The organism is Arenimonas sp., from assembly GCF_036275555.1.
Lineage (GTDB): Bacteria > Pseudomonadota > Gammaproteobacteria > Xanthomonadales > Xanthomonadaceae > Arenimonas.
In genome coordinates, this window is sequence record NZ_DASUDO010000028.1 from 55801 (window position 1) to 110915 (window position 55115).

Here is a 55115-nt window from a genome sequence, read left to right on the forward strand (position 1 = left end):
GGCATGCGGATAGCGCTTGAGCTCGCAGCGCGACAGGCGCGCGCCGTCGATCAGGCAGGCGTGGTTGAGCTTGTCCTGCACGCACAGGTCGCCTTCGCCCAGCAGCGACTGCAGCACCGCCAGGTTGGCCAGGTAGCCGCTGCCGAAGAACAGGCCGCGCTCGTAGCCCAGCCACTGCGCCATCTCGCGCTCGAACGCGGCGTGCTCGGCGTGGTGGCCGCTGACGCCGGCCGAGCCGGTGCTGCCGACGCCGTGCCAGGCGGCGGCTTCCTGCAGCGCGGCCACGACGTCGAGGTGCTGGCTCAGGCCAAGGTAGTCGTTGCCGCAGAAGCTGGTGAGCTGGCGGCCATCCACCAGCACCTGCATGCCTTCGCGCGCCTCGACCACGCGCCGGGTGCGCACGGCCTGCGCGGCCTCGCGGGCGGCGCGGGCGGCGGCAAGGCGTTCGGCGAGGCGCTGGCGGGGCATGTCAGGCGGCGCAGGTCGCGGCGGCCGACGCGACGATGTCGGCGTGCACGGTGTTCGATTCCTGCACGACCTCCATCGGGCGAAGGCCCAGGCGGTCGAACAGGGCGCGGTCGGCGTCGACGTCCGGGTTGCCGGTGGTCAGCAGCTTCTCGCCGTAGAAGATCGAGTTGGCGCCGGCCAGGAAGCACAGCGCCTGCAGCTCGTCGTTCATCTCGGCGCGGCCGGCCGACAGCCGCACCATCGACGCCGGCATCACGATCCGGGCAACGGCGATCGTGCGCACGAACTCGAACGGATCGAGCAGCGCGGTGCCCTTGAGCGGCGTGCCTTCCACCTGCACCAGCCGGTTGATCGGCACCGAATCCGGGTGCGCCGGCAGGTTGGCCAGCGCCTGCAGCAGGCCGGCGCGCTGCGCGCGCGACTCGCCCATGCCGACGATGCCGCCGCAGCAGGTCTTCATGCCGACGTCGCGGACGTGGCCCAGCGTGTCCAGGCGGTCCTGGTATTCGCGGGTCTTGATCACGTCGCCGTAGAACTCGGGCGCGGTATCGAGGTTGTGGTTGTAGTAGTCGAGGCCGGCGGCCCGCAGGGCCACGGCCTGGTCGGCCTTGAGCATGCCGAGCGTGGCGCAGGTCTCCAGGCCCAGGGCCTTCACCTCGCGGATCATCTCGGCCACCTTCGGGATGTCGCGGTCCTTCGGGCTGCGCCAGGCGGCGCCCATGCAGAAGCGCGAAGCGCCGGCGGCCTTGGCGGCGCGGGCCTTCTCCAGCACCTCTTCGGTGCTCATCAGCTTGGTGGCGTCCACGCCGGTGTTATAGCGCGCGGCCTGCGGGCAGTAGGCGCAGTCCTCGGGGCAGCCGCCGGTCTTGACCGACAGCAGGGTCGAGACCTGGACTTCGCTCGGGTCGAAGCGCTCGCGGTGCACGGCGCCGGCGCGCTGCATCAGCACGGGGAAGGGGAGATCGAACAGCGCGAGGACTTCTTCGCGCGTCCAGTCGTGGCGGATGACGGCAGACATGGCAAACCCCTGACGGCGCTGCATTAATGGAGTGCGGCAGTCTGGTGAGCATGCCCACCCCTGTCAACCAAACCGCCCCGCCCCAGGTTGACGGCCGCCCCCCGACGGACCGCCAACCCGAAGCCGGAGGCTATCCCCGTCCGCGGCCGCGAATCCGTGAAGTGCAGCACATCGCGGCATGAGCTGGCCTGTCCTTTTTTCCCGGTGGATCGGCGAGGCGCTGCTGCCGCCCCGCTGCCTGGTCTGCGAAGCCCCGGGCGCGGGCGGCCGCGACCTCTGCGCCGCGTGCCGGGACGCCCTGCCCTGGAACCACCCCGCCTGCCCGCGCTGCGCCCTGCCGGTGCCGGGCGGCGACTACTGCGGTCGCTGCCTGCGCCGGCCGCCGCCGCTGGACGCCACGGTCGCGGCCCTCGCCTACCGATTCCCGCTCGACCGGCTGCTGCCTCGCTTCAAGTTCCACGGCGACCTGGCGGCCGGCCGCCTGCTGGGGCAACTGCTGGCCGAGGCCTTGGCCGCGGCATCGGCCGCCGGCGGGCCGGGGAATTCACTCCGGGCGGGCGGCCCGCAGGCCCTGGTGCCGGTGCCCTTGCACCCGCGTCGCCTGCGCGAGCGGGGCTACGACCAGGCCCTGGAGCTGGCCCGCCCGCTGGGCCGGGCGCTGAACCTCCCGCTGCGGGCCGACGGGCTGCGACGGGTCCGCGCCACGGCGGCCCAGTCCACGCTGGGCGCCCCGGCCAGGCACGGGAACGTGCGGGGCGCCTTCGTGGCGGCGCCCGGCCCTTGGCCAGAGCGGGTTGCCTTGCTCGACGACGTGATGACCACCGGCGCGACGCTGGGCGAGTGCGCCCGGGCGCTCCGGCGGGCGGGCGTCCTCCGGGTCGAGGCCTGGGTCGTCGCGCGGGCGCCGCAGCCCGGGTCCGAGGGCTAGTCGTTCGCCTGCGCCTGGGCCGGCGGCGCACGGCGCGGGGCCGGCGGGGGGATCGCCGCGCGCGGCGACTTGCCCGACCCGATCACCGCCATCGCGCGAAGCTCCACCGGTGCCCCGGGCTGCAGCAGGGCGGTCGTGCCCACCGCGGTCCAGGCCGGGTAGTGGTCGGGGAAGAATTCCTCGTGGATCGGCGCGAAGCGCGCGAACTCGGCATTGAACGCCTCGGCATCGGTGGCGCCCACGTGGAAGCTGGTCAGCTCGACCACGTCCCCGAGGGTGGCGCCCGAGGTGGCGAGGTGCCGCTCGAGCGCGCGGAACATGTTGCGCACCTTGTCCTCGTAGGTGTCGCCGTGCCCGGCCGGGATCCCCGACACGATCACCAGGTCGCCCGCCTTCACGACCGGCGTGTAGTGCATCACGTGGTAGGACGCCTCCATGCCCGGCGGTGCGAAGTGCTCGCGGCTGGGCGCGGCGGATGCCGTTTCGTTGGCGGCGGCCGGCAGCGCCGCCAGCAGCAGCGCGGAGAGCAGGATCGGTCGGTTCATGGGATGGGTTCTCGGCGGGGCGTGCAGTCTCCGGCGCGCGCCACGCCCGGACATGTGCCCGATGTCACGACCGGCGTCGTGGACGCCGGACGTCCGCGGATCAGCCCAGCGCGTAGTGCGCGGCGATGCCCACGAACACCACCAGGCCGACCCACTGGTTGGCGAGGAAGGCGCGGAAGCAGCCCGCCCGGTCGCGCCCGCGCGCCATCCAGAACTGCACCGCCACCAGCACCAGCGCGACACCCAGCGCGGCCTGGTAGTGAAGGCCCAGTCCGGCGCGCGCGCCCACCAGCCACATCGCCCAGAAGAAGCCGGCGTAGATCACGCCCTGGGCGATCAGGTCGGCGTCGCCGAACAGGATCGCGGTCGACTTCGAACCCACCCGCAGGTCGTCCTCGCGATCCACCATCGCGTACCAGGTGTCATAGCCGGTGGTCCACAGCAGGTTGCCCAGGAACAGCAGCCAGGCGATCGGCGGCACGCTGCCCTGCACCGCCGCGAACGCCATCGGGATACCCCAGCCGAAGGCGATGCCCAGGTAGACCTGCGGCAGGTAGGTGTAGCGCTTGAGCAGCGGATAGGTCGCGGCCAGCAGCGCCGCGGCGACGCTCAGCGCCACCGTCAGCCGGTTCGTCAGCAGCACCAGCCCGAACGCCACCAGCATCATCACCGCGAACAGCACCAGCGCCTCGCGCGGCGACACCGCGCCGGTGGCCAGCGGCCGCGCCTTCGTGCGCTCGACGTGCGGGTCGAGCCAGCGGTCGTTGTAGTCGTTGATGACGCAGCCGGCCGAGCGCGTCAGCCACACGCCGGCGGTGAAGATCAGCAGGGTGCCCAGCGGCGGCACGCCGTCCGCGGCCAGCCACAGCGCCCACCAGGTCGGCCACAGCAGCAGCAGGATGCCGACCGGGCGATCGCCGCGCACGAGCTGCCAGTACAGCGGCCAGCGCTCGCGCCAGGTCTTGGGCGCACGGTCGGGAAGGGGCGGTGCATGGCGTTCGTAGGACATCCGCAAAGCCTAGCAGAGCGCCAGGCCGCGCCCATGACCGACGACACTCCCGCGGCCGCAGGCCTTGACCCGGTGCCGGCGCGTCCCCAACTTACGGATTGCCATCCACCACCAAGGGAACCACGACCATGAGTGCAGGCCAGGGCTCCACCGGCAACGTCATCGCCGCCATCTGCAGCTTCTTCGTGCCCGGGCTGGGCCAGCTGGTCCAGGGACGCTTCGTTTCGGCCGTGCTCTGGTTCCTGTTCGCCTGTGCGGCGTTCGCCATTACCTGGCTTATCACGCTGAGCCTGCTGCCCTTCGGCTGGTTCGTGGTCAGCATCCTGTCCTGCATCAACGCGGCGATGTATTCGCCGCCCGCGCGCTGAGATCCGTCAGCCGGCCTGGGCACGCAGCCACGTGCCCAGCGCCGCCGGCTCCAGCGGCCGCGTGAACAGATAACCCTGGGCCTGGTCGCAGCCCTGCGCGCGCAGCATCGCCAGGATCGCCTCGGTCTCCACGCCCTCCGCCACCACCTCCATGCCCAGCGCATGCCCCAGGCTCACCACGGCCTGGGTCAGGCCGCGCAGGCGTTCGCCCTCGGCCATCTGCTGCACGAAGCTGCGGTCGATCTTCAGGTGGCGCACCGGGAAGCGGTGCAGGTAGGCCAGGTTCGAGAAGCCCGTGCCGAAGTCGTCCACGGCCAGGCAGATGCCATTGGCCGAGAACAGGTCGAAGGCGCGCCGCAGCACCTCGGTGTCGCGCATCAGGGCCGATTCGGTCAGCTCCAGCTCCAGCCGGTCGGTGGGCCAGCGGTTGCGGGCGCAGATCTCGAGCACGTCGGTGGCGAACTGCGGGTCGCGCAGCTGCACCGCCGATACGTTCACCGCGATGCGGTCGAACACCAGGCCCTGCTCGTGCCACTCGCGCGCCTGCCGGCAGGCTTCGCCCAGCACCCAGCGGCCGATGGCCAGGATCTCGCCGCACTCCTCGGCGATGGGTATGAACTCCGCCGGTGAGCGGGCGTCGCCGGCGGTGGTGCGCCAGCGCAGCAGCGCCTCGATGCCCGCCACCCGGCCGTCGCGCAGCGACAGCGTGGGCTGGTAGACCAGCGACAGTTCGTGCCGCGCCAGCGCCTGGCGCAGCTCCTGCTCCAGCGTCACGCGGCGCTGCACCTTCTCGTAGAAGCTGTCGTTGTAGAACTGGAAGGTGTTGCGGCCGGCGTCCTTGGCCGCGTACATCGCGGTGTCGGCCGAACGCAGCAGCGCCTCGAGGTCCGGGCTGCCCTCGTTGAGCAGGGCGATGCCGATGCTGCAGCCCACGTGCGCCTCGTGCTCGCCCAGCGACACCGGCTGGCTGAGCGCCGCGATGATCTTGCGCGCCACGTAGGCGGCGTCCTCGGGTCGCCCGACCTCGCGCAACAGCACCAGGAATTCGTCGCCCCCTAACCGCCCGACCAGGTCGCTGCCGCGCACGCACTGGCGCAGGCGCCCGGCCACTTCCTGCAGCAGGCGGTCGCCGGCCTCGTGGCCCAGGGTGTCGTTGACGTTCTTGAAGCGGTCGAGGTCCAGGAACAGCAAGGCCAGCGGCGGCTCGCCGTTGCGCACCGAGGCGATCGCATCGAGCGCGCGGCGGCGGAACAGGAAACGGTTCGGCAGGCCGGTCAGCGTGTCGTAGTGCGCCAGCTGCTCGATCTGCTCGTTGGCCTCGTGCTCCTCGGTGATGTCCTGGGTGAGGCCGGTGATATGGTGCGGCTGGCCGTCCACCCGCTCCAGGCGGCCGGTGATGCGCAGCCAGATGCGGCGGTCATCCGGCGTGTAGTAGGTGACCTCCAGCGACTCCTCGATCGACTCGCCCGCGAACATGCGCGCCATCGCCTCGCGCATGCGCTGCTGCGACAGCTCGTCGTAGCTCGGCAGCGTCGTCTCCACGCTCACCGGCGTGCCCGGCTCGATGCCGTGGATGCGGTAGTTCTCGTCGGTCCACTGCAGCTGGCCGTCGGCCATGATCTCGAAGCCGCCGATGCGGCCCATCGCCGCGATGCGGTTGAGCAGATCGCTGCGCCAGCGCGAATTGCGCTCGGCCAGCACCTGGTCGGTGATGTCGTGGATCACGCCGACCAGGCGCTGCACCCGGCCGTCGGGCGCGCGCATACCTTCGCCGCGGGCCTTGGTGAAGCGGCGCTCGCCGTCGGGGCGCACCATCACCAGCTCCATTTCGTAGGGCTCGCCGGTGGCCAGGGTGCGGCGCGAGGCTTCCTTCAGGCGCTCGTAGGATTCGGGCTCGTACAGGTGGCGCTGGCCGCGGAACGGCGGCGGCGCCTGGTCGGCCGGCAGGCCGGCGATCACGAAGAGTTCGTCCGACCACCAGATTTCGTCGGTCTGCGGATCCCAGCTCCAGCTGCCCAGGCGCGCCACGTGCTGGGCCTGGTTCATCAGCAGCTCGCGCTCGCGCAGCTGCTGCTCGATCAGCTTGTACTCGGTGATGTCGGTGTGGGTGCCGATGACGCGCCGCGGCTTGCGGTCCAGGGTCCACTCGATCACGCGGCCGCGGTCGAGGATCCAGCGCCAGCCGCCGCTGGCATCGCGGGCGCGGTAGACCGACTGGTAGCCCTCGCGCTGGCCGTCGAGGTGCAGGCTGAGGGCGTTGGCCACCCGCGGCTGGTCGTCGGGGTGCACCAGGTCGCGCCAGCTGTCGAGGTTGTCGGCCAGGTAGTCGGGCGGGTAACCGAGCATGCCCAGGCACCGCGCGGACCGGTAGACGCGGCCGGTGTCGGCGCTCCAGTCCCAGAGCCCGTCCTGCGCGTTCTCCAGCGCGAAGCGCCAGCGCGCGCGGCTCGGTGATTCGGCCAGCTCGGGCTCTTCGCCCGGATTGAACAGGCTGGCGGTGTAGCCCAGGATCCGGCCGTCCTCGTCCAGGGCCGCCTGCAGCACGCAGTCCAGCACCCGGTCGCCGTCGCGGTGCGAGTGGTGCACCTGGCGGCCCGGGTGGCGCGCGATCTGGGCGATCGCGTCGGCCAGCACCGGCCGCAGCGCCTCCTCCAGCGCCGGCGTCAGCAGGTCGCGGGCCCGGTCGTTGCCGGTGACGAACCTGCCCGCCGCATCCAGCACCAGCAGGGCGCGACGCGACGGGTGCAGCAGCAGGCTGTTGAGGAAAGCTGAATCCACGCGTGGCGGGCCCGTGTCACGGATGACCCCGACACTACCGCCCCTTCGGCGATGAAGGAACCCGGCGAGCCGCAGGCCGTGAACCGCGCCACACTCGCCCCGGGCGCCCCTTAGACCGGCGCCGCCATCGGTGCCATAATCCGCGGCCAAAGCGCCCGTAGCTCAGCTGGATAGAGTATTGCCCTCCGAAGGCAAGGGTCACAGGTTCGAATCCTGTCGGGCGCGCCATCCCTTTACCCCTCCCCGCCGCGGTGTCCAGCCGGCCCGGGACCCCGCCCAATGCTTGCCGAAGCCCCGCGCCCGGCGCCACGGGTTGGCACTTCTTCACGGTCTTTTTCGTTCTTTGGATCAGCGCTCCCCGCGAAGGGGCGGCGCTTTGCCCCGAACTTCCAAAGGACTCCCCATGAAGCACCGCCTCCTGATCCTCGCCGCCTCCTGCCTGCTCAGCACCTCCGCCCTCGCCGCCAACGGCGACTGGAGCGGCTGGTACGTCGGCATCCACGCCGGCCACGCCAGCGGCGACGCCGATGCCCGCGCCTCGCTCGGCGGCCAGTGGTCGATCGAGTCGCAGGGCCTGCGTGACGACGTCACCAACGGCTGGTCCTCGAGCTTCGACCCGAGCGACAGCACCTATGGCCTGCAGTTCGGCGTTCTGCACCAGTTCGCCAATGGCTTCGTGCTGGGCGCCGAGCTCGACCACAGCCAGATGCACTTCGAGGAAAGCCGGTCCACCGGCCCGCAGCCCACGGCCACCTTCCCGAGCCTGACGTACGACTTCGGCAACACCATCGACGTCGATTCGAAGATGTCGCTGCGCGCCCGCTTCGGCTACGCCAGCGGCCAGCACCTGTTCTACCTGACCGGCGGCGTGGCGCGCGTGGACGCCGACGCGTCGGCCTCGGTCGCGAGCAACGGCAATTACCTCAAGCGCGGCGTCGCCAGCGAGACGCTGGACGCCACCGAGATCGGCGCCGGCTACGAGTACGACTTCGGCAACCAGTGGTCGCTGCGCGCCGAGTACATCCGCACCGACGCCGATGACTTCAGCTACGACACCGCCTACCTGGCGGGCAGCAGCTTCGTGACCCCGGCCTACACCGAGACCTTCCGCCAGTCGCTGGAGTTCGACAGCTTCCGCATCGGCCTGAGCTACCGCTTCTGAGCCATCGCCAGGAACGCCGCCGCGGTTCGCCGCGGCGGCGTCATTCCGGGGCCGGGGCTTCCACCGCGTAGCCCTTTGCGGCCAGCGCCCTGAGGTAGCCGCGCTCGCCCACCACCCGCGCCATCGGCAGCACCGCGACGCTCTCGGCGTGCGTGGCCAGCGCCTTTTCCGCCGCGGCCAGCCAGGCCGCCTCGACGCGCGCGGGCAGGTCACTGAAACCCCGGCTTCTCGCCAGCCCGGTGCCCAGCAGGGCGTCGGTACAGGCCTTCGCGTTGTCGGCGTAGGGCAGGGCCTCGAGCGTGGCCAGGTCGCCGATGGCCCAGGCGTTGGCGCGCAGGGCCAGCGTGTCGAGGTCGTTCTCGACCTGGTCCAGCGTGGTGCGGAAACAGGCGAGGTCGTCGATCCCGCTCTGGCGGAACTCCTTCACCGCGGCCCTGGCGTCTTCGATCACCAGCGACACCGCGGGCTGCTCCACCGGCACGTCGGCGCGCTTGGCGGCGCGGCGCACGGCGCGGCCGACCACGTCGCGCCATGACAGCCCGGCGCGGTCGAAGGCCTTGTCGCGCAATTCCATCGCGGCCAGGAACGGGCGGCGCTTCTCGACGCCGCGGTCGCGGCCCAGGTACATCGCCTTGAGCCGTTGCCAGCGCGCGTAGTCAGCGGCGGGCAGCACGTCCTCGAGCAATTCGCCTTCGGGGTTGTTGCGCGCCTTCATCAGCGAGGGCACCAGGAACAGCCCGCCGAGCCCGGCACCCTCGGCCGTCATGGTCACCCTGGGCGGCATCAGCAGCACGCCGGCGGCGGCGATGCGCCGCTCCACCTCCAGCGAGTTCCATTCCATGCGATTGGGCAGCGGCGACAGCGTGCCCAACACCCACAGCACGCGGCCGTCGCGCGACACCTTCCACATCCCGGGGCCAGGCTGCACGCCGCTGACGACGATGGTGTCGAGGATGCGTGCGCCGGGAGGAAGGTCGTCCGCTTCGTTCTCGACAACGGGCTCGGGCTGCGCAGCGCGATCGACGCCCGATCCGGCCGCCGCGTCATCGGACGCCGATCCGCTGTCCGCGATCGGCGGGGGCGCGGCAAACGCGGGCAAGGAGAATGCGAGTATCAGCGGGAGCAGCCAACGGTGCGTCATGCGGTGACCTTCGCGTTCATGCCGGGGGAAGCGCGAGTCTAGTCGCGCCTGCGGCCGGTGCATCGGCCGGAAGGCCGGGCGCAGCGTCGGCGTTCAGTCGCCGGACACGTCGCCGTCGACGTAGAGCCAGCGTCCGTCCTCGCGCACGAAGCGGCTGGTTTCGTGCAGGCGCGCGGCGCGGCCGCCGCCCTGCCGGCAGCGCGCGACGAATTCCACCGTGGCGCGGTCGCCGTCGGCGGCGTGTCGCTTCACGTCCAGGCCCAGCCAGCGCAGCGGCGGATCCGCCGCGAGGTCGAGGGAAGCCGGCCGCGTGCTGGCGTGCCAGGTGGCCTGCAGGTAGGTGGCGTCGCCGCGCGCGTAGGCGCTGTAGCGCGAGCGCATCAGTGCCTCGGCATCCGGTGCCGCGGCGCCGGCGTGCAGCGGGCCGCAGCAGCGCGCGTAGTCGCCGCGCCCGCAGGGACAGGCGTCCGCCACGGCGCGCCCTCAGCCCTTGCGCGCGTCGACGATCAGGCGCGCGACGTGGGCGTCGCCCTTCTCGAGCAATTCGACCGGCGTGTACTGGAAGCCGGTGAGCACCATCGCTTCGCCGACGCACCACTCGCGCTGCTCCTTGGTGAGCGTCGCGGCGCCCGCGGCCACGGCGCCCAGCAGTTCGGGCGTGGGCACGGTGTCCTGCGGCTCGGGCGCGCGCCGGGTGGACGCTGCCGGGGCGCCGGTACTGGCCTTGTCGGCCTCGGCGCGCAGCCACGCCACGCGCGCCAGCGCCACCGCCAGCCGATCGCCGCCGCCGTCCTTGAGCTTGGGCACCGCCTTGGCGACCGCGCCGAGCAGCGCTTCGTGCTCCATGGCCAGGGCCTGCTGGGCCTGGTGGCGGCTCTCGAGCTGCGCCTGGAGTTCGGCCAGCCTGGCTTCGAGCTGCAGGATCTCGGTGGCCGGGTCGACCAGGGTCTTGGCCTCGAGCAGGCGCATGACCTTCTCGCCCATGCGCGTGTAGATGGCCGGCTCGCTGAACTTCAGGTCGCGGGCCGCGGTCTGCCAGGCCAGCGCGACCTGGCTGACGGTCTGGGTCTTGCCGGGGGTCGCGGGCGGACCCGCTTCGCTGGCGGCCACCGCCAGCGCGGCGGTGGCGTTGGCGCTGGACTGCGCCTGGATCGCGAGGTCGAGGCGCTCGCAAAGCTCCGACTTCTGGAAATCGCGCGCCTGCTTGCGCAACTCGATGCGGCAGTCGATCAGCAGGGAGCGAAGGTCCTTCATGCCGGCATTCTATGCCCGCCCGGCGCCCGTGCGGCTACTGGGCCAGCAGGAAGTTGAGCAGGTTGTTCTGGAAGTACGGATTCACCGACAGCTGGTCGTGGCGCTCGCACAGGAAGAAGCTCTGGGCCAGCGGGAAGAACCGGCCGGGCTGGCCCGGCAGGTCGGCCAGGCCGCGGCCCAGCTGCGATTCGCGGGTCACCAGGCCGTCGCCGGGGTGCAGCATCAGGCGCTCGTAGTCGACGCCGGGCGCGCGCGCCTTCACCTCTTCCGGCCGGACGACGAGGCGCTCCCCGGTGGCGTCGCGGTCGAGCACCGCGTAGGTCGGGGTGAGGCTGCAGTCGCCGCCGAACACCGCCACCTCGACGCCGTTGGCGCGCACGGGCGCGCTCAGCGCCAGCTGGAAACGCTTGGCCCGCGCCAGGTGGTGCACGAAGAAGCCCTGCAGCTCGGCCATCTCCAGCGCGCCGGTGTGCGGGTCCGGGGCGGCGGCCATCACCCGCGCCTCCACTTCCGGCGAGAACACCGACCAGCGCCGCACGCGCCAGGCGTCCGGGTCGTAGATGTCGAAGTCGATCGGATGGCCCTCGGGCGACAGCACCACCCGGGACTCGGGATGCGGCAGCGCCTCGAACGGGGTCGCGAAGGTGACCAGCACCTCCACCGGCACCACCCGGAACGCCACCTTGAAGCCCTGCTGCAAGCGCTCGAGGCTGGAAACCGCGCCCAGCGACGGCGTGCCCAGCATCACCACGCGGCGCACGCGGTGCGCGCCTTCGTCCCAGGGCGTGAACACCTCCTGGTCGAGCACGTCGGTGGGGCCGTAGCGCAGATAGTAGTTGGCGATCAGGCCGCCGTTGCTGTGGGCCAGGATGTCCACCGGCATGTCCGGATCGCCGTAGTCGAGGCGGATCTGCTCGATCAGCGCGTGCAGCTGGCGCACGGCCTCGAGGTTTTCCTTGCGCCAGTCGTACAGCAGCACGTAATAGCGGCGCCGGTCGTTGGACGGCACCGGCTCGCCCGGCTCGCCGCGCTTGAAGCGGCCCACGGTCTCGAGCGCGTCGATCAGCGCGCCGTAGTAATCGGTGCGCGCCACGCCGTAGAACAGGTCGCCGGGCATCAGGCCGCCGCCCTCCCGTTCCGCCTGCTTCATTCGCGCCAGCTCGCGGTACTCGCTGAAGGCCAGCGTGCCGATCGAACCTGGCCAGAACTCCTTGCCGGTGCCGCGCTCGACCAGGGTCGAGCCCATCAGGCCGTGGATCAGGATCACCGGCGGCTGGGCCGCGTGGTGCACCTGGGTTTCATACAGCCGGGCCAGGTCGGGCCGCTCGGGGTCGCTGGCGCAGGCGGCCAGCAGCAGGACCAACAGCAGCGCGGGCCAGCGGGAAAGGCGGTGGATCATGCCGGAAACCTCCGCGACCGCCGCGGCCCGGCGTGGCCGCGGCGGGGGTGTATGTCGGTCGGGGCGCTAGGCGGCCACCGCCCCGGCGCCGAGGCGCGGATAGTCGGTGTAGCCGGCGGCGCCGGGGGTGTAGAGCGTGCTGGCATCAAGGTCGGCGATCGGCGCACCCGTACGCAAGCGTTCGGGCAGGTCGGGGTTCGCGATGAAAGGACGGCCGAAGGAGACCAGGTCGGCCACGCCGCTGGCGAGGTCGTTTTCCGCGCGTTCACCATCGTAGCCACCATTGGTGATCAGGGTGCCGGGGAAACGGCGGCGCACTTCGGCCAGCAGCTCGCCGGTGACGCTGCCGCCGGCCAGGTGCAGGTAGGTGATGTCGCGCGCGGCCAGCGCGTCCACCAGCGCGAGGAACTGCTCGCGCTCGCCCTCGAAGTTCACCTCGAGGTCGTTGAACGGGTTGAAGGGCGACAGGCGCACGCCCACCCGCGCCTTGCCGATCGCGGCGACGGTAGCGTCCACCACTTCGATGACGAAGCGGTTGCGGTTCTCGGCGCTGCCGCCGTAGGCGTCCGTGCGCTGGTTGCTGCGCGGGTTCAGGAACTGGCCGAGCAGGTAGCCGTTGGCCGCGTGCAGCTCGACGCCGTCGACGCCATGGTCGACCGCCAGGCGCGCCGCCTGCACGTAGGCGCTGCGCAGCCGCGCGAGATCGTCCGCGGTGGCGGCGCGCGGGGTGGCGTTGGGCTGCATGCCGGCGGTGTCGGTCCAGGTCTCGCCGGCCGCGGGGATGGCCGAGGGCGCGACCAGGGTCTCGCCGGCCGGCAGGTTGGCGGTGGCGCCGACGCGGCCGCTGTGCATGACCTGGAGGAACAGGCGGCTGCCGCTGGCGTGCAGGGCCTTGGCAATGGCGCCCCAGCCCTGGGCCTGCGCTTCGTTGAAGATGCCCGGGATGCGCGCGTAGCCGAGGCCGTCCGGCGCGGGCGAGGCGCCTTCCGAAATCACCAGGCCGGCGCCCGCGCGCTGGCCGTAGTACTCGGCCATCAGGGCGTTGGGCAGGTTGCCTTCGGCGCGCGAACGGGTCATGGGCGCCATCACGACGCGGTTCTTCAGCTTCAGGCCATTGCGTTCATACGGGGTATCGAGCAGTCGGGTCATGGTGGGATCTCCTGGGAGGTGGCCTAACGATGGGACCCACGCCCCGCAGAACAAAGGCCTGCTATTGATACCTATCGTTATCCATTTCAGGACGATGCCATGACGCTCCGCCGACAGCGCCCGCGGTCCAATGCCGCCATGCTCCGGCTCCTTGCCCTGCTCTGCGCCCTGATGATGCCGATCGGTGCGCAGGCCAAGCCGTTCGAGAACTCGCGCTTCGAGGTGCTCGACGGCGTGCGCGTGCATGTCCGCCACTGGCCGGCCGCGGGCGCCGCCGGCGGCTGCCCCGTGCTGCTGGTGCATGGCCTGGGGGGCTCCACCTTTTCCTTCCGCCAGCTGGCGCCGGCGCTGGCCGCGGCTGGCCATCCGGTCTGGGCGATCGACCTGCCCGCCTACGGCTACAGCGCCCGCCAGCCGTTCCCGGGCACCGCCGGCGGCGCGCTCGGGCCGTGGCTGGCGGCACGCCAGCCGGGCAGCGGCTGGTGCCTGGTCGGGCATTCGATGGGCACCCGCGTGGTGGGCGAGCTGGTGCGCCGCGGCGAGGTGCCGGTGGAGCGCGCGGTCTACGTCGCCGGTAATCCGATCCTGAGCGAGCGCGAGCTCACCAACCGCGAGCGCTACCGCTCGCCGCGCATCCGCCGCTGGCTGGCGAACCTCGCCGAGTCGCGCTACCTCGACGAGGACCGCTTCGGCCGCCTGCTGGCCAAGGCCTACGGCCGCGATCCCACCGACGAGGAAGTGGCGGGCTACCTCACGCCGCTCAAGACGCCCGGCACCGCGCTGGCGATCATGACCGGCTACTCGGCCGAGTTCCCGGTGAATCCGCGCGGTGCCGAGCTCGACCGCGTGCCGACCCTGATCCTCTGGGGCGAGAAGGATGCCTGGGTGAAGCCCGAGGTCGCCGACCGCCTGCAGGCGGCCCTGCCCTCGGCGCGCCGCGTCACCATCGCCGGCGCCGGGCACAGCCCGATGGAAACCCACCCGGAGCAGACCCGCGCGGCCGTGCTGGCGCTGTTCCGCGACGCGCCGGCGGTGGCGTCCGCGCGCTGAGCGCCCGCGCCAGGCGGAACGTCCGGGCCCGCGGGTCGCGGCCCGTTAAGGTGGGGCCACCCCTGCTGCGCTAACCTCGCCGCTGTTCCTCACGCGGAGACCGCCGATGACCCTGCTGCGCACGCTGCTGTTCGCCGCCACCGCCGGCCTGGCCCTGTCCGCCTGCGCCACGCCACCCGGGTCCGGCAACCCGCCCGCCGAAACCGCCGCCACCCCGCCGCCCGCCGATGCCGAGGAAATGACCATGACCTGCGATGCCGAGAAAGGCCAATGGGCGGTGGGCAAGCTCGCCGACGAAGCGCTGGTGGCGAAGGTAAAGGCCGACACCGGCTCCGACCGCTACCGCGTGATCCCGCCCGGCACCGCGGTGACGATGGACTATCGCGAGGATCGGGTGAACATCGAGACCGACGCCGACAACCGCGTCGTCGCGGTGCGCTGCGGCTAGTCGCGCCGCGTCGCCGCCGGCCGCGCCGCGGTCTGGCGGCCGCAGCCCAGCAGGCGCGAGCCCTGCAGCCACTGCTTGTCCGGGTAGTAGGCGAACAGCAGCTGGCCCTGCTTGAGCGTGTCGATCACCTCGCGCGCCACCTGCGGACGCACCGCCGGGCAGCCGAAGCTGCGGCCCAGCCGGCCCTGATTCAGCGCCTGCAGGGGATCCACGTAGGGCGCGCCGTGCATCACGATCAGGCGATCGCGGGCGGCGTCGTTCACGCCCGGCTCCAGGCCATCCATGCGCAGTGAGTAGCCGTTGCCGCCGTGGTAGGTCTCGGCGGTGCGGAACAGGCCGAGGCTCGACTGGTGGCTGCCTTCGTCATTCGAGAACGCCTGCGCGAGGTTGTCGCCGCTGCCGCGCCCGTGCGCCACGTGCTCGGCGAACAGCAGCCTGCGCCGGCCAAGGTCGAACACCCACAGCCGCGGCTCGGTGGACGGCAGCGAGTAATCGATCACCGCCAGCTTCTCGGCGTCCGGCGCCATCGCGCCGGCGCGCGCGCACTCGCTGGCTTCCAGCGCCAGCGAGAGCACCTTCGGGTCCAGGCCCGGGGCCTGCCCGGCGAGCTGCGACGCCAGGCCGTCGGCGGCCTGGAGGGGCAGCGCGGCCAGGGCCAGCAGCGGGGGCAGGAGGCGTTTCACCGCGGCAGCTTAGTCGTCCACCGCCGACGGCGCCTGAATGGCATCCGGTGTGGCGCCTTGTGCATCGAGAACCGTGACCGGCGTCGCGCGCAGCGGCTGGTCGGTCAGCACCACGGTCGCCCCCGGCGCCAGCGCCTCGTCCACCAGCGCCGCGAAGGCCGGCGCCACCACCACCGCACGCGCCAGGGCCGCGGGATCGTCCACCGGGTCGCCCAGCACCTGCACCCAGCGGCGGCGCGGACCGGCGGCGTCGCGGCCAGGCACGTCGCCCTCGAGCAGTTGGAAGGCACGGGTGCCGTCGGGCAAGGGTTCGCCGGCACCCAGCGGCGCGCGGCCGATCTCGATGCCTTCGCGCAGCACGACCAGCCTGCGATCGGCGCGACTCACCAGCACGCTGAGCGCGCCGGGCGGCGCACGCTCCGGGGCCCACTCGTAGCCGTCCCAGGCCGGGGTCGGCATCCGGCTCCGGGCGATGGGCGTCGCCAGCACGACAGGCGCCGGCGCCGGCGGCGCGGCCGGCGCGCGCGCGAACACGCCCGGTTCGGCCAGCAGCGGCGCCTGCCCGGGCTGGTCCGAAATGACCACCGTGATGCCGTGCGCGGTGACGCCGTAGAGCAGCTCCGAGAACGCGTATGGCAGGCGCACGCAGCCGTGCGAGGCGGGGTAGCCGGGCACGCGGCCGGCATGCAGGGCGATGCCGTCCCAGGTCAGCCGCTGCATGAACGGCATCGGCGCGTCGTCGTAGAGGTTCGAGTAATGCTCGCGCTTCTTCTGCAGGACGGTGAACACGCCGGTCGGCGTTTCGAAGCCCGGCTTGCCGGTGCTGACGGTGGCGACGCCGATGCGCACGCCGTTGCGGTACACGTAGGCGCGCTGCTCGGGCAGGCTCACCAGCACCAGCACCGGGCCGCGCGGCGAGAGTTCCGGCAACCAGAGGTATTCGCCCGGCAGCAGCTGCAGGGGCGCGGTGCCGGGCAGCGGCACCGGGTCGGCGGGCTGCGCGGCCGTGGGGCCCGCGCAGGCGAGCGCGAGCACGGCGGCCAGCCACGGGCTCGCGCGGCGGCGGCTCAATGCGCGAACAACACCGGCAGGCCGGACTGCGCCAGCACCGCACGGGTGGCGCCGCCCAGCACCTGCTCGCGCCAGCGCGAGTGGCCGTAGCCGCCCATCACGATCAGTTCCGCGTGCTGCGCGGTGGCGTAGTCCACGATCACCGCGCCGGTGCTGCGGCCCTCGCGCGACTGCGTGACCACCTGCACCTGCGCGCCGTGGCGCGCGAGGTGGGCGGCGATGTCGGCGCCGGGCGCATCGCCGTAGGCCGATTCGCCGACGTCGGGATCGACCACCAGCACGTCCACCCGCGCATCGCGCGGCAGCAGCGGCAGCGCGTCGTGGATCGCGCGCGCCGCCTCGCGCCGCGGCTGCCAGGCCAGCACCACGCGGCGCGGCGGCACCATCAGCCGCGCGCCCTCCGGCATCACCAGCACCGGCCGGCCGCTGTCGAGCAGCAGGGCGCTGAAGGCGATCGGGAAGCGCGAGGCGTCGCCGCGGCCCAGGATCGCCAGGTCGGCGTGGCGGGCATGCAGCGCGGCGGTTTCCTCGGGCCACTGCAGCAGCGACTCGACCACGCGCAGCTCGGCGTCGACGCCGGCGCGCAGCAGCCGCTGGCGCGCCGCTTCGCCTGCGGCCGTGGCGCTGGCGCGCAGGGCGTCGAAGTCGGCCTGGTTGAGGGTCAGCACCGCCATGCCCCATTCCGAGGCCACCGGCATCGGGAAGGCGATGGCCGCCAGCACGGCGACGCGCGCGCCATGGGCCTGGGCGAGCGCGGCCGCGGCATCGAGCGCGGCGGCATCGGCATCGGCGTACTGCAGCGGTACCAGCAGGTCCTTGGGCATGGCGGGTCTCCACGGGGAGGTTCGGCCTCGGGGGCCGTGGTTCCAGCCTACGCCCTGGCGCGGCGCGGGCGTTGACGCCGGTCAAGCGCGGTCGTCAGTCACTCGAACGAGTACTGGCCGGCGACCGGCACGTAGACCTCGCCCTGGTACTGCTGGCTGTCGATGATGTGGGTGGCGCCGGCGTGGCGGTTCACGTTGCCCAGGCGCTGGCCGGCCGGCGCCAGGTAGGCCCAGTAGCGACCGTCGGCATCGGGCGTCGGCGGGTCGGGCTCGGCCATGAACTGCGGGCCCGGGCGCTGGCCATTGCGGCGGTGGTGTTCATCCGCCGCGGCCGCGCGGGCGTCGAGGTCGACCGTGTAGTCGATCACCACGGTGCGGCCCACCAGGTCCTCGTTGCCGCGACGCACGGCCACCACTTCGCCCACCAGGGTCACGCGCCGCAGGCGGGGGCCGTCGCCGCGGGGCTCATGGACGATGCGTGCGACTTCGCGCAGCTGCAGGTGTTCGCTGGCGACGCGGGTGTAGTGGTCGGGGTTGATGGCCGCCGGCGACGGCGCCGCGGCCAGCACCAAGGCAAACGCGAGCACGATTCGCAGCATGTGGCCTCCGACGGGACGTCCCGGCGGGATCATAGCGCCGGGCGGGTGCATGGAACCGGGACCCGGGGGCGGCGGATTGCTCCGGTCTTCATGGGCCTGGGGATAGCGTCCCCGCATGGCCGCCCCACTGACTGCTTCGCTCCGCCTGCCGATCCGTCGCTGGATCCAGCGCGCCTTTCCGCCGACGCCGGGCGGCATCGACTACGACCAGCCGCGCGGCGACCCGGGCCTGTTCCCGCCCGACGGCGTCACCTGGCGCGTGCACGCGGACTTCCCGGGCATGCTCAGCGGCGGGCTGTGCGCGCTGATGCTGCAGACCCTGCACCCGGCGGCGCTGGCCGGGGTCTGGGATCATTCCAACTTCCGCACCGACCTGGTGGGCCGGCTGCGCCGAACCACCGACTTCGTGGCCGGCACCACCTACGCCCCGCGCGCGGAGGCCGAGCGCCTGGTGGCACGCGTGCGCCGCATCCACGCCCGGGTGCGGGGCACCACCGAGGACGGCAGGCCGTATTCGGCCGACGACCCGGCGCTGCTGACCTGGGTACACGTGACCGAGGCGTTCGGATTCCTGCGGGGCTACCGCCGCTTCGCCGGCCCGCTGTCGCCGGCGGACGGCGATCGCTACTACGACGAGTCGCGCCGGGTCGCGGAGGCGCTGGGCGCGCGCGACGTGCCGCGCAGCGAGGCCGAGGTCGAGGACTACTTCCGCCACGTGCAGCCGCAGCTGGCCTGCACGGCGCGATCGCGCACCGTGCTGTCGGTGCTCGAAGCGATGGCGCTGCCGGTGCCGCTGCCCGGCCTGTCGCGCGACCTGTTCCTGGGCGCCGGCGCGGCGCTGCTTCCGGGCTGGGCGGAACAGCGGCTCGGGCGCACGCCGCGCCAGGCCCTGCACGCCAGCGTGGCGGCCGCCGGGCTGGCCGCCGTGGCGCCGCTGTTCCGCGCCGCGCTCGATGACGGCCCGGCGCCGCGGGCGCGCCGGCGGGTGGCGCCGGGCTAGGCCTTCAGCCGCACGTGGATGGCCTTGCTGCCGCCGGCCGTGTCGCGCTCCTTGACCTCGAACAGCACCGGGTCGGCCTTCAGCAGGTCGCTGAGTTTCTTGTGCCCGTAGAGCCGCGGGTCGAAGTCGGGGCGGATCTTGCTCAGGTAGCTGCCAACCGCGCCCAGGTGGGCCCATCCCTCGTCGTCGGTTGCCTCCTCGATGGCCTGCACCAGCAGGGCGCGCGGCAGCGCCGGGGCGGCCGGTTTCTCGGGCTTGGGGGGTGCGGGCGTCTTCTGCGTGGCGGTCTTCGAGGTTTTCTTCGCCGCCGGTTTCGCCGGCGCGGCGGGGAGCATGGGCAGCGGCACGGGCTCGGGTTCGCGACGCAGCACTTCGGCGTAGATGAACTTGTCGCAGGCCTGCACGAAGGCATCGGGCGTCTTGCGCTCGCCGAAGCCGTAGACCTTGTGGCCCTCCTCGCGCAGGCGCTGGGCCAGGCGGGTGAAGTCGCTGTCGCTCGAGACCAGGCAGAAACCGTCGAAACGGCGCGTGTACATCAGGTCCATCGCATCGATGATCAGCGAGGAATCGGTGGCGTTCTTGCCGCTGGTGTAGGCGAACTGCTGCACCGGCTGGATCGAGTGCTTGAGCAGCGCGCGCTTCCACTGCGTCTGCTGCGGCGAGGTGAAGTCGCCGTAGATGCGCTTGACGCTGGCGACGCCGTACTTCGCCACCTCGGCCAGCAGGCCCTCGATGATCGCGGGCTGGGCGTTGTCGGCGTCGATCAGGACCGCCAGCAGGCGCTGGTCCTCGTCGGGCTCGGGCTTGCTGCCGTTGCGCTGCTTCATGGCGTGCTCCGCGGGGCCTGCGGCCATCCTACGAGCCGCCCCGCCGCGCCGCCACATGCGCGCCGGCGGCGGGAAACGCTAGGCTTGGGCCCCATCGCCTGGAGCCCGCCATGCCCGCCGACCGCTTCCGCCTTTACGACGCCGCCGCCCTCGAGCCGGTGATCGACGCCATGGCCCGCCAGGCCGCGCTGCTGCTCGACGCCACGCCCACCGTGCTGCTGGGCATGCTCCGCCGCGGCGCGCCGCTGGCCGACCGCATCCACGCGCGCCTGAAGGTGCACGCGCCCTGGGCCACCGTCGACCGGCTGGACCTGAAGGTGAAGCGCTACGCCGACAACCTGGAGCTGCTGCATCCCGAAACCGCACTGGAGGCGCCGGCCAACGTGGACCTGCTCAACCGACGGGTGATCGTGGTGGACGACGTGCTGTACCAGGGCTACTCCCTGATGCGCGTGTTCGAGTGGCTGGCGACGCAGAAGCCGGCGCAGGTGCACGCCGCGGTGCTGGTGGACCGGCAGCGCCACCGCATGCCGATCCGCGCCGACATCACCGGGCTGACGCTCAAGATCGCGCCCGAGGACGTGATCGAGTGCAACGTGCCGCCGTACGAGGCGGAGTTCGCCGTCGACCTCTGGCGCCCCGCGGCGTCCCCGAAATGAATGTGGGAGGGACTTCAGTCCCGATGCTTTTCGGCGAAAGGCATCGGGACTGAAGTCCCTCCCACGAGGGGAGGGCTCCAGGCGGCTTTTACTGCTTGACCAGCAGCTGGTCGGCGACCACGTTCTTGACGCCCTTGGTGCCGGCGGCCAGCTTGATGGCCATCTCGCGGGCCGACGCCGATTCGGCCGTGCCGGTCAGGGTGACCACGTTGGCCTTGGTGTCGACGTTGATCTGCGTGCCCTTCACCGCGGCGTCGGCCAGCAGCTGCGCCTTCACCTTGCTGGTGATCCAGGCGTCGTCGGCGCCGTCGCCGGCTTCATCCATGGCCTCGCGCACTTCGCCCGAGGCGGTGGCGGTGTTGGCATCCTGCCGCAGCTCGGTGCCCTCGCCGGCGACGACCAGCTGGTTGTCCACCAGGATCACGCCCTCGGCTTCACCGGCGATCTTGCCGGCAGCCAGCTTGGATTCGAGGCTGTCGGCGCCACCGGTCAGCTTGACGGTGCCGCGCACGGTATCGACGTTGATGTCGAAGCCCTTGGTGCGCTCGTCGGCCAGCAGGCGGGTCTTCACCGACGCGGTGATGGTGGCGTCGTCGATGGTCTGGCCGACGCTGCGCTCGGGCGCGGCCTCGGTGGACTGCGCGTTGACGGCGGAGACGCCCAGGGCGAGCGCGATGGTGGTGGCGAGCAGGGAAGTCTTGAGAACGTTCATGGGGTTGGCTCCTGTTTGAACGAATCGCTGCGGGGGCAGCGTGCGGCCGTGGGGCCTCGTCGCGGGCTTGGGGGAAACGGCACGTCCCGGACGTGGGGCGAGGTTCGCCCTCGTTTTCCCAACCGCGGATGAAGCGCTTGTTTGGAAAGCGTTAGCGCCGCCACCCGACCACGCCCGGAACCCGCGCCAACAAAGCCTCTCCGCGTTCCTGAACAAACCAAAAAAAGGGGTCAGAGTAATTATTTGCTTCAAGCAAATAATTACTCTGACCCCTTTTTTTGGTGGGGCTAGGCGGCGTCGAAGCGGATGGCGTGGCGCTGGCCGTGCACCAGCGGTTCGAGCTGGTAGCGGCCTTTCTCGGCCAGCACGCGATCGAAGATCGCCGGCAGCGGCTGCAGGGGCGGCAGCGCGCGTGCGTAGGGCGAGAACTCGATGTCGAGGTTCAACGACACCACCTGGCCGCCGCCGTCTCGCGGCGTGACCTCGAGGTCGAGCGCGAGGCGGCGCACGGTGTCCAGCCGCACCGCCTCGCGCACCGCCGCCTGGCAGATGCGGTAGGCCGCCGTGCGGGCGTCGTCGTCGAGCTGGTCCACCGCGCCGGTGAAGCGCGGCTCGAACACGATGTTGCCGTCCTCGAGCATCTCGCGCAGCGGGCCGTTGTCGATCGCATGGCGCAGGCCGTGGCTGTCGAGCATCGGCGGCCGCAGCTGGCGCAGCGCGCGCCGCAGGCTGTCCTGGATCTCGCGCACCTGTTCGCGCAGCGACTCCAGGAAGCGCGTGCCCTGCTCGTCGCGCACGTCGCGGAAAGCCAGGCTGATGCGCGTGCCCAACGCGTGGATGGCGTGGCCGAGTTCGTAGTCGAGTTCGCTGGCGAGTTCACGCTGTCCCTGCTCCTCGATGCGGACCAGGCGCTGGGTGACGTGGCGCAGTTCCTCGGCCAGCGCGCCCAGCTCGTCGTTCTTCGTGGCCAGCTCCTGGTGCCGCTGCGCCAGCACCTCGTGGCTGTGCCGAAGCGCCGTACTGGCCGCGCCAAGCACGAGCGCACCGGCGCCCACCACCGCCAGCACCAGCTGCAGCATCGTGACGCTGACCGACAGCAGGCCACCCTGCACCAGCGCCTGGATCACCGCGCCCAGCACCAGCGTGCCCAGCGCCGCGCCCTCCCAGCCGTGGCGGAACCCCAGGAAGAACAGCGGCGCGAACGCCAGCAGCAGCACGTACATCGCCAGGTCGTCGTAGGCCTGCAGCAGCAGGAAGACGCCCACCGCGCCCACCAGCACCACGGCCATGTCGCGCCAGAACGCCAGCCGCCGCGGGGCCAGCCGCCCGTGTGCCAGCGCCACCAGCACCGGCGCCAGCACCAGCTGCCCGATCATGTCGCCGTACATGAAGGCGAACATGCTGGCCAGGCTGTCGACGGCCGTCATCGGCACCGTGACCAGGAACAGCCACAGCAGGGGCGACACGCCGGCGGCGCCGGCCAGGCCGGCGAGCAGGAAGCCAAGCATGCGGGTCGGCGTGTCCAGCGCCGGGCCCGCCTGCGGCCCGCGCGCCACGAACACCACCGCGGCATAGATCACCCACGGCGCGATGCACACGCCGACGAAGGTCATCGAGAACAGCGGGTAGCCCAGCACCATCGACTTTGTGGCCTGGGCAGCGATCTCGGCCGCGCCCAGCCAGCCCCAGCGACGGGTCGGCACCAGCCACAGCAGCGCCAGCCGCAGCCCGGCGGGCAGGAACCAGAGCTGGGCCGAGAGCTGCTCCAGGCCCAGCCAGACCAGCATGGACAGCAGGGCGATCCCCGCCCAGACGGCGTTCCGTCCCGGTGGGGTGTCCTGCAGCAGCCCCAGTGGATGCAACGCCATCGTTCCCGCCTGTTCCCCTCGGGCCGGCCCGCCCGGCGCCAGCATGCTACCGAACGACGGCGTGAAGAAAGCCCTCGACGGGCGCCTTCCGTGCATGGCGCGGGGCCGATATAATCGCGGCCTTCACCTCCACGGGCCCCGGCCCGCCGTCAGGTACGACTGTGCGCAACCACGATCTGGTATTCCTCAAGAACTTCGCGATGGTCATCGCCATCCTGGTGGGCATCACGCTCGCCCTGATCGGCCTGGGCATCTACGTCAACGGCCAGCTCGAGCCCGAGCCGAACCCGGTCGCCGAGCGCGCCACCGAACAGCGCATCCGCCCGGTCGGCGGCGTGTACGCCGGCTCGACCGGTGCCGCCGCTCAGGCCGCGGCCGCGGCCGCCGCCGCCGCCGCTTCGGCCGGCCAGGTGGCTTATGACGGCACTCTCGACGGTTCGGTGATCTACGCCGCGCTGTGCGGTGCCTGCCACACGTCCGGCGCCGGCGGCGCCCCGAAGCTGGAGCGCGCGGCCTGGACCGCCCGCATCGCCCAGGGCATGGACACCATGAACAAGCACGCCATCGAAGGCTTCCAGGGCAGCGCGGGCATCATGCCGGCCAAGGGCGGCAACCCGAACCTCACGGACGAGCAGGTCATCGCCACCGTGCAGTGGATGGTCGACAACCTCAAGTAAGCTTGGGCCCCGCCCTCCCGCCAACGCCGCCTCCGGGCGGCGTTGTCGTTTCCGGCGTCCGAAATCCCTGGAGTCCCCGATGCGCCTTCCCCTGTTGACCGTCCTTCTCGCGCTGGCCGCCGGCTGCCAGACCGCTGGCCCGCGCGACGCCGCGGCCCGACCCGACCCGATCGCCATCGGCGCCGTGCAGGGTCCGTCCGACCGCAGCCCGCTCGTGGGCCAACGGGTGACGGTGGATGGCGTGGTGGTCGGTGACTTCGGCAAGGGCTTCGGTGGCGTGTCCCTCCAGTCGCGGGCGGACGACGGCGATCCGCTCACGGCCGAGGGCCTGTTCCTCGTGCAGGGCGGCCAGCCCGCCGTCGCGCTGGCGGTCGGCGACCACGTGCGCGCCACCGGCACGGTGAAGGAACTCGGCCCCGACGGCGCCAGCCTGACCGCGCTGGTCGAGGTCGAGGCGACGGTGCTGGCGCGCGGCATCGCCATGGCGCCGACCGTCGTGACCGCCGCGCCGATCCCCCAGGGCTGGGAAGCCTTCGAAGGCATGCTGCTGCAGGTCGATGCCCCGATGACCGTGACCGGCAACGACGGCCTGATGCGCTTCGGCGAACTGGTCGTGAGCTTCGACGGCCGCCGCTTCGCGCCCACCGAGCGCACGGCCCCGGGCCCCGAGGCCGATGCGCTGGCGCAGGAGAACTTCCACGTGATGCTGCGGCTCGACGACGGCTTGTCGGCGCAGAACCCGGGCGAGCCCTGGTTCCTGCGCGAGCCGCTGTCGGACGAGCGGCCGCTGCGCACCGGCAGCGTGATCGCCGGCGCCACCGGCGTGCTCGACCAGCGCTTCGGCAGCCACCGGCTGCAGCTGGTCGCGCCGCTGGGCGCGATCACGCAGGCGCCGCGGCCGGCGCCGCCGACCGTGCCGGGCGATCGCCGCATCGTCGGGCTGAACGTCCTCAACCTCTTCAACGGCGACGGCCGCGGCGGCGGCTTCCCGACCGAGCGCGGCGCCGCCCGCGCCGCCGACCACGCCCGCCAGCAGGCCAAGCTGGTGGCGACGGTGCAGGCGCTGGATCCGGACCTGCTGGCGCTGATGGAGCTGGAGAACGACGGCTTCGGGCCCGAGTCGGCGGTGGCGCAGTTCGTCGCCGCGCTCAACGCCGCCGGACCGCATGCGGACTGGCGGTTCGTGGACGCGGGCGAAGGCCCGGGCGAAGGCAGCATCCGCGTCGGGCTGGTCTACCGGGCCACGCGCTTCCAGACGGTCGGTGCGCCGGCGACACTGCTCGAGGCACCGTTCAATCGCGGCAGCCGCGCGCCGATCGCGCAGGCGTTCCGCGCCGGGAACGGGCCGGTGTTCGTGGTCGTGGCCAACCACTTCAAGTCCAAGGGCGGCTGCCGCCCCGACGCCCCCGCCGGCGACGGCGACCAGGGCGATGGCCAGGCCTGCTTCAACGCCACCCGCGTGGCGTCCTCGGAGGCGCTGCACGCCTGGCTGGCCACCGACCCCACCGGCACCCGGCCCGCGGGCCAGCTGGTGATCGGCGACCTCAACGCCCACGCCCAGGAAGACCCGCTGCGTACGCTCTACGCCCGCGGCTGGCGCGATGCCTTCGAGGTGGCGGGCGTCGAACAGCCCTATTCCTACGTCTGGGCCGGCCTGTCGGCGCGCCTGGACCACGCGCTGGTGGACGCCGGCCTGGCCGCGCGCCTGCGCGGCGCCGCCGAATGGCACAACAGCGCCGACGAATCCGAGCGCTTCGGCTACGCCCTGGACGACGACGCCGACCCGTGGCGCGCCTCGGACCACGATCCGGTGCTGCTGGGCCTCGACCTGGCCCGCTAAGGGATATCATCGCCGCCATGGACGACATCCCGGCCTTCCCCAGCGAATCCGGCCCGCTGCACCTGACCGGCCCCGCCGGCCGGCTGGAGGTGATGGTGGACCTGCCCGAACCGGGGCAGGAGCGCGCCGGCGTGGCCGTGATCTGCCACCCGAACCCCCCGGACGGCGGCACCCTGCACAACAAGGTGGTCACCATGACCGCCCGCGCGCTGAGCGAGCTGGGCCTCGCCGCGGTGCGCTTCAACTTCCGCGGCGTCGGCCAGTCCGAGGGCAAGTTCGACGAAGGCCGCGGCGAAGTGCTCGACCTGCTGGCGGTCACCGACTGGGTGCGCAAGGTGCGCCCCGACGACGCGCTGTGGCTGGGCGGCTTCTCGTTCGGCAGCTGGGTGGCCCTGCAGGGTGCGCGCCAGCTGCCGGTGAAGCAGATGATCTCGATCGCGCCGCCGGTGGGCCTGCGCGCCTTCGACGGCGTGATGCCGCCGGCCTGCCCGTGGCTGGTGGTGATGCCCGAGGCCGACGACATCGTCGACCCGCAGCAGGTCTACGCCTGGATCGATTCGCTCAAGGAAAAGCCGACGCTGGTGCGCATGCCCGACACCGGCCACTTCTTCCACCGGCGCCTGATGGACCTGCGCGGCGCGATCAAGAACGGCGTACGCAAGAACCTGCCGCCGCCGCGCCATGGCTGAAGCGGCGGCGCAGCGCCCGTCCGCCGCCTACGCCGCCGGTATCCACGCCGGGCGCTGGCAGCCCGACGAAGCCCAGGGCCAGGCCCTGGTCGAACTCGACCGCATCCACCGACAGCTGCGCGCGCGCCAGCGACACCCGCGCTGGAAGCAGTGGCTGTGGACGCTGCGCCCGCCGCCGCCGGTGCAGGGCCTGTACCTGTGGGGCGGCGTCGGCCGCGGCAAGACCTTCCTCAACGATTTGCTGTTCGAACACCTGGGCGAGCTGCCGCGCCGGCGCTGGCACTTCCACCGTTTCATGGTCGAAGTGAACGCGCGGGTGCAGGCGCTGCCGGCCGACACCGCCGACACCGTGGCCGTGGTGGCCGATGGCCTGGCCGATGAGCTGAAGCTGTTGGTGCTCGACGAGTTCATCGTCACCGACATCGCCGACGCGATGATCCTGGGGCGGCTGCTCGAGCGCCTGTTCGCGCGCGGCGTGGTGCTGGTGACCACCTCGAACACGGCGCCCGGGAATTTGTACAAGGACGGCCTGCAGCGTGCGCGCTTCCTGCCCGCGATCGCGCTGATCGAGGCGCACTGCGCCGTGGTCCACCTCGACAGCCGGCAGGATTACCGCCTGCGCCAGCTGACCCGCGCGCAGACCTACCTGACGCCGCTCGACGCCGCCGCCGAGCGCGGCATGGCCGAACACTTCGCGCGCCTGGCCGCCGACTGCCCGGGCGAAGACGGCCCGCTGGTCGTGAACGGCCGCGCCATCGAGGCGCGCGCGCTGGCCGAGGGCATCGCCTGGTTCGATTTCGCCGCGCTGTGCGAGGGCCCGCGCGCGGCCGCCGACTACATCGAGATCGCGCGCAGCTTCCACACCGTGCTGGTGTCGGGCGTGCCGGTGTTCGACCTGGCGCATGACAACGCGGCGCGGCGCTTCGTGCACCTGGTGGATGAACTCTACGACCGCAACGTGAACCTCCTGGTCAGCGCCGCGGCCGAGCCGATGTGGCTCTACGGCGGCGACAAGCTGCGCCAGGAATTCGAACGCACGGCCTCGCGCCTGGTCGAGATGCGCAGCGCCGAGTACCTCGCCCGCGAGCACCGCCCGTGAAGCGGCTGGCACCGTGGCTGGCGGCGGCGTTGGGCGCGGCGCTGGTGCTGTGGGTGTTCTGGCCCGGCTACATGAGCTGGGATTCGGCCTATCAGTGGTGGCAGGCGCGCCACGACCAGTTCGACAGCGTGCATCCGCCGCTGATGGCGATGACCTGGCAGCTCACCGACCGCCTCGTGCAGGGCCCGGGCGGGATGCTGGCGCTGCAAGTGGCGTTGCTGTGGTCGGCGCTGGCGCTGTTCGCGTCGGCGCTGCGGCTGCCGGCGTGGGGACGCGCCCTGGTCGTGCTCTTCCTCGGCCTGTGGCCGCCGCTGCTGGCGATGCAGCCGCACATCTGGAAGGACCTGTGGACGCTGGCCGGTTTCGCCTGGGCGCTGGCGCTGCTGGCCCGCGACCTGCGCTCGCCGCACCGCGGCTGGCGCGCCGGCGCGATGCTGGCACTGGTGTTCGCCTGCGCGTTCCGGCACAACGCGATCACCGGCGCGCTGCCGCTGCTGGCGTGGATCGCCTGGCGCGAAGTGGCGTTTTACGCGCCGGCCTGGCCGGCGAAGCGGCGCGCGCTGCCTGCGGCCGTGATCACGCTGGCGCTCGCGGTGGGCGTGTTCGTGCTCGCCGCGATTCCCGCGCAGGACGCCCGCGTTCGCCACACCGAGCGCGTCTGGTCGGTGGTGACGCTGTGGGACGCCGCCGCGGTGTCGCTGGCCGAAGGCAAGCTGGTCTATCCGCCGGCGCTGGTGGACCCGAGCCTGGACCTGGAGGAGCTGCGCGCGAACTTCGCCGAGTATGCCAACACCACGATCTACGTCACCGGCAAACTCCGCCACAGCTTCGACGGGCCCTACACGCCGGCCCAGCGCGAGGCGATCGACGCGCTGGCCTGGTCGCTGCCGCGCGACCACACCGCGGCCTACCTGGCGCACCGCTGGCGCCTGTCGGTGCTGCTGTTCGGTGCCGATCGCGACGCGCTGCCCGACACCCTGGTGATGATGCCGGGCCTGCACGGTTACGGCGACAACCCGCCGGTGGCGCCACACCCGCATCCGCAGCACGGGCGCGCGCTGGCGACGCTGCAGGGCCTGATCGATTCGCCCTTCTTCGCCGGGTGGATCTACCTGCTGGTTTGCGCGCTGGTCGCCGCGGTCGGCATCGCGCGCGCGGCTCGCTCGGCGGGCGCCGGGCTGGCGGCCGTGATCGCCCTGTCCTCGCTGGCCTATGCGCTGCCGCTGGCCCTGGCCTCGGGCAGCGCCGAGTTCCGCTACCTCGCCTGGCCGGTGCTCGCCACCCTGGCCAGCGCCCTGCTCCTTGCCGCCCCCCCTGTAGGAGGGCCTTCAGGCCCGAAGCCATTCGCCGAGAAGCTTCGGGCCTGAAGGCCCTCCTACAGGTGCCGGCCCGGCGTTTGCTAGCATCGGGCGCACTCACCCAGGGGAAGACCATGCGCCGACTGCTGCTCGTCACCGCCCTCGCCGCCGCGCTCTGCGGTCCCGCTGCCGCGCAGTCCCCCGATGTCGAGGCGCTGGCCGCCAAGGTCGACGCCAAGGTGCAGGCCTGGCGCCGCGACATCCACCAGCATCCCGAGCTGGGCAACCGCGAGGTGCGCACCGCGAAACTGGCGGCCGACCACCTGCGCGCCCTGGGCTTCGAGGACATCCGCACCGGCGTGGCGACCACCGGCGTCACCGCCGTGCTGCGCGGCGGCAAGCCCGGCCCGCGCATCGCGCTGCGCGCCGACATGGACGCGCTGCCGGTCACCGAGCGCAGCGGCCTGCCCTTCGAATCCAAGGCCACCACCACCTTCCGCGGCGAAACCACCGGCGTGATGCACGCCTGCGGCCATGACGCCCACGTCGGCATCCTGATGGGCGTGGCCGAGGCGCTGGCCTCGATGAAGGCCGAGCTGCCCGGCGAAGTCCTCTTCATCTTCCAGCCGGCCGAGGAAGGCCCGCCGGACGGCGAGGCGGGCGGCGCCGACGAGATGCTGCGGCAGGGCGTGTTCGAACGCTTCAAGCCCGAGGCGGTGTTCGGCCTGCACGTGTTCAGCACGCTCAACGCCGGCCAGGTCGGCTACCGCAGCGGCCCGCTGATGGCGGCGTCCGACCGCTTCAACATCGTGGTGAAGGGCCGGCAGACGCACGGCTCGCGCCCCTGGGGCGGCGTGGACCCGATCGTGGCCGCGGCCGACATCATCGGCACCGCGCAGACCATCGTCAGCCGCCGCCAGAACATCTCCAAGCAGCCGGTGGTCGTGAGCTTCGGCGCGATCAAGGGCGGCATCCGCTACAACATCATCCCGGACGAAGTGGAGCTGGTGGGCACCATCCGCACCTTCGACGAAGGCATGCGCGCGCAGGTCTTCGCCGACCTCAAGAACGTGGCCGAGAGCGTGGCCAAGGCGCACGGCGCCACGGTGGTGGCGCAGGTGCCCGACACCAAGGGCAACCCGGTCACCGTGAACCACCCGGCGCTGACCGCCCGCGTCGTGCCCAGCCTGGAAACCGCCGTCGGCCGCGACAACGTGGTCGAGATGGATCTGACCATGGGCGCCGAGGATTTCTCCCTGTTCGCGCAGCAGGTGCCGGGCTTCTTCTTCTTCGTCGGCGCCACGCCCAAGGGCCAGGACCCGATCAAGGCGCCGTCCAACCACTCGCCCGAATTCTTCCTCGACGAAGAAGCCCTGAAGGTCGGCACCCGCGCGATGCTGCAGGTGTCGCTGGACTACCTCCACACCGTCCAGTAAGGCCTCTCTGTGGGAGGGACTTCAGTCCCGATGCCTTTCGACCAGAAGCATCGGGACTGAAGTCCCTCCCACATTTTCTTCCCGGCGTTAACCCCGTTGGCACGCTATCGCCGTTGCATGGCATCAGACCCCTCCGGAGACCCGGCCATGCCGCGCACCTCCCTTCTTCAGCTCGCCCTCGCCCCGCTGCTGCTCGCCGCCGGCCTCGCCCACGCCGGGCCGCCCGCCGCTTACCCGGACATCGACGAAGCTACTGCGACCTATCGCCTCGCCGTGGTCGAACTCGAGGCGCAGGGCGAACTGCCGCAGTTCCCGCAGTGCACGTCGCCCGACGTGCTGTGCATGGATCCGCCGCCCACCTGGTTCCGGGCCCGCGTGCTCGACACGCTGCACGGGCCCTCGCTGCCGCCGCGCATCCATGGCGCCACCACCAGCCACTACGGCCCGATGCCGATGGCCTCGCCGCAGTACGGCAAGCCGCGGCTGATGCTGCTGAGGTCCGACGGCGACCGGCACGTGATGATGCGTTACGCCAACGGCTTCCTCGCCGAGGATCGCGCGGGCTTCCCGCACCTGGTGCTGGTGGATGCGCAGCCGATCTGGTGGTTGCCCTGCGGCGCAACGGACCTGAAGGAGCCCATCCACGACGCCGGGCTTGCGCGCGCGTCGCGCATCCCGATGGAGCACTACCAGCAGCGCTTCGCCAACGAGCACGGCACGGCTTATGTCCTGCGGGGGCGCCATGCCTATCCGCGCCATGCCATTCCGATGGCGAAGCTGGCGGCCTGGCTGGCCCGGCGCCAGGACCTGCCCGCGAACCTGCAGTGCCGGCCGCAGGCCACGCGCTGACACCACATCTTGCGTTGACCTGGCCGACGGCACCCGATATGTTGTGGGCGTCGGTCCCGACCGCGGCGACGCGCGAGGGTTAATAGGGAAGCCGGTGTGACTCCGGCGCTGCCCCGCAGCGGTATGTGGAAACGAACGCCGTTTTTGGCACTGGGCCTTGGCCTGGGAAGCGACGGTTAGTAGGCAGGGCAGGAGTTAGTGGTTAGGAGTTAGGAGTTAGTGGGCCGACGCTAGGCCAGTTACTAACTCCTAACTCCTAGACACTAACTTCTGCTCTAAGTCCACGAGCCCGAAGACCTGCCGACAGCCGCGCGAAGCACACCGCGCGGTGACCGGCCCAGAGGTCTCCGGGGGGAGACGGCGCCGGTGTCGTGGCGCCGCGTCTCGGTCCCTGCGACACCCGCATTCCATCCTCCGTCCGACTTCGCATGCCCGCGGGGGCATGGCCGCGACGACGCCGTTGCGCGTCGCCGTCGCCCGTCTCCGCGCGCCGCCCCCGAGGGAGGGACGGCGACCGTGCGCCACGCACCGGAGAACACCATGAACACCCACGCCCTGGACGCGCCCGCCGACGCCGCCGCGCCGCAGTTCGCCCTCACCCCGCCCGCCACCGCGCTGGGCATGACCGTCACCAAGCGCAGCGGCCGCCGCGAGCCGGTCGATCTGAACAAGATCGTCCGTGCCGTGGCGCGCCAGTGCGACGACCTGTACGCGATCGATCCGATGCGCGTCGCCACCCGCACCATTTCCGGCCTGTACGACGGCGCGACCACGCGCGAGCTTGACGAACTCTCGATCCGCACCGCCGCGCTGCTGACCGCCGAGGAGCCCGAATACGGCCGACTGGGCGCGCGCCTGCTGGCGGACTTCATCGCCAAGGAAGTCGCCGGCCAGGAAATCCACGCGTTCTCGCAGTCGATCGCCCGCGGCCACGAGGTCGGGCTGATCAACGACCGGCTGCTGGGCTTCGTGCAGGCCAACGCCCGCAAGCTCAACGACGCGCTGGACGCGACGCTCGACCGCCGCTTCGACTACTTCGGCCTGCGCACGCTGTACGACCGCTACCTGCTGCGCCACCCGACCCAGCGCACCGTCATCGAGACGCCGCAGCATTTCTTCCTGCGCATTGCCTGCGCGCTCAGCCAGGACGTGCCCGAGGCGCTGGCGCTGTACCGGCGCATGGCGGCGCTGGACTACCTGCCCAGCTCGCCGACGCTGTTCAACGCCGGCACCACGCACGAACAGCTCTCGAGCTGCTTCCTGCTCGACTCGCCCGACGACACGCTGGAATCGATCTACCGCAAGTACGCCGACGTGGCGATGCTGAGCAAGTTCAGCGGCGGCATCGGCGTGTCGTTCACCCGCGTGCGCTCCCGCGGCTCGCTGATCCGCAGCACCAACGGGCATTCCAACGGCATCGTGCCCTGGCTCAAGACCCTGGATTCCTCGGTCGCGGCGGTGAACCAGGGCGGCAAGCGCAAGGGCGCCGCCTGCGTCTACCTCGAGCCCTGGCACGCCGACATCGAGGAGTTCCTCGAACTGCGCGACAACACCGGCGACGAGGCGCGGCGCACGCACAACCTCAACCTGGCGAACTGGATCCCGGACCTGTTCATGCGACGGGTGGAGGCCGACGGCGAGTGGTCGCTGTTCGATCCCAAGGCGGTGCCGCAGTTCACCGACCTCTTTGGCAAGGCCTTCGACGTCGCCTACGAGCAGGCCGAGGCCAGCGGCCGCGCCGTGAAGACCGTGCGTGCGCGCGACCTTTACGGAAAGATGATGCGCACCCTCGCCCAGACGGGCAACGGCTGGATGACCTTCAAGGACAAGTGCAACCGCGCCAGCAACCAGACTGCGCGGCCCGGCAACGTCATCCACCTGTCGAACCTGTGCACCGAGATCCTGGAGGTGACTTCGGGCGACGAGACGGCGGTGTGCAACCTCGGCTCGATCAACCTTGGCCAGCACCTGCGGGAGGAAGAAGGCCACGTAGACTTCGATTTCGACAAGCTGGCCGAGACGGTGCGCCTGGCCGTGCGCCAGCTCGACCGCGTGATCGACCTGAACTTCTACCCGATCGAGACCGCCCGCCGCGGCAACCTGCGCTGGCGCCCGGTGGGCCTGGGCGTGATGGGCCTGCAGGACGTGTTCTTCCGCCTGCGCCTGCCCTTCGACGCGCCCGCCGCCCGCGCGCTGTCGGCGCGTATCGCCGAGGACATCTACTTCCACGCGCTGGAAGCCAGCTGCGAGCTGGCCCAGGAGCGCGGCCGCCACCCGAACTTCGACGAAACCCGCGCCGCGCACGGCGAGCTGCAGTTCGACGCCTGGGGCGTGCAGCCCGCGGCACCGGAGCGCTGGGACGCGCTGCGCGATCGGATCCACGAGCACGGCCTGCGCAACTCCCTGCTGGTGGCGATCGCGCCCACGGCCACCATCGCGTCCATCGCCGGCTGCTACGAGTGCATCGAGCCGCAGGTCAGCAACCTGTTCAAGCGCGAAACCCTCTCGGGCGATTTCCTGCAGGTGAACAAGCACCTGGTGCGCGAGCTCAAGCAGCTGGGCCAGTGGACGCCGGAGATGCGCGACCGCATCAAGCTGGCGGAAGGCTCGGTGCAGGGCATCGCGGAGATCCCGGCCGAGCTGCGCGCCGTCTACCGCACCGTCTGGGAAGTGCCGATGCGCTCGCTGATCGACATGGCGGCCGACCGCGGCGCCTTCATCGACCAGAGCCAGTCGCTGAACCTGTTCATGGAGTCCCCGAACATCGGCGCGCTGTCCTCGATGTACATGTACGCCTGGAAGCAGGGCATCAAGACCACCTATTACCTGCGCTCACGCCCGGCCACCCGCATCGCCAAGACCACGCTGGGCCCGGCGGATGCCTCGGCGGCGGTGATTTGCTCGCTGGAGAATCCCGGGTCTTGCGAGGCTTGCCAGTAGGGCAGGAGGTAGTGGTTAGGAGTTAGGAGGTAGTGAGGGCGGGCGTGACCTTGCTGTCCGCGATTGAGCGGCGTTCCTTCGGTGGGTTTGCCTCAGGGCGGTGAGCATGCGGCCTACCTCGTCGATCAGCGCCAGTTGCGGCAGCGCGTGTGATCGCTCAATCCAATCCAGGCGTACCGAGAGGATCAGCTGCGTGTTCAGTTCGGCGAGTGAGCCGTGTGCGATCGCAAGGAAGTGCATTTTTTCCTTCTTGGACTCCCTGCTCCATCCCTCTGCGATGTTGCAGGGAACGGAAATGGCCGCACGAGTCATCTGCGAACGCATGCCGTATCGCTCTTCGCTCGGGAGCCTCGCCGCCAGACGACAAGCCGCCACCGAAAGCCGCATCGCCTTCCTCCAAACCACCGCCTCCTGGTAGTGCATCCCCACCTCCACCACCAAAGCATCCTCGCCCCCAGCCCCGCCACCCATCAGGAAACTACTCATGCCCCCGTCCGCCAGTTCCTCCCTACCTCCTACCTCCTCCTCTCTAACTCCTAAGCTCCTAGATCCCGGCTACAGCCTGACCCTGCGCCCGATGCGTTACCCCCAGTTCTACGAAATGTACCGCGACGCCATCCGCAACACCTGGACCGTCGAGGAAGTGGATTTCTCGCTCGACACCCAGGACCTCAAGACCAAACTCGGGCCAGCCGAGCGGCACTTGGTCGAGCGGCTGGTGGCGTTCTTCGCCACCGGGGATTCCATCGTCTCGAACAACCTGGTGCTGAACCTCTACCAGCACATCAACGCGCCCGAGGCGCGGATGTACCTGTCGCGGCAGCTGTACGAGGAGGCGCTGCACGTGCAGTTCTACCTCACCCTGCTCGATACCTACCTGCCCGAGCCCGAGGCGCGGGCGAAGGCGTTCGCGGCGATCGAGAACATCCCGTCCATCCGCCGCAAGGCCGAGTTCTGCTTCAAGTGGATGGACAGCGTGCAGTCGCTGCAGCGGCTGGAGACGCGGGCGCAGCGCCGCCAGTTCCTGATGAACCTGGTTTGTTTCGCGGCGTGCATCGAGGGGCTGTTCTTCTTCGGGGCGTTTGCCTATGTGTATTACCTGCGCTCGCGCGGGCTGCTGCATGGGCTGGCGGGCGGCACCAACTGGGTGTTCCGGGACGAGAGCGGGCACATGGCGTTCGCGTTCGAGGTCATCCGTACGGTGCGCGAGGAGGAGCCGGACCTGTTCGACGACGAGCTCAAGGCGCAGATCGTGCAGATGCTGGGCGAGGCGGTGGACACGGAGTGCCTGTTCGCCGAGGACGTGCTCAGCGGCGGGGTCGCCGGGCTGTCGCCGCGCGACATGCGCCAGTACCTGGAGTATTGCGCCGACCAGCGCCTGGCCCAGCTCGGGCTGCCGCGGCACTTCGGCGCCCGCAACCCGTTCCCGTTCATGGAGCTGCAGGACGTCCAGGAACTGACCAACTTCTTCGAACGCCGGGTATCGGCCTACCAGGTCGGGGTCCAGGGCGAGGTCGCCTTCGACGCCGCCTTCTGACACCCCCGTAGGAGGGCCTTCAGGCCCGAAGCTTTTCCGCGAAGGGCTTCGGGCCTGAAGGCCCTCCTACAGTCCCTCCCACAGGGGCGGGGCCGTGAGAGAATGCGGGCCATGACTTCCCCCGAACTGAGCCCGCTGGGCAAGGCCGTCGAGTACGGCAACGACTACGACCCCAGCCTGCTGTTCCCGATCGCGCGCGCGACCCAGCGCGCGGCGCTGGGCCTGGGCGAGGAGCTGCCGTTCGTGGGCGTGGATTTCTGGAATGCGTACGAGCTCAGCTGGCTCGACGGCCGCGGCAAGCCGCGGGTCGCGCTGGCCGAGTTCCGCGTGCAGGCCGCGTCGCCCAACATCATCGAGTCCAAGAGCTTCAAGCTCTACCTCGGCAGCTACGCGCAGGCGCGTTTCTCCGACACCGATGCGCTGCGCGCGCAGCTGGTGCGCGACCTGTCCGAGGCTTCGGGCGCGCCGGTCAGCGTCGTGCTCACGCCCGCGTCCACCAACAACACCGCGCTGATCGAAACCCTGGAAGGCGACCTGATCGACGACCTGCCGATCGAGATCAGCCACTACGGCCCGCCGCGCCCCGATTTCCTCAGCTCCGATCCCGAGCTCAAGGCCGACGAGATCCTGGTCTCGCACCTGCTCAAGTCGAACTGCCCGGTCACCGGCCAGCCCGACTGGGCCAGCGTGCAGATCCGCTACGCCGGCCCGCGCATCGCCCGCGATGGCCTGCTGCGCTACCTCGTGTCCTACCGCAACCACAGCGATTTCCACGAGCAGTGCGTCGAGCGCATCTTCATGGACCTGATGCAGCATTGCGCGCCGACGCGCCTGGCCGTGTACGCGCGCTACACGCGCCGCGGCGGCCTCGACATCAACCCGTTCCGCGCCACGCCCGGCCTGCCGCTGCCGGGCAATCCGCGGACCGCTCGCCAATAATCCGCCGACCCTCGCCCCCGGGAGCCGCCATGCGCCACGCCCAGTTCGCCGCCGTCCTGTTCGCCTCGCTGGCCCTGGCCGCCTGCGGCGGTGACGACGCCGCCGCGCCGTCCGACGCGCAGATCACCGCCGCCACCGACGCGGCCACGGCGGCCGCCGATGCCCCGGCCGCCCTGCCGCCGCTGCCCACCGGCGATTTCCGCATCACCTCGGTCAACCTCGGCAAGGCCGTGGACGAAGAGGGCCAGGTCGGCGAGCCGCTGACCACCTTTGCGCCCGGCGACAAGATCTACGCGGCCGTTGTGGCGGTGGGCAGCAGCGAGGGCCTCACGCTTTCCGCCCGCTGGCTGGCCGCCGATGGCACCGAAGTCGCCAAGGCCGGCCAGAGCCTGAACCCGGAAACGCCCACCGTCACCAGCTTCTCGATAACAAACCCCGAGCCTTGGCCGGTCGGCGCCTACCAGGTGGAGATCGCGATCAACGACCGGGTCGTCGAAACCCGCACCTTCGAGGTGCGCTGAGCCGCGCCGGTCCCTCCGGCGCGCGTCCGCGCGACGCGCCCATGCCCCATCCCTGCCTGTCCTGCGGCGCCTGCTGCGCCACCTTCCGGGTGGCCTTCCACTGGGCCGAAGCCCAGCCCGACAACCCGGACGGCCCGCCCGCCGAACTGGTGGTGCCGCTGCGCCGGCACGAGCTGGCCATGCGCGGCACCGAGTCCGCGCCCACCCGCTGCGTCGCGCTCGCCGGCACCGTGGGCGTGGACGGGCATTGCAGCATCTATGCCCTGCGCCCCTCGCCCTGCCGCGCGCTTACCCCGGCCTGGGAAGACGGCCAGCCCAGCCCACAGTGCGACAAGGCCCGCGTGGCGCACGGGATGGAACCGCTGACGCCAGCCACCTGGCAGGCGTACGCCGCCGCCGGGCACGGCGCGGTCAGCCCCTAGCCTCACGGCTCCGCGGCGCGCGCCCGGCAGACGGCGCGAAGCCCGTACCGCCACGTATGTGAAACACGGCGTCGGCCCCCGCGACTTTCGCCGCCGGGGCGGAGCGGCGACAATCGCCGGCTAGCCCGAGAACGAGACACCGACGCCATGGCCGACACGCCCAAGATCCTCTACACGCTCACCGACGAGGCCCCGTTCCTGGCCACGCAGTCCCTGCTGCCGATCGTGCAGGCCTTCGCGGGCGCCGCCGGCATCGCGGTCGAAACGCGCGACATCTCGCTCTCGGGCCGCATCCTGGCGCAGTTCCCCGAGCGCCTGCGCGAAGACCAGCGCATCGGCGACCACCTCGCCGAGCTGGGCCAGCTGGCCACCACGCCCGAAGCCAACATCATCAAGCTGCCCAACATCAGCGCCTCGCTGCCGCAGCTCAAGGCGGCCATCAAGGAGCTGCAGTCCCAGGGCTACGACCTGCCCGACTACCCGGAAGAGCCGCGCGACGACGCCGAGAAGGACATCAAGGCGCGCTACGGCAAGGCCATGGGCAGCGCGGTGAACCCGGTGCTGCGCGAAGGCAACTCCGACCGCCGCGCGCCCAAGGCGGTGAAGGAAAACGTGCGCAAGCACCCGCACCGCATGGGCAAGTGGTCGGCCGACTCGAAGTCGCACGTGGCGCACATGGCCGGCGATGATTTCTTCGGCAGCGAGAAGTCCGCGACCCTGGCCGCGGCCGGCAGCCTGAAGATCAGCTTCGCCGGCGCCGACGGCAGCACGCGCGTGCTCAAGGAAAGCGTGAAGGTGAAGGAAGGCGAGATCGTGGACGCCTCGGTGATGCGCCGCGCCTCGCTGGCCCGCTTCGCCGCCGAACAGATCGCCGACGCCAAGGCCACCGGCGTGCTGTTCTCGCTGCACCTCAAGGCCACGATGATGAAGGTCTCGGACCCGATCATGTTCGGCGTGTTCGTCACCGAGTTCTACAAGGACGCGCTGGCCAAGCATGCGAAGGTGCTGGACGAAGTCGGCTTCGACCCCAACAACGGCATCGGCGACCTGTACGCGCGCCTGGGCCAGCTGCCCGAGGCCACGCAGGCCGCGATCAGGGCCGACATCGACGCCGTGTACGCCAACGCGCCCGGCCTGGCGATGGTGAACTCCGACAAGGGCATCACCAACCTGCACGTGCCCAGCGACGTCATCGTGGACGCCTCGATGCCCGCGATGATCCGCGACTCGGGCCGCATGTGGAACGCCAAGGGCGAGCTGCAGGACACCAAGGCCGTCATCCCCGACCGCTGCTACGCCGGCATCTACCAGGCCGTGATCGACGACTGCAAGGCGAACGGCGCCTTTGACCCGGCCACGATGGGCAGCGTGCCCAACGTCGGCCTGATGGCGCAGAAGGCCGAGGAATACGGCTCGCACGACAAGACCTTCCAGCTCGATGCCGCCGGCACCGTGCGCGTCACCGACGCCAGCGGCGCGGTGGTGTTCGAGCATGCGGTGCAGGCCGGCGACATCTGGCGCATGTGCCAGACCAAGGACGCGCCGATCCAGGACTGGGTGAAGCTGGCCGTGGACCGTTCGCGCCTGAGCAACACGCCGGCCATCTTCTGGCTCGACGCCGCGCGCGCGCACGATGCCCAGCTGATCGCCAAAGTGGAGCGCTACCTCAAGGACTTCGACACCAAGGGCCTGGACATCCGCATCCTGCCGCCAGTGGAGGCGATGAAGGTGTCGCTGCAGCGCATCCGCGCCGGCCAGGACACCATCTCGGTGACCGGCAACGTGCTGCGCGACTACCTCACCGACCTGTTCCCGATCATGGAGCTGGGCACCAGCGCCAAGATGCTGTCGATCGTGCCGCTGATGGCCGGCGGCGGCCTGTTCGAGACCGGCGCCGGCGGCTCGGCGCCCAAGCACGTGCAGCAGTTCGTGCAGGAGAACTACCTGCGCTGGGATTCGCTGGGTGAGTTCCTGGCGCTGGCCGCGTCGCTCGAGCACATCAGCGAGCGCTGGCTGAACTCCTCGGCGCCGGTGCTGGCCAAGACGCTGGACCTGGCCAACGGCCGCATCCTCGACGAAGACCGCGGCCCCTCGCGCAAGGTCGGCGGCCTCGACAACCGCGGCAGCCACTTCTACCTCGCGCTGTACTGGGCCCAGGCCCTGGCCGCGCAGGACGAGGACAAGGCGCTGAAGGCCAAGTTCGCGCCGCTGGCCAAGCTGCTGACCGAGCAGGAGGCCACCATCGTCGACGAACTGCTGGCGGTGCAGGGCCAGCCGGTCGACATCGGCGGCTACTACCGCCCGGACATGGCGAAGACGACGGCGGCGATGCGCCCGAGCAACACCTTCAACATCGCCCTCTCCACCCTGTAACCGGCAACACTCTTTAACCCACCACACCCTTGTGGGAGGGACTTCAGTCCCGATGCTCTCCTCCGAAGAGCATCGGGACTGAAGTCCCTCCCACATTTTTTCAGCGCGGGGCGAGCAGGGACTGCACGGCCTCGATCACCTTTTCCGCCGACGGCTGACCCGGCGCGATCATGTCGAAGTGGCCGCTGTCCTGCAGCGCCACCACGGTCACCGAATCGCCGGCCGCTTTTTCGGCGTAGGCCTTGGCGTCCTCGGGCAACAGCACCACCGACGCCACCAGCACCTGGGGCACGCCGATCGGCAGGCGCTGGCCCGGCGATCCCGCCGCATAGCGCTCCGGCACCTCGGCCGGCGTGCCGCCGAACAGGTTTGAAATCACGGGCTGGCCGCAGACCATCGAATCCCGGCCCACGAAGGCGGCCAGGTCCCCGGGGCCATCGACGGCGACGGCGCCCTGCACGCGCAGCGGATCGACCGCGCCCAGCGGCGTGCCGTCGGGCTGCGCCGGGCGGGTTGCGATCCACAGCGCCGCGTGGGCGCCGGCACTGTGGCCGACCGTCACCACGCGCTTCAGGTCGATCGGGTGGTCCTTCGCCAGGTCGCGCAACGCGTCCGTGGCCATGCCCCAGTCCTGGAAGGTGCCCGGCCAGCCTGCGCCCGGCTCGCCCAGCTGGCGGTACTCGATGTTCCAGCTGGCGATGCCGCGCTCGGCCAGCGCACTGGCCAGCGGCGCGGTGTTCGCCAGCGTGGCGAACCCCTTCGTCCAGCACCCGCCGTGGACCACCACCGCCACCGGGAACGGACCCGCACCCTCGGGCAGCCGCAGCTGGCCGTACTGCTGCGGCGCCGGGCCGTAGCGATGCACCGCATGCGGCACCCGCGTGGGCAGGCGGTTCACGTCTTCGGGCGAGATGCCCTGGGCAGCGGCGGCCGGCGCGGCGAGTGCCACGGCCAGCGTGGCCAGGATCAGGCGGTGCGACATCGGCGTCTCCTCGGATAGGGAATTCCCAAGGAACGGCGCGGCCGCGACGCGGCGGTCACGCCGATCTCGGCAGTCTGACCCGGTTTCGATAGCCAATGTCTATCGCAGGCATCCGAAACATTCATTTTCACGCGGGACGGTGCGGGCGTAGCTTGTGAAGCCCGGACCCGTCCGGCGCCCGCACGGGCGCCCCCCGACCCCGAACCCTCTGTTCGTTCGCTGCAAGACCCAAGGAGCCCACCATGACTACCGAACTCAAGTGCCCGTTCTCCTCCGGCAGCGCGCCGGTCCACACCCTGGCCGGTGGCCCGTCCAACGGCGACTGGTGGCCGAACGCGCTCAACCTCAAGATCCTGCACCAGCACGACAAGAAGTCGAACCCGATGGGCGAGGCGTTCAACTACGCCGAGGAGTTCAAGACCCTAGACCTCGACGCCGTCGTGCGTGACCTCACCGCGCTGATGACCGACTCGCAGGAGTGGTGGCCGGCCGACTACGGCCACTACGGCCCGTTCTTCGTGCGCATGACCTGGCACGCCGCCGGCACCTACCGCGTGCAGGACGGCCGCGGCGGCGGCGGCACCGGCGCCCAGCGCTTCGCCCCGCTCAACTCCTGGCCCGACAACGGCAACCTCGACAAGGCGCGCCGCCTGCTGTGGCCGATCAAGCAGAAGTACGGCCGCAAGCTCAGCTGGGCCGACCTGCTGATCCTGGCCGGCAACGTCGCCATGGACTCGATGGGCTTCAAGACCTTCGGCTTCGGCGGCGGCCGCGCCGACATCTGGGAGCCGGAAGGCGACATCAACTGGGGCACCGAGACCGACTGGCTCGGCGACAACCGCTACAGCGGCGACCGCGAGCTCGCCAACCCGCTCGCCGCGGTGCAGATGGGCCTGATCTACGTGAACCCGCAGGGCCCGAACGGCAAGCCGGACCCGCTGGCCTCGGCCCGCGACATCCGCGACACCTTCGCGCGCATGGCGATGAACGACTACGAGACCGTCGCGCTGGTCGCCGGCGGCCACACCTTCGGCAAGGCGCACGGCGCCGGTGACGCCGCCAACGTCGGCGTCGAGCCGGAGGGCGCGGACATCGCCGAGCAGGGCTTCGGCTGGATCAACAAGCACGGCACCGGCAAGGGCGACGACACCATCACCAGCGGCATCGAGGGTTCCTGGACCCCGACGCCGACCAAGTGGGACATGACCTACTTCGAGAACCTGTTCGGCAACGAGTGGGAGCTCACCAAGAGCCCGGCGGGCGCCTACCAGTGGCACCCGAAGGTGCAGACGGACAAGAACGTGGCGCCGGCCGCGCACGATCCGTCGAAGAAGGTCACCATCATGATGACCACCGCCGACCTGGCGCTGCGCTTCGACCCGGCCTACGAGAAGATCTCGCGCCACTTCCTGGCCAACCCGCAGGAGTTCCACGACGCCTACGCCCGCGCCTGGTTCAAGCTGACCCATCGCGACATGGGCCCGAAGGCGCGCTACCTCGGCAAGCTGGTGCCGAAGGAAGACCTGATCTGGCAGGACCCGGTGCCGGCCGTCGACCACCCGCTGGTCGATGACAAGGACGTGGCCGCGCTCAAGGCCAAGGTGCTGGCCTCGGGCCTGTCGAACGCCGAGCTGGTGCGCGTGGCCTGGGCCGCGGCTTCGAGCTTCCGCGGCTCCGACTTCCGCGGCGGCGTCAACGGTGCGCGCATCCGCCTCGAGCCGCAGCGCAACTGGGAAGCCAACAACCCGGCCGAGCTGGCCAAGGTGCTGGGCGTGCTGGAAGGCATCAAGAAGGACTTCGATGCCTCCGCGTCCGGCGGCAAGAAGGTGTCGCTGGCCGACCTGATCGTGATCGGCGGCAACGCGGCGGTCGAAGCGGCGGCGAAGAAGGGCGGCCACGACGTGAGCGTGCCGTTCGCGCCGGGCCGCACCGACGCCTCGCAGGAGCAGACCGAGGTCGATTCCTTCGCCTGGCTCGAGCCGAAGGCCGATGGCTTCCGCAACTACGCCTCGAAGGAAGCCGCGGCCGATGGCGCCGAGTGGCTGCTGGACAAGGCCAACCTGCTGACGCTCACCGCGCCCGAGATGACCGTGCTGGTCGGCGGCCTGCGTGCGCTGGACGCCAACTACGGCGGTGCGAAGCACGGCGTGTTCACCGCGCGCCCGGGCACCCTGAGCAACGACTTCTTCGTCAACCTGCTCGACATGTCCACCAAGTGGGCGCGTTCGGCCGGCGACAAGAACGTGCTCGAGGGCCGCGACCGCAAGACCGGCCAGGTGAAGTGGACCGGCACCGTGGTCGACCTGGTGTTCGGCTCGAACTCGCAGCTGCGCTCGCTGTGCGAGGTGTACGCCGCGGGTGACGCGGAGAAGAAGTTCGTCAACGACTTCGTCGCCGCCTGGACCAAGGTGATGAACCTGGACCGCTTCGACCTGCAGTAAGCCCGTCCGGTCCGCTCCTCCGGACCTGCGCCCCGCGTTCGGCCCCTGGCCGCCGCGGGGCGCTTTCTTTCCACCCCCGTTCTACCCCCGCCGCCTGTAGGAGGGCCTTCAGGCCCGAAGCTTCTCGCCAGGAGCTTCGGGCCTGAAGGCCCTCCTACACAGCGTTAACGGGGCTGCGTGCTAGTGTCGGCGGCTGTTTCCAAACCCCCTCCGGAGCCACCGCATGCGCATGAAGTTCGCCCCGCTCACCCTTGCCCTGTCCGCGCTGCTGCTCGGCGCCTGCAGCCAGACTTCCGACGAAGCCGCGCCGGCCGCCGACGCCACCGCCGCCGCCGAGGCAGCGCCCGCCGAGGCCGCGCCCGCCGTCGAGGACGCCGACGCCCGCGACCGCGAGGCCGACCCGATGGCCGCCATCCTCGCCGGCGACTGGCGCGACCCCGCCAACGTGGCCCGCGACCAGTACCGCCACCCGCGCGAAACGCTCGAGTTCTTCGGCGTCGGCCCCAGCCAGACCGTGATCGAGATCAGCCCGGGCGCCGGCTGGTACACCGAAATCCTGGCCCCGCTGGCGCAGGGCAAGGGCCGCTACATCGGCGTGCTCAACGACCCGGCCAAGGCCGGCAGCGAGCGCGCCACCGAGTACTACGCCAACGCCAACGCCAAGTTCCGCGAGAAGCTGGCCGCGCGCGCCGACGTCTACGCCAACGCCAGCGTAATCGAGGTCGACCCGAAGGCGCCGGTGTTCGGCGAGCCGGGCTCGGCCGACGTGGTGCTGACCTTCCGCAACGTGCACAACTGGGTCGGCGCCGGCAGCGAGGCCGCGATGTTCAAGGGCTTCTTCGACGTGCTGGCCCCGGGCGGCGTGCTGGGTGTGGTCGAGCACCGCGCGGCCGCGGGCAAGACGCTGGAGGAAGTGGTCGAGTCGGGCTACCTGCCCGAGGACTACGTGATCGGCCTCGCCACCGCGGCGGGCTTCGTGCTCGACGCCAAGAGCGAGATCAACGCCAACCCGGCCGACACCAAGGACCACCCGAACGGCGTCTGGACCCTGCCCCCGGGCAACCGCCACGACGAAGCCGACAAGGCCAAGTACGCCGCCATCGGTGAAAGCGACCGCATGACCCTGCGCTTCGTGAAGCCGCAGGCCGAGGCGGCGCCGGCCCAGTAAGCCGCCGCCCCTGCTGACGCGCCCTCTGTGGGAGGGACTTCAGTCCCGATGCTTTTCGCCGGAAAGCATCGGGACTGAAGTCCCTCCCACACGTTTTTTGGCTACCCCTGACTTTCGGGGGCTTGACCGGCCGCCGTCGCTGTCTTTACTGTACTAGCACACACAGTACAGCGAGGACACCCATGGCCCGCACCCAGGCCCTGATGATCGAGATCGCCACCGGCGACGCCCGCCCGATCAGCAAGCAAATCGTCGACGGCGTGCGCATGAAGGTGGCCACCGGCGACCTGGTGAGCGGCATGCAGCTGCCCAGCGTGCGCGGCCTGGCCCAGCAGCTGGGCATCAACCCCAACACCGTGGCCAAGGCCTACGCCGAGCTCACCGCCGAAGGCTGGCTGGAGTCGCGGCAGGGCCTGGGCCTGTTCGTGGCCGCGCCGCGCCAGCGGCTCAGCCAGGCCGAGCGCGACAAGCGCTTCGACGAGGCGGTGACCCGCTTCGTCCACGACGTGGTGGCCCTCGACCTGCCGGCCGACGAGGTGCTCGAACGCCTCGGCGCCGAACTGCAGGCCTGCACGCCGCGCAAGTCGGCCTGAGCCACGGAGCCCGCCATGTCCGACTTCGTCATCGAAACCCGCGCGCTCAGCAAGCGCTACGGCGGCAAGTTCGCGCTGCGCAACCTCACCCTGCAGGTGCCGCGCGGCCACATCCACGCCATCGTCGGCGCCAACGGCGCCGGCAAGTCCACCCTGTTCCGCATCCTGCTCGGCTTCCTCGCGCCCAGCGCCGGCGAAGCGCGCATCCTGGGCCGCGACAGCCAGGGCCTGACGCCCGAGGACCGCGGCCGCATCGGCTTCGTCAACGAGGAGCACACGCTGCCGGCCTGGATGCGCGTGCACGAAGTGACCGCCGCCCAGCGCCGCCTGTACCCGCGCTGGAAGCAGCTGCTGTTCGAGGAAGTGCTGGGCCACTACCACGTGCTGCCCACGCAGAAGATCAGCGAACTCTCGCGCGGCGAACGCGCCGGCCTGAACCTCGCGCTGGCCCTGGCCCAGGGCCCCGAGCTGCTGGTGCTCGACGAGCCGACGCTGGGCCTGGACGTGGTCGCCAAGCGCGCCTTCCTCGAAGCGCTGATGTACAGCAACACCGGCGACGACGGCACCGTCATCTACTGCTCGCACCAGATGGACGAGATCGAGCGCGTCGCCGACAACCTGATCATCCTCGAGCAGGGCGAATTGCGCACGATGTCGGCGCCCGAGGATTTCGTCGCGCGCGTCACCTACTGGGTCGCCGACATCCCGTTCAAGGGGCCGGACCCGCGCACGGTGCCGGGCCTGCTGCAGGTGCAGCGCATCGACGGGCTGCACCACTACCTGGTGCTCGACCAGGGCGAGGGCTTCGCCGAGTTCCTGCGCGCCCACGGCGCCCGCTCGATCAACGCCATGCCCGTCGGCCTCGACCGCGCGGTGAATGGCTTCCTGGCCAAGAACCACGCCGCGCCCGCCGCCGCCTGACCGGACCCCACGATGAACGACCTCTTCAAAGCCGAACTGCGCCGCTTCCTGCCCTGGGCGCTGGTGTACGCGGCCGTGCACCTGTCGGTGCTGATGTTCCTGACCCGCGTGGCCGACCTGGCGCAGCAGCCCGACGAGGTCTACCTCGCGTTCGCGGCGGTGTACGCGCTCAGCGGCCTGCTGCTCGGGCTGTACCAGATGGGCGGCTACCGTCGTCCGAATGCGTGGCTGAACCTGCTGCACCGCCCGCTGCCGCCGTGGCGGATCGCGCTGGCGCTGCTGGGCGCGGGCGCGGTGCTGCTGGCGCTGGCGGTGCTGCTGCCGCTGCTCGGCACCGCCGCGTGGCAGGAAGGCATGACGCCGCGCGTGCTCGACCTGCGCCACTGGCTGCTGTGCGGCGCGGCGCTGTTGCTCGCGCTGGCGGGCTACGCCACGGGTGCAGCCGCGATCTTGCTGCCACGCCGCGCGGCGCTGGCGCCGCTGGCCTTCCTGCTGCTGTTGCCCGCCGCGTACGCCACCGGCGTGGGCGCCCTGCTGCTGCAGGGGTTGGTGCTGGCCTGGCTGCTGTTGCTCGTGCTGGCCGCCTTCAAGCCCGACGTCGAGCGCCTGCCCGGCGGGGTTGGCGCCTGGCTGCTGGCCGTGCCGATGCAGGTGATGATGTGGCTGCTGCTGGTGCTCGCGGGTTTTGGCGCCGAGCTGCTGTGGATCGCGCAGGGTACGCACCCGAACAACCTGGCCAGCGCGCCGGCCGGCAGCGCCAAGCAGGCCGACAACGCCGAAGGCCCCGACCTGATCGTCGCCGGCCTGGCCAACAGCACGCACCCCGACGCGCCGCTCTGGCGCGAGCAGGCGGCGATCTCCGACATCGCCACCTTCGGCCTCGGCATCCCGAAGTCGCCGGCCTGGCATGAACTGAGCAACCGCGCGCCGATGGAGTTCGACGACGAGGCGCGCCGCATCCGCTGGGTGTTCAGCCACGACCTGGGCAAGTTCGTGGGCTACGGGCTCGCGGATCGCCAGCGCGTGGGCGAGCTGGGCGTGGATGGCGAGGCGCGCTTCGGCTCGCCGCCGCTGCCGGTCGAGGGCGGGCTGCTGGCGGGGCGCGACACGCTGTACCAGTTCGACCCGGAATCACAGCGCGTGCTGCCGCGCGTGCAGCTGCCAGCCGGCGAGTTCATGGCCGCGGTGCGCCACGACGGTGAACGGCTGGTGGTGATGAGCCAGCGGGCACTCTACTTCCACGATGCGCGCCCGATGCAGCAGCGCGCGGGCTTGCTGGAAAACGGCCTGCGGATGCCGCTGCCCGGCCCCACCGGCAACCTCCAGCGCGTGGACGTGATGGAGCTGCTGGACGGCTACCTGGTGTCGTTCACGATGACGCGGCTGCGGCACAACGGCCGCGGCGATTCTTTCCAGCGGCTGCTGAAGGTGGATGAAGCAGGCGTCGTCACCGACGTGGCGCGCCGCGAGCTGGGCACGGGCTACGGGCCGCTGTTCACCTGGCAGACGTGGTGGCTGTCGCCGGCGATCAAGACGTCGCTGGAGGCGCTGCGGCCGGTGCTGTCGGCGCCGCAGGCGGAAGCCATGGTGGCGCCGCCGCCGCGGCCAAGGCTGGTGGACGGCGTGGCGCTGGGCCTGTTGCTGCTGTCGCTGGCGGCGGGCGCGTGGCGGGTGCGGCGCACGGCGCTGTCGCCGCGCGCGCGGCTCGCCTGGTGCCTGGCCTGCGCACTCGTCGGGCTGCCGGCGCTGATGGCGCTGTGGCGGCTGGCGCCGGTGCGCGACGACCTCACGCTGCCGGTCGCGGGCGTGGCGGGAGTGGCCTCGTGAAGAGGGCGCTGCGTGTTGCCGCGGTGCTTGCGGCCTGCGTCGCTTTCTCCGCGGCGGCTTCGTCGGACGAGGCGCGGGGTGCGGGGCCTGTTTCGCCTGCCCCGGCGCGGGCCGACGCCGCGGCGCTGCAGCACGCCATCGCCACTGAGCGCGTGCGGCCGGTGCCGCCGCGGTTGCCCCGCGCGGCCTTTCTTTCGCAGCCGCGCGAGCACGGTTTCGCGCTTGCGCCGGACGGCCGGCAGGTTGCGTGGTTTGGCGAGCAGGGCGGCCGGCGCGGCGTGTGGCTGCAGGCGCTGCCGGACGGTGAGCCCCGGCTGCGGCTGGCGCGCACCGATGCGGCCGAGCTGGTGTGGTCGCGCGATGGCCGCTGGCTGTTCCTGCCGGGGTCACGCCAGCTGGCGGTGCTCGCGGCCGATGGCCAGGGCGGCGACGGCGAGCTTTCGACGTTGGGCGGGCTGGGGCGGCGCGTGTTCGTCGGCGCCGATCCCGCGATCGGTGATGCCGCGCTGGTGGTGGAGCGACCGGCGCGCATTGCCGCGCAGGCGCCGCGCTGGCGACTGCTGCGCGTTCAGCCCGGCGGCCGCGAGACGCCGCTGCACGAGGACGCGCTTCCCATCGTGGATGCGGCGATCGACGGCCAGGGCCAGTTGGCCTGGCTGATGCGCGCCGAGGGCAAGGCCCACGTGCTTTATCGCCTGCCGGCGCCCGGGCTTGATCGCGCCATGCTGCGTTGCGAGGTGCCACGCCGCTGTCGGCTGCTGGGCGCGTCATCAGACGGCGGCGTCTGGATGCAGGGCAACGTGGACGCCGACCTGTCCGGCCTGCTGCACGTGCGCGCCGACGGCAGCGTGCGTCGCGTGCACCGGGATCCGCGCGGCGAGGCCGACCTCAACCACGTGGCGCTCGATCCCGTGGACGGCGAGCCGCGTTTCCTCGGCTACGACAGCACGGTGCCGCAATTGCTGGCGCGTTCGGCGGATGACGAGGCGCGGCTGGCCGCGCTGCGACGCACGCTGTCGGGGGGATCGCTGCGGGTGCAGGCCGGGGGCGGACGCTGGCTGGTGATTGAGCGCGGCGACCGGCTGCGCGGCGAGCGGGCGTGGATGGCCTCAGACGACGGCACGGTGGCGTTGCTGCGGCCGGAGGCGGGTTTCGTGTTCGGCGGGCATCCGCAGCCGCGGCCCGACGAAGCGGCGATGGCGCGCAAGTGGCCGGTGCAGTGGACGGCGTCCGACGGCCGCCGGCTGCACGGCTTCGTGACGCTGCCGCCGGGCGTGGACGTGGCGCACGCGCCGCTCGTGGTGAGCGTGCACGGCGGTCCTTTCAGCCTGGTGCGGCCGGATTTCAGCAACGATGCGCAGCTGCTGGCCAACCGCGGCTACGTGGTGTTCCAGCCGAATTTCCGCGGCTCGACCGGGCTGGGGCTGGACTACGTGCTGGCGTCGCGCGGCGACTTCGGCCACGGGCGGGTGCAGCAGGACATCATCGAGGGCACACGCTGGCTGTTGGCCAATGGGGTTGGTGATGCCGATCGCGTGGCCATTGTCGGCGCATCGTTCGGGGGCTACTCGGCGCTGCTGGGCGTGACCTTCGCGTCGGAACTGTTCAAGGCGGCGGTGGCGGGCGTGCCGCCGGCGGACTTCGGGCGCGTGATTCGCGAGTACCAGGGCGCGGGGCAGGAAATGCACCCGGGCATCCCGATGGCGGTGTCGATGCGGGCGCTGGGCGTGGACCCCGAGGACGCAGCGCAGATGCAGCGCCTCGCTGCGCAGTCCCCGAGCGCGAACGCCGCCGCGCTGACCCGCCCCGTGCTGGTGCTGGCCGGCGGCGAAGACGAGCGCGTGCCGATCCGCGGCGTCACCCACTACGTCGCGCGCCTGCGTACGCTGGGCAAGGACGTGACGTTCTTCGTGGACACCGACGCCGGCCACGCGATCGCCGACGAGAAGAGCCGCGAGGCCTACTACTTCCTGATGGAATCCCTGCTGCACGAAACCCTCGGCGGCCCCGAGCCCGAACCCGCCAGCGCCGAGCTCCAGTCCCACCTCACCCGCCACCTGCGGTGAAAAGTGGTACCAGGTTCATTTTCATGCTCCGTGAGACACCGTCTCACGGAAAACAAAAATGAACCAGGTACATTTGATTTTCAGCGGGTGTCTTTGACGACCTCGCCACCCTGGATGACGACGGGGATGGCTTCGAGCAGGGCCACGTCCTGCGTCGGGTCGCCTGGCACCGCCACCAGGTCGGCCCAGCGGCCGACTTCGGCCACGCCGACATCGTTGCGGCCCAGCGCCTCGGCCGAATTCACGGTGGCCGAGCGGATCGCCTCGAGCGGCGTCATGCCGTAGCGCACCATCACGGCGAACTGCTTGCCGTTGTCGCCGTGGCGGTGCACGCCGGCGTCGGTGCCGTACACCATCTTGGCGCCCGCGGCGTGGGCGCGGCGGAAGCCTTCGCGCTGCACCTCGGCGATCTCTCGGTCCTTGCGCAGGTTGTCCTCGAGCACGCCGTTCTTCTTGCCCTCGGCCTGGGTGTAGTCGGTGTTGTAAATGTCCATGGACAGCCAGGCGCCGTGCTTGATGGCCAGCGCGATGCCCTCGTCGTCGATCAGGCTGGCGTGCTCGATGGTGTCCACGCCGGCGCGGATGGCGGCCTTGATGCCGCTGCTGCCGTGCGCGTGCGCGGCGACCTTCAGGCCCCACTGGTGCGCTTCCTCGACCACGGCGCGCATCTCGGCCTCGCTCAGCTGCTGCTGGCCCGGCTCGGTGTTGCGGGAGAACACGCCGCCGGTGGCGCAGATCTTGATCACCTGCGCGCCGTACTTGCGGATCTCGCGCACGCGCTTGCGCGCCTCTTCCGGGCTGTCGGCGTTGTAGGGATTCTTCGACTCGAACGAAGGCGGGAAGTAGGTGCTGTCGCAGTGCCCTCCGGTGGCGCCGAAGCTGTAGCCGCCGCTGACCACGCGCGGGCCGCGCACCTTACCTTCGTCCACGGCCTGGCGAAGGCCGACGTCGTTCCAGGCCTCCGAGCCCACGTTGCGCACGGTGGTGAAGCCGGCGTCCAGCGTCTCGCCCGCGTGCTTCACCGTCAGCATTGACCAGAAGCGGTCGGTGAACTGCAGGCCGGTGTAGCCGCCGTAGCTGGGGTCGGAGTCGAGGTGCACGTGCATGTCGATCAGGCCCGGAAGCAGGCTCAGGCCGGCGAGGTCGATGCGGCGCGCATCGGCCACCGGCTCGCCCGGGCCGCGGGTGATGCGGGCGATCTTGCCGTCGCGCACCAGGATCTCGGGGTTCTCGATCCATCTACCGGTGCGCACGTCGAGCAGGCGTTCGGCGGAAATCAGCACGGTGTCGGCGGCGGCCGGCAGCGCGGCCAGGGCCAGCGCGGCGGCGAGCAGGGTTTTCGTGAAGGGACGCAGGGTCATGGCGGGGCCTCGGACGGGACCGGCCGAGTGTAGCCAATCGGGCGGGGAGTCCGCGTCGACGTGCGGTGGACTAAGGGGAACGTTTCGCTCGCGTCACGAACGCCGTCCGCACCAGCCAGATTCCCAATGGCAGCCAAGCCAGGAAGGCCACGACGGCGGGGACCAGCAGGAGATTGACGGCCAGTCCAAAAAAGACCGCCGTCACGATGAAGCTCAGCGACATCAGCACCCGGTTCCGGCGCGTGCTCTCGATCCGGCCCAGCAGGAAACGGGCGAACGTCGGATGCGTCGCCCAGCCTGGCATCAGCCATTCGATCGCCAGGGCGAAGGCGCCCAATACCCCCATGACGCCAATCAGGGCCAGCGATAAGCCCAGCACGTAGAGCTCGGTGGTTCCCATGCATGCTTTCCGTTGGAGTGAAACCTAGTGACCCCGCGGCAGACACGGGACCGGGTGACTCAGGGATCAGGCTGCAGAAGCTTCAATCCGCAGGACGGGCACTGCCCGCCCCACTTCGAGCGCTCGTATCGGGTGTTGCACTCGGGGCAGGTGACTTTGTAGACATTCCGCGACAGGTAAAGGATCGAGACCGCCACGCCGAGCAACACGCCGCCCATCACATAAGGAAACGCCCCTGCGAGCGCCTTCTGCATCAGCACGGCCAGGATGGCCGCCGCGATCCAGCCCACGATCACCGCGAATATCTTCAGCGCCCCGCGCACCTGGGCCTGCTGGTATTCGCGCCAATAGGCCGAATGCTTGCCCACGCGTCAGGCGCCCCCGCGATAATCCGCCCAGGACGGCAGGCGGTGCTTGCGGGCCAGGTGGCGATAGATGCCCGCCATGACCAGGCCGAACAGCACGCCGGCGGCCAGCGCCGAGCCGGCCATCAACGCCACGGGCATCCCCTGGCGCGCCCAGAACCCCAGCCACATCAGCAGGCCCCAGGCCACGGCGAAGAAGCTTCCCGTCGCCAGCGCCATCGGCAGGAAGGGCGCGAACAGCGGCGGCGGCACCTCCAGCCCCATCTTCCACAGCAGGCGCCAGGCCGGCGGCGCGACGGTGCCGCGGCTGATGCCGAGCGCGTCGGTGTGGCGATACATGCGCTCCAGTTTTTCACCGTGGGTCATGCGTACTCCGGAAGTTTCAGTCGCGGGATCCCCGGGGGAGTCCCGGTGTCTCATCCATCCCCGCCCATCCTCCACCGCGCGAACGGATGGCGGATCCATTCCTCGAGGCCCCGCAGGTCCGCCACTTCGTGCCGCGGCCCCGGGGACGCGTCAAAGATGCGGCGATGCGCGGCCAGCGACCAGGCGTTGTCGCGATGATAGTACCCCTCCACCCAATCCTGCAGCGGCGCCAGCCTCGCGTCCTGTTCGGCCTTGGAGGCGTACTTGTGTGGCTCCGATGGGCCAGGGTGCTTTTGCCGGAGCCGGAGTTGCCAAACACCAGGATTCTCATTAACCGTCTACGCTTGGTCAGGCATCAGCCCGCGGGGATGGAGTAGCTGCTGATCGACAGGAAAAAAGAGAGGCCCGTCAGCGCAGGGGGCGCCCAAGGCAGCGGATTGTCCCACCTGGGCTGGCCGGTCCTACGGGCGCGACTCGGAGTGTTCCTCCAGCACCTGCCAGCTGCCGTCGGGGCCGGGCCCGAGTACGAGCACCAGTGTGCTGGTGTACTTCTTCAGCTCGGAGTAGCGCTGCGCCGTCACCCGCACCTTGTCGCCCTCGATGGCGTACTCGACGTCGGAGTAGGTGTTGGTGTCCCCGCGGGACTTTGCGAGCGGCATGGATGCACGCACCAGTTCCTTGTACTGCCCGGCGGGCAGTGAAAGCTCCCGCACCTCGCCAGTGGGGTACGTTCGGCGGTTCGTGATGACGGCATCGTCGGCATAGAGATCGGCAGCCGCAGGGTCAAAGGCGGCGGCCAAGGCCTGGTAGCGCTCGAAGAGCTCCTCGGCACGCTGCTGGCTCGAGGCGGCCGCCGCCGTCGCGGCTCCGGCGAACAAGACGAGGCAAAGGAAGGCGCGGAGGAGGTTCATTTCTATGGTTCTCCGGTGTGTGTGAGGCGTCAGGCCGCGGCAGCCAGCTCCTGCAGTGAATAGTAGGCGTGGCAGGGGTCGCAGCGGTAACGCAGGGCGTCCTTGATCTTGTGCGCGCGGGTGAACTTCAAGCCGTCGCGCTCCCAGGTCTTCGAGTGCTCGGACATCACGTCAACGCGGTAGACCCTGCGGCCGCAGCGCGGGCATTCCTTCTTGCGGAAGAAGAAATGTATGAACTCACGGAGGTTCCTGATGTCCACCTCATAAACGAGCACGATGCTTCCTTTCTATTTCTATCGCTTGGTGCCGTGTTGCGCCAGCCATGTCGCCTTGGGTCAGCCGCGCCGAAGGCGTCGGTGAGAATTATTAGTTAGGCGGTGCTTCTAGTCGCCGCCGCCGCCGTCGCCACTGCATCCACAGATACCAGGGACATCTTGGCCATCTGGACCGCCGCCGTCGGCAGGATGATACAGCGGATCAATTTTTCCAGCCGCGGACGCTGCAGCGGCCTGTGTCCGCAAAACGGCTGCGCAAGCGACGGCGCCAACAATGGGAACAAGCCACACGAGGACGAGCTAAATTAGGCGCTGGCCAGGCGTAAGCGCAGGAGCTAGGAGCACGAGCACCGACACAACAAGATTTGCGGCCGCAATAACAGCGAGCAGTAGAAATGTCGGGATCACGACTGCCTCCGTTGCCGCCTAACGCCTGAGTTAAGCAGCGCTGAAGACATCGGCTTGAATGAGTTGTTAGCGCGCACTTTCGCGCAGCTGGAAAATGTTGCCTTCGGGGTCTACGGCGTTGCGCACGACAAAGCCCGGGCCGCGCCATTGTTCTGGCAGCACTTGGCCGCCGAGTGACGCCGCCATCGCCTGCGCCTGGGAGTGGCTGGGAACTGTGTAGAAGAACTTGAATGCAGCGTTGTCGCGTAGCCTAGGAGGCGACGAGATCGAAGTCTCGCGCGCGAGGTGCTCAGGCATCGTTTGCACGATGATCTGGAGATCCGTGGAGCTCAGGACTACGAGCTCATCAGTGGCCCGCACGCGAGCCAGCCCGAGCAGCTTCTCGTAGAAGGCCGCCAGATTAGTAAGATCTTTGGCGTATATAAAGAGTCCAGCCCGGGCGGGTCCTGCCATGAGTAGCGTCCTGTTCCGAGCGCGAGAGCGTCGCTGTGCGCCCCAACGCCTGAGTTAAGCCGCGTGCCGGAGGCACGTCGGCTTGAATGATTAGTTAGGGCACTCTGCTACGGCGGCTCCGACCAACCAATAGTTGTCCTTCTCGGACCTGCTGCCCTCGGTGTGTGGGTCTAGGCAAAGGTAAATTCCGTCCTGATCCTGGAGCAGGGTGCACTGGGAAATGTACTGTGCGGTGAAGTCCTCGAACACAGCCCAGGTGGAAAGGCCTTCGATCCGAAACTTCCGGTCGGGCGAACCAACACGGCGAAGCGCGATTTCGGCGAAGTGCGACGAGCGCTCCCAATCGTAGCCAACGAACAGTGACTTAAGAAATGCATCTCGAAAGTCGGCAGCCGACGCCATCATTGTGCCCTAACGCCTGAGCTAAGCGGCCACATCAATCGCGGAGCGATTGATTGGTCCGCTTGAGCGAAATGTTAGGCCGACCCGGCCAAGGTGCGAGAGAAGATTACCTTTGCGTCGCCCAAGCCGTAGAAGTCAGGAATGCGGCCACGCTCGGTGTACCCACGCTTGACGTAGAAGGCTTGCGCGCGTGCCAACAGCGGCTGATCGCTCGTCTCAATCACAACCACCCTGACGCCAGCCAATCTCGCCGCGGACTCAACATGAGAAAGCAAGGCGCCGCCTACGCCGCGGCCGTGCTGGAGAGGGTCTGCCCCGATCCACCAAACGTTGAGGACGCTCTCGGCATACGGATCCGGTGCGAAGTAAGACCAGCCCAAGATCTCTTGGCCTGCTGAAGCTCGGCATGCCACAGCGGCGTGTCCGTCTGGGAGCTCTTGAGCAGCTAGCGCATCCAAAACGCCACCAAGTAGTCCCTCAGCGTCTGAGGGAGAGAACAGCCCGGTCCTGACTGCCAGGTCGAGAAGTTCTTGCCTTTCACTCGCGTGAACTGGGGTGATGATCATCCTTGCCTCGAAAGTTGGTGGACGGCCTAA

The 55115-nt window shown here is 70.6% G+C and carries 53 protein-coding genes, 1 tRNA gene and 1 riboswitch (1 of these 55 running past the window's edge); of the genes, 27 read left to right on the plus strand and 27 right to left on the minus strand.

The window, feature by feature from the left end; genetic code table 11:
* Both bioF and bioB read right to left on the minus strand, forming a co-directional pair.
* Positions 1–468, minus strand: the 5' end (the start) of a protein-coding gene (gene bioF / locus VFV21_RS07445) for an 8-amino-7-oxononanoate synthase (RefSeq protein ID WP_329668799.1). The gene continues 726 nt to the left of window position 1, outside the view; 468 of the gene's 1194 nt are visible here — the first part of the coding sequence; it begins with the start codon at positions 466–468; its stop codon lies beyond the left edge, outside the window.
* 1 nt (position 469) lies between these two features.
* Positions 470–1486 (minus strand): biotin synthase BioB, encoded by a 1017-nt coding sequence (bioB, locus tag VFV21_RS07450; RefSeq protein ID WP_329668800.1) that lies wholly within the window; start codon positions 1484–1486, stop codon positions 470–472.
* Positions 1487–1664: 178 nt separating this feature from the next.
* Between bioB and VFV21_RS07455 the strand changes: the two genes are divergently transcribed.
* A complete protein-coding gene (locus VFV21_RS07455; protein ID WP_329668801.1) occupies positions 1665–2414 on the plus strand; it encodes a ComF family protein in 750 nt (249 codons plus the stop codon).
* Here VFV21_RS07455 and VFV21_RS07460 read toward each other — a convergent pair.
* Positions 2411–2959 carry a Rid family hydrolase gene (locus tag VFV21_RS07460; protein ID WP_329668802.1) on the minus strand — a complete coding sequence of 183 codons (549 nt, stop codon included), beginning with the start codon at positions 2957–2959 and terminating at the stop codon, positions 2411–2413. The two genes, VFV21_RS07455 and VFV21_RS07460, sit on opposite strands and share 4 nt — an antisense overlap.
* Before the next feature lie 100 nt (positions 2960–3059).
* Positions 3060–3968: a 4-hydroxybenzoate octaprenyltransferase gene (gene ubiA, locus VFV21_RS07465; RefSeq protein WP_329668803.1), complete on the minus strand. Its 909-nt coding sequence runs from the start codon at positions 3966–3968 to the stop codon at positions 3060–3062.
* 128 nt (positions 3969–4096) lie between these two features.
* On the opposite strand from ubiA, the gene VFV21_RS07470 reads away from it, so the two are divergent.
* Positions 4097–4336 carry a hypothetical protein gene (locus VFV21_RS07470; protein WP_034213944.1) on the plus strand — a complete coding sequence of 80 codons (240 nt, stop codon included), beginning with the start codon at positions 4097–4099 and terminating at the stop codon, positions 4334–4336.
* Positions 4337–4342: 6 nt separating this feature from the next.
* Here VFV21_RS07470 and VFV21_RS07475 read toward each other — a convergent pair whose 3' ends face one another.
* Complete coding sequence (locus VFV21_RS07475) at positions 4343–7114, minus strand: sensor domain-containing protein (RefSeq protein WP_329668804.1); 2772 nt, start codon at positions 7112–7114, stop codon at positions 4343–4345.
* Between the two features lie 151 nt (positions 7115–7265).
* On the opposite strand from VFV21_RS07475, the gene VFV21_RS07480 reads away from it, so the two are divergent.
* A tRNA-Arg gene (locus tag VFV21_RS07480) sits at positions 7266–7342 on the plus strand.
* A 175-nt stretch (positions 7343–7517) separates the two neighbouring features.
* On the plus strand, positions 7518–8276 hold the full coding sequence (locus tag VFV21_RS07485) for an outer membrane protein (RefSeq protein ID WP_329668805.1): 759 nt from the start codon (positions 7518–7520) through the stop codon (positions 8274–8276).
* Positions 8277–8316: 40 nt separating this feature from the next.
* On the opposite strand, the gene VFV21_RS07490 is transcribed toward VFV21_RS07485, so the two are convergent.
* From VFV21_RS07490 to VFV21_RS07510, 5 genes are all read right to left on the minus strand, one after another.
* Positions 8317–9417: a TraB/GumN family protein gene (locus tag VFV21_RS07490; RefSeq protein WP_329668806.1), complete on the minus strand. Its 1101-nt coding sequence runs from the start codon at positions 9415–9417 to the stop codon at positions 8317–8319.
* 93 nt (positions 9418–9510) lie between these two features.
* Positions 9511–9891, minus strand: coding sequence for a YchJ family protein (locus VFV21_RS07495; RefSeq protein WP_329668807.1), 381 nt, complete (start codon positions 9889–9891; stop codon positions 9511–9513).
* 9 nt (positions 9892–9900) lie between these two features.
* Positions 9901–10671, minus strand: coding sequence for a hypothetical protein (locus tag VFV21_RS07500; protein WP_329668808.1), 771 nt, complete (start codon positions 10669–10671; stop codon positions 9901–9903).
* 34 nt (positions 10672–10705) lie between these two features.
* Complete coding sequence (locus VFV21_RS07505) at positions 10706–12070, minus strand: esterase/lipase family protein (RefSeq protein ID WP_329668809.1); 1365 nt, start codon at positions 12068–12070, stop codon at positions 10706–10708.
* Between the two features lie 66 nt (positions 12071–12136).
* Entirely contained in the window at positions 12137–13219 is a 1083-nt protein-coding gene (locus VFV21_RS07510) for an alkene reductase (protein ID WP_329668810.1), read from the minus strand.
* A gap of 138 nt (positions 13220–13357) precedes the next feature.
* Between VFV21_RS07510 and VFV21_RS07515 the strand changes: the two genes are divergently transcribed.
* Both VFV21_RS07515 and VFV21_RS07520 read left to right on the plus strand, forming a co-directional pair.
* Positions 13358–14269, plus strand: a complete 912-nt coding sequence (locus tag VFV21_RS07515; protein WP_329668811.1) for an alpha/beta hydrolase — start codon at positions 13358–13360, stop codon at positions 14267–14269.
* Between the two features lie 106 nt (positions 14270–14375).
* Positions 14376–14717 carry an I78 family peptidase inhibitor gene (locus VFV21_RS07520; protein WP_329668812.1) on the plus strand — a complete coding sequence of 114 codons (342 nt, stop codon included), beginning with the start codon at positions 14376–14378 and terminating at the stop codon, positions 14715–14717.
* On the opposite strand, the gene VFV21_RS07525 is transcribed toward VFV21_RS07520, so the two are convergent.
* The 4 genes from VFV21_RS07525 to VFV21_RS07540 form a co-directional block, all read right to left on the minus strand.
* Positions 14714–15400 carry a murein L,D-transpeptidase catalytic domain family protein gene (locus VFV21_RS07525; RefSeq protein ID WP_414638514.1) on the minus strand — a complete coding sequence of 229 codons (687 nt, stop codon included), beginning with the start codon at positions 15398–15400 and terminating at the stop codon, positions 14714–14716. The two genes, VFV21_RS07520 and VFV21_RS07525, sit on opposite strands and share 4 nt — an antisense overlap.
* A gap of 9 nt (positions 15401–15409) precedes the next feature.
* Positions 15410–16471: a L,D-transpeptidase family protein gene (locus VFV21_RS07530; protein WP_329668813.1), complete on the minus strand. Its 1062-nt coding sequence runs from the start codon at positions 16469–16471 to the stop codon at positions 15410–15412.
* Positions 16468–17295 (minus strand): universal stress protein, encoded by an 828-nt coding sequence (locus VFV21_RS07535; RefSeq protein ID WP_329668814.1) that lies wholly within the window; start codon positions 17293–17295, stop codon positions 16468–16470. Before VFV21_RS07535 ends, VFV21_RS07530 begins: the two co-directional genes overlap by 4 nt.
* Before the next feature lie 98 nt (positions 17296–17393).
* Complete coding sequence (locus tag VFV21_RS07540) at positions 17394–17894, minus strand: hypothetical protein (protein WP_329668815.1); 501 nt, start codon at positions 17892–17894, stop codon at positions 17394–17396.
* Between the two features lie 115 nt (positions 17895–18009).
* On the opposite strand from VFV21_RS07540, the gene VFV21_RS07545 reads away from it, so the two are divergent.
* On the plus strand, positions 18010–18894 hold the full coding sequence (locus VFV21_RS07545) for an oxygenase MpaB family protein (protein WP_329668816.1): 885 nt from the start codon (positions 18010–18012) through the stop codon (positions 18892–18894).
* Here VFV21_RS07545 and VFV21_RS07550 read toward each other — a convergent pair.
* The gene (locus tag VFV21_RS07550) at positions 18891–19721 is read right to left on the minus strand and encodes an NYN domain-containing protein (RefSeq protein ID WP_329668817.1); all 831 of its coding nucleotides are present in this window, start codon (positions 19719–19721) and stop codon (positions 18891–18893) included. The two genes, VFV21_RS07545 and VFV21_RS07550, sit on opposite strands and share 4 nt — an antisense overlap.
* Positions 19722–19831: 110 nt before the next feature.
* Here VFV21_RS07550 and VFV21_RS07555 point away from each other — a divergent pair, with 110 nt between their 5' ends.
* Positions 19832–20380, plus strand: a complete 549-nt coding sequence (locus tag VFV21_RS07555; protein WP_329668818.1) for a phosphoribosyltransferase family protein — start codon at positions 19832–19834, stop codon at positions 20378–20380.
* An 88-nt stretch (positions 20381–20468) separates the two neighbouring features.
* Here VFV21_RS07555 and VFV21_RS07560 read toward each other — a convergent pair whose 3' ends face one another.
* Together VFV21_RS07560 and VFV21_RS07565 are read right to left on the minus strand one after the other, a co-directional pair.
* Positions 20469–21092 (minus strand): BON domain-containing protein, encoded by a 624-nt coding sequence (locus tag VFV21_RS07560; protein ID WP_329668819.1) that lies wholly within the window; start codon positions 21090–21092, stop codon positions 20469–20471.
* Between the two features lie 287 nt (positions 21093–21379).
* Positions 21380–22960, minus strand: a complete 1581-nt coding sequence (locus VFV21_RS07565; protein WP_329668820.1) for an MASE1 domain-containing protein — start codon at positions 22958–22960, stop codon at positions 21380–21382.
* A 161-nt stretch (positions 22961–23121) separates the two neighbouring features.
* On the opposite strand from VFV21_RS07565, the gene VFV21_RS07570 reads away from it, so the two are divergent.
* The 8 genes from VFV21_RS07570 (at position 23122) to VFV21_RS07605 (ending at position 33788) form a co-directional block, all read left to right on the plus strand.
* Positions 23122–23637: a c-type cytochrome gene (locus VFV21_RS07570; RefSeq protein WP_329668821.1), complete on the plus strand. Its 516-nt coding sequence runs from the start codon at positions 23122–23124 to the stop codon at positions 23635–23637.
* A gap of 79 nt (positions 23638–23716) precedes the next feature.
* Complete coding sequence (locus tag VFV21_RS07575) at positions 23717–25477, plus strand: ExeM/NucH family extracellular endonuclease (protein ID WP_329668822.1); 1761 nt, start codon at positions 23717–23719, stop codon at positions 25475–25477.
* Positions 25478–25494: 17 nt separating this feature from the next.
* A complete protein-coding gene (locus VFV21_RS07580; RefSeq protein WP_329668823.1) occupies positions 25495–26166 on the plus strand; it encodes an alpha/beta hydrolase in 672 nt (223 codons plus the stop codon).
* On the plus strand, positions 26159–27265 hold the full coding sequence (gene zapE, locus VFV21_RS07585; RefSeq protein WP_329668824.1) for a cell division protein ZapE: 1107 nt from the start codon (positions 26159–26161) through the stop codon (positions 27263–27265). The genes VFV21_RS07580 and zapE overlap by 8 nt, the downstream gene beginning before the upstream one ends.
* Complete coding sequence (locus tag VFV21_RS07590) at positions 27262–28632, plus strand: hypothetical protein (protein ID WP_329668825.1); 1371 nt, start codon at positions 27262–27264, stop codon at positions 28630–28632. Before zapE ends, VFV21_RS07590 begins: the two co-directional genes overlap by 4 nt.
* A gap of 65 nt (positions 28633–28697) precedes the next feature.
* The gene (locus VFV21_RS07595) at positions 28698–29999 is read left to right on the plus strand and encodes an amidohydrolase (RefSeq protein WP_329668826.1); all 1302 of its coding nucleotides are present in this window, start codon (positions 28698–28700) and stop codon (positions 29997–29999) included.
* 147 nt (positions 30000–30146) lie between these two features.
* A complete protein-coding gene (locus VFV21_RS07600; RefSeq protein WP_329668827.1) occupies positions 30147–30848 on the plus strand; it encodes a hypothetical protein in 702 nt (233 codons plus the stop codon).
* A gap of 34 nt (positions 30849–30882) precedes the next feature.
* Positions 30883–31167: riboswitch (cobalamin riboswitch) on the plus strand.
* 221 nt (positions 31168–31388) lie between these two features.
* On the plus strand, positions 31389–33788 hold the full coding sequence (locus tag VFV21_RS07605; protein ID WP_329668828.1) for a ribonucleoside-diphosphate reductase subunit alpha: 2400 nt from the start codon (positions 31389–31391) through the stop codon (positions 33786–33788).
* Between the two features lie 15 nt (positions 33789–33803).
* Here VFV21_RS07605 and VFV21_RS07610 read toward each other — a convergent pair whose 3' ends face one another.
* Positions 33804–34274: a four helix bundle protein gene (locus tag VFV21_RS07610; protein WP_329668829.1), complete on the minus strand. Its 471-nt coding sequence runs from the start codon at positions 34272–34274 to the stop codon at positions 33804–33806.
* On the opposite strand from VFV21_RS07610, the gene VFV21_RS07615 reads away from it, so the two are divergent.
* From VFV21_RS07615 to VFV21_RS07635, 5 genes are all read left to right on the plus strand, one after another.
* Positions 34273–35325, plus strand: coding sequence for a ribonucleotide-diphosphate reductase subunit beta (locus tag VFV21_RS07615; RefSeq protein WP_329668830.1), 1053 nt, complete (start codon positions 34273–34275; stop codon positions 35323–35325). The genes VFV21_RS07610 and VFV21_RS07615 overlap by 2 nt on opposite strands.
* A gap of 111 nt (positions 35326–35436) precedes the next feature.
* Positions 35437–36264 (plus strand): NADPH-dependent 7-cyano-7-deazaguanine reductase QueF, encoded by an 828-nt coding sequence (gene queF / locus VFV21_RS07620; protein WP_329668831.1) that lies wholly within the window; start codon positions 35437–35439, stop codon positions 36262–36264.
* A 29-nt stretch (positions 36265–36293) separates the two neighbouring features.
* A complete protein-coding gene (locus tag VFV21_RS07625; RefSeq protein WP_329668832.1) occupies positions 36294–36785 on the plus strand; it encodes a hypothetical protein in 492 nt (163 codons plus the stop codon).
* A gap of 41 nt (positions 36786–36826) precedes the next feature.
* The gene (locus tag VFV21_RS07630; protein ID WP_329668833.1) at positions 36827–37207 is read left to right on the plus strand and encodes a YkgJ family cysteine cluster protein; all 381 of its coding nucleotides are present in this window, start codon (positions 36827–36829) and stop codon (positions 37205–37207) included.
* 147 nt (positions 37208–37354) lie between these two features.
* Positions 37355–39580: an NADP-dependent isocitrate dehydrogenase gene (locus VFV21_RS07635; RefSeq protein WP_329668834.1), complete on the plus strand. Its 2226-nt coding sequence runs from the start codon at positions 37355–37357 to the stop codon at positions 39578–39580.
* A 100-nt stretch (positions 39581–39680) separates the two neighbouring features.
* On the opposite strand, the gene VFV21_RS07640 is transcribed toward VFV21_RS07635, so the two are convergent.
* Positions 39681–40562, minus strand: coding sequence for an alpha/beta hydrolase (locus VFV21_RS07640; RefSeq protein WP_329668835.1), 882 nt, complete (start codon positions 40560–40562; stop codon positions 39681–39683).
* Between the two features lie 242 nt (positions 40563–40804).
* Here VFV21_RS07640 and katG point away from each other — a divergent pair, with 242 nt between their 5' ends.
* From katG to VFV21_RS07670, 6 genes are all read left to right on the plus strand, one after another.
* Positions 40805–43003: a catalase/peroxidase HPI gene (gene katG / locus VFV21_RS07645; protein WP_329668836.1), complete on the plus strand. Its 2199-nt coding sequence runs from the start codon at positions 40805–40807 to the stop codon at positions 43001–43003.
* Between the two features lie 229 nt (positions 43004–43232).
* Positions 43233–44171 (plus strand): class I SAM-dependent methyltransferase, encoded by a 939-nt coding sequence (locus tag VFV21_RS07650; protein WP_414638516.1) that lies wholly within the window; start codon positions 43233–43235, stop codon positions 44169–44171.
* Between the two features lie 182 nt (positions 44172–44353).
* A complete protein-coding gene (locus VFV21_RS07655) occupies positions 44354–44764 on the plus strand; it encodes a GntR family transcriptional regulator (protein WP_329668838.1) in 411 nt (136 codons plus the stop codon).
* A 15-nt stretch (positions 44765–44779) separates the two neighbouring features.
* Positions 44780–45685 carry an ATP-binding cassette domain-containing protein gene (locus VFV21_RS07660; RefSeq protein WP_329668839.1) on the plus strand — a complete coding sequence of 302 codons (906 nt, stop codon included), beginning with the start codon at positions 44780–44782 and terminating at the stop codon, positions 45683–45685.
* 12 nt (positions 45686–45697) lie between these two features.
* Complete coding sequence (locus VFV21_RS07665; protein WP_329668840.1) at positions 45698–47512, plus strand: hypothetical protein; 1815 nt, start codon at positions 45698–45700, stop codon at positions 47510–47512.
* On the plus strand, positions 47509–49578 hold the full coding sequence (locus VFV21_RS07670; RefSeq protein WP_329668841.1) for a S9 family peptidase: 2070 nt from the start codon (positions 47509–47511) through the stop codon (positions 49576–49578). Before VFV21_RS07665 ends, VFV21_RS07670 begins: the two co-directional genes overlap by 4 nt.
* Before the next feature lie 80 nt (positions 49579–49658).
* On the opposite strand, the gene VFV21_RS07675 is transcribed toward VFV21_RS07670, so the two are convergent.
* The 8 genes from VFV21_RS07675 to VFV21_RS07710 all read right to left on the minus strand — a co-directional run.
* The gene (locus VFV21_RS07675) at positions 49659–50939 is read right to left on the minus strand and encodes an amidohydrolase family protein (RefSeq protein ID WP_329668842.1); all 1281 of its coding nucleotides are present in this window, start codon (positions 50937–50939) and stop codon (positions 49659–49661) included.
* A gap of 70 nt (positions 50940–51009) precedes the next feature.
* Positions 51010–51339: a hypothetical protein gene (locus VFV21_RS07680; RefSeq protein ID WP_329668843.1), complete on the minus strand. Its 330-nt coding sequence runs from the start codon at positions 51337–51339 to the stop codon at positions 51010–51012.
* A gap of 59 nt (positions 51340–51398) precedes the next feature.
* A complete protein-coding gene (locus VFV21_RS07685; RefSeq protein ID WP_329668844.1) occupies positions 51399–51707 on the minus strand; it encodes a hypothetical protein in 309 nt (102 codons plus the stop codon).
* Positions 51708–51710: 3 nt separating this feature from the next.
* Positions 51711–52070: a DUF6404 family protein gene (locus tag VFV21_RS07690; RefSeq protein WP_329668845.1), complete on the minus strand. Its 360-nt coding sequence runs from the start codon at positions 52068–52070 to the stop codon at positions 51711–51713.
* Between the two features lie 461 nt (positions 52071–52531).
* On the minus strand, positions 52532–52981 hold the full coding sequence (locus tag VFV21_RS07695; protein ID WP_329668846.1) for a hypothetical protein: 450 nt from the start codon (positions 52979–52981) through the stop codon (positions 52532–52534).
* Positions 52982–53010: 29 nt separating this feature from the next.
* A complete protein-coding gene (locus tag VFV21_RS07700; RefSeq protein WP_329668847.1) occupies positions 53011–53256 on the minus strand; it encodes a hypothetical protein in 246 nt (81 codons plus the stop codon).
* 474 nt (positions 53257–53730) lie between these two features.
* Complete coding sequence (locus VFV21_RS07705) at positions 53731–54117, minus strand: VOC family protein (RefSeq protein ID WP_329668848.1); 387 nt, start codon at positions 54115–54117, stop codon at positions 53731–53733.
* Positions 54118–54593: 476 nt separating this feature from the next.
* A partial coding sequence (locus VFV21_RS07710; RefSeq protein ID WP_329668849.1) for a GNAT family N-acetyltransferase occupies positions 54594–55115 on the minus strand: 522 nt, incomplete at its 5' end.

Bases quoted from the DNA above. Each gene is read 5' to 3' on its own strand.
- bioB (WP_329668800.1), bottom strand. From the start codon at position 1,486: ATGTCTGCCGTCATCCGCCACGACTGGACGCGCGAAGAAGTCCTCGCG.
- VFV21_RS07455 (WP_329668801.1), top strand. From the start codon at position 1,665: ATGAGCTGGCCTGTCCTTTTTTCCCGGTGGATCGGCGAGGCGCTGCTG.
- VFV21_RS07460 (WP_329668802.1), bottom strand. From the start codon at position 2,959: ATGAACCGACCGATCCTGCTCTCCGCGCTGCTGCTGGCGGCGCTGCCG.
- ubiA (WP_329668803.1), bottom strand. From the start codon at position 3,968: ATGTCCTACGAACGCCATGCACCGCCCCTTCCCGACCGTGCGCCCAAG.
- VFV21_RS07470 (WP_034213944.1), top strand. From the start codon at position 4,097: ATGAGTGCAGGCCAGGGCTCCACCGGCAACGTCATCGCCGCCATCTGC.
- VFV21_RS07485 (WP_329668805.1), top strand. From the start codon at position 7,518: ATGAAGCACCGCCTCCTGATCCTCGCCGCCTCCTGCCTGCTCAGCACC.
- VFV21_RS07490 (WP_329668806.1), bottom strand. From the start codon at position 9,417: ATGACGCACCGTTGGCTGCTCCCGCTGATACTCGCATTCTCCTTGCCC.
- VFV21_RS07500 (WP_329668808.1), bottom strand. From the start codon at position 10,671: ATGAAGGACCTTCGCTCCCTGCTGATCGACTGCCGCATCGAGTTGCGC.
- VFV21_RS07505 (WP_329668809.1), bottom strand. From the start codon at position 12,070: ATGATCCACCGCCTTTCCCGCTGGCCCGCGCTGCTGTTGGTCCTGCTG.
- VFV21_RS07510 (WP_329668810.1), bottom strand. From the start codon at position 13,219: ATGACCCGACTGCTCGATACCCCGTATGAACGCAATGGCCTGAAGCTG.
- VFV21_RS07515 (WP_329668811.1), top strand. From the start codon at position 13,358: ATGCTCCGGCTCCTTGCCCTGCTCTGCGCCCTGATGATGCCGATCGGT.
- VFV21_RS07520 (WP_329668812.1), top strand. From the start codon at position 14,376: ATGACCCTGCTGCGCACGCTGCTGTTCGCCGCCACCGCCGGCCTGGCC.
- VFV21_RS07535 (WP_329668814.1), bottom strand. From the start codon at position 17,295: ATGCCCAAGGACCTGCTGGTACCGCTGCAGTACGCCGATGCCGATGCC.
- VFV21_RS07540 (WP_329668815.1), bottom strand. From the start codon at position 17,894: ATGCTGCGAATCGTGCTCGCGTTTGCCTTGGTGCTGGCCGCGGCGCCG.
- VFV21_RS07545 (WP_329668816.1), top strand. From the start codon at position 18,010: ATGGCCGCCCCACTGACTGCTTCGCTCCGCCTGCCGATCCGTCGCTGG.
- VFV21_RS07550 (WP_329668817.1), bottom strand. From the start codon at position 19,721: ATGAAGCAGCGCAACGGCAGCAAGCCCGAGCCCGACGAGGACCAGCGC.
- VFV21_RS07555 (WP_329668818.1), top strand. From the start codon at position 19,832: ATGCCCGCCGACCGCTTCCGCCTTTACGACGCCGCCGCCCTCGAGCCG.
- VFV21_RS07560 (WP_329668819.1), bottom strand. From the start codon at position 21,092: ATGAACGTTCTCAAGACTTCCCTGCTCGCCACCACCATCGCGCTCGCC.
- VFV21_RS07565 (WP_329668820.1), bottom strand. From the start codon at position 22,960: ATGGCGTTGCATCCACTGGGGCTGCTGCAGGACACCCCACCGGGACGG.
- VFV21_RS07575 (WP_329668822.1), top strand. From the start codon at position 23,717: ATGCGCCTTCCCCTGTTGACCGTCCTTCTCGCGCTGGCCGCCGGCTGC.
- VFV21_RS07580 (WP_329668823.1), top strand. From the start codon at position 25,495: ATGGACGACATCCCGGCCTTCCCCAGCGAATCCGGCCCGCTGCACCTG.
- zapE (WP_329668824.1), top strand. From the start codon at position 26,159: ATGGCTGAAGCGGCGGCGCAGCGCCCGTCCGCCGCCTACGCCGCCGGT.
- VFV21_RS07595 (WP_329668826.1), top strand. From the start codon at position 28,698: ATGCGCCGACTGCTGCTCGTCACCGCCCTCGCCGCCGCGCTCTGCGGT.
- VFV21_RS07600 (WP_329668827.1), top strand. From the start codon at position 30,147: ATGCCGCGCACCTCCCTTCTTCAGCTCGCCCTCGCCCCGCTGCTGCTC.
- VFV21_RS07605 (WP_329668828.1), top strand. From the start codon at position 31,389: ATGAACACCCACGCCCTGGACGCGCCCGCCGACGCCGCCGCGCCGCAG.
- VFV21_RS07615 (WP_329668830.1), top strand. From the start codon at position 34,273: ATGCCCCCGTCCGCCAGTTCCTCCCTACCTCCTACCTCCTCCTCTCTA.
- VFV21_RS07610 (WP_329668829.1), bottom strand. From the start codon at position 34,274: ATGAGTAGTTTCCTGATGGGTGGCGGGGCTGGGGGCGAGGATGCTTTG.
- queF (WP_329668831.1), top strand. From the start codon at position 35,437: ATGACTTCCCCCGAACTGAGCCCGCTGGGCAAGGCCGTCGAGTACGGC.
- VFV21_RS07625 (WP_329668832.1), top strand. From the start codon at position 36,294: ATGCGCCACGCCCAGTTCGCCGCCGTCCTGTTCGCCTCGCTGGCCCTG.
- VFV21_RS07630 (WP_329668833.1), top strand. From the start codon at position 36,827: ATGCCCCATCCCTGCCTGTCCTGCGGCGCCTGCTGCGCCACCTTCCGG.
- VFV21_RS07635 (WP_329668834.1), top strand. From the start codon at position 37,355: ATGGCCGACACGCCCAAGATCCTCTACACGCTCACCGACGAGGCCCCG.
- VFV21_RS07640 (WP_329668835.1), bottom strand. From the start codon at position 40,562: ATGTCGCACCGCCTGATCCTGGCCACGCTGGCCGTGGCACTCGCCGCG.
- katG (WP_329668836.1), top strand. From the start codon at position 40,805: ATGACTACCGAACTCAAGTGCCCGTTCTCCTCCGGCAGCGCGCCGGTC.
- VFV21_RS07650 (WP_414638516.1), top strand. From the start codon at position 43,233: ATGAAGTTCGCCCCGCTCACCCTTGCCCTGTCCGCGCTGCTGCTCGGC.
- VFV21_RS07655 (WP_329668838.1), top strand. From the start codon at position 44,354: ATGGCCCGCACCCAGGCCCTGATGATCGAGATCGCCACCGGCGACGCC.
- VFV21_RS07660 (WP_329668839.1), top strand. From the start codon at position 44,780: ATGTCCGACTTCGTCATCGAAACCCGCGCGCTCAGCAAGCGCTACGGC.
- VFV21_RS07665 (WP_329668840.1), top strand. From the start codon at position 45,698: ATGAACGACCTCTTCAAAGCCGAACTGCGCCGCTTCCTGCCCTGGGCG.
- VFV21_RS07675 (WP_329668842.1), bottom strand. From the start codon at position 50,939: ATGACCCTGCGTCCCTTCACGAAAACCCTGCTCGCCGCCGCGCTGGCC.
- VFV21_RS07680 (WP_329668843.1), bottom strand. From the start codon at position 51,339: ATGGGAACCACCGAGCTCTACGTGCTGGGCTTATCGCTGGCCCTGATT.
- VFV21_RS07690 (WP_329668845.1), bottom strand. From the start codon at position 52,070: ATGACCCACGGTGAAAAACTGGAGCGCATGTATCGCCACACCGACGCG.
- VFV21_RS07695 (WP_329668846.1), bottom strand. From the start codon at position 52,981: ATGAACCTCCTCCGCGCCTTCCTTTGCCTCGTCTTGTTCGCCGGAGCC.
- VFV21_RS07705 (WP_329668848.1), bottom strand. From the start codon at position 54,117: ATGGCAGGACCCGCCCGGGCTGGACTCTTTATATACGCCAAAGATCTT.